Here is a 53991-nt window from a genome sequence, read left to right on the forward strand (position 1 = left end):
GGCTGATCATGATCAGCCACGACCTGTCCGTGCTCGCCGCCACCTGCGAACGCATCGCCGTCATGTACGACGGGCGGATCGTCGAGGAAGGCCCCAGCGCCGAGGTGATGGGCTCGCCCGAGCACGAGCACACGCGAGCGCTCGCCGCGGCGTTCCCGACGGTCGGCGACCCCGTGTCCCGCTTCGCCCCGGCCACCAGCAACCCGCTGCCGCCCGAGCCCCCGGACCGGGTGGCCGGAGAGCCGCTGCTGGCCGCGGAGAACCTGCGCGTGTCCTTCCGCGACCGCACCGGCAAGCGCATCGACGCCGTCGCCGGCGTGGACCTCACCGTGTCCCGCGACGAGATCGTCGCCCTGGTCGGCCAGTCCGGCTCCGGCAAGACGACCCTCGCCCGGACCCTGCTCGGCCTGCAGAAACCCGACTCCGGCGTGGTCCGCTACGCCGGGAAACCGGTACCCACCGGCGGTGCCGGGCTCAAGGCCTACCGCCGTCAGGTCCAGCTCGTCCTGCAGGACCCCACGAGCGCGCTGAACCCGGCCCACACCGTGTACGAGGCCGTCGCCGAGGGCCCGCGGATCCACAAGCTCGACGACGAGCGCGCGGTCGTCCACCGGGCCCTGGAGGCCGCGGAACTGCGGCCGGCGGAGAAGTACGCCGACCGGCTCCCGCACCAGCTCTCCGGCGGCCAGCGCCAGCGCGTCGTCATCGCCGGCGCCCTGGCGCTCGAACCCTCGGTGGTGGTGGCCGACGAACCGGTCGCCTCGCTGGACGCGTCCGTGCGCGGCGAGATCCTCGGGCTGCTGCTGCGGCTGCGGCGCGAACTCGGCCTCGCCGGCCTGGTGATCACCCACGACCTGGGCCTGGCCTGGAACATCGCCGACCGCGTCGCCGTGATGTACCGCGGCGAGCTCGTCGAAACCGGGACCGTCGAACAGGTCCTGCTCGACCCGCAGCACGAGTACACGAAGTCCCTGCTGGCCGCCCTGCCCGGCGGCACCGCCCAGCGCCGCACCGTCGAAACCTGATACTGCGGGAACTCCGCACGAGCGCGGTGTGTAATCTCCGAACGGAAATGGCGACCACCACCGACCCCGCACAGACGCCCTCGACCGGACTGGCCGAGCGGCTCCGCGTGCCCTCGCGATTCCCCTACCGCACGATCGCGATGGGCACCGTCGGCAGCACCCTGCTGATGATCGCCGCCCTCGGCGCCGGCGGCATCCTGATCAAGGACCCGGTGCTCGGCCACGGCCCGCTGTCCTGGGTCCGCTACGGCCACGGGCGCATGCTCGCCAACGCCGTCCTCTACACCGGCTTCGGCATGGTCGTGTGGGCGTGGGTCCGGCTCGGCCGTTACGTGCTCGCCGGCCGCATCGGCAGCCGCCCGATCCTGGTCGCCGCGGGCTGCTGGATGGCGCCGCTGCTGGTGTCACCGCCGCTGTTCACCCGCGACGTCTTCTCCTACCTCGGCCAGGGCGCCCAGCTGCTCTACGGGCTCGACCCGTACGCCAACGGCCCCGCCGAGCTCGACGTGCTGCCGAACGTGGTGCAGAACGTCCACCCGCTCTGGCAGACCACCCCGGCCCCGTACGGGCCGCTGTTCCTGCTGATCTCCAAGGGCGTGGTCGCCACCACCGGCGACAACATGATCCTCGGCGTCATCCTCATGCGCGTCGTGCTGCTGGTGGGCCTGGCGGGAACGCTGTGGGCGCTCCCGCGGCTGGTCAAGCACCTCGGCGGCAAGCTGCCGGTCGCGCTGTGGCTCGCGGTCGCCAGCCCGATGATGGTCATCCACCTCTTCGGCGGCCCGCACAACGACCTGATGATGCTCGCGTTCCTCACCATCGGCGTCCTCGCCGCCCTGGAACGCAAGCACGTGCTCGCGGTCGTCCTGGTGACGATCGGCATGCTGATCAAGCCCACCGCGGCGATCGCCCTGCCGTTCATCGTCTGGATGTGGGCCAACCACCTCACCGGCGAGTCGAAGGTCCGCAACTTCCTGCGCGCCGGCGCGGCCTCGGTGGGGCTGTTCCTGCCGGTGTTCGTCGCGGGCACGTGGATCTCGCTGGGCTCGCTCAACCTGGGCTGGTGGTCCGGGCTCAAGGCCCCCCAGCTGATCGCGAACTGGCTGAACATCCCGACGGGCATCGGCGAGGTGTTCTACAACCTCGTCCACCTGATCGTGGACGTCCAGGTCTCCCCGTTCGTGACGGTCGCCCGCGCGGCGGGCATGCTCCTGCTGATCGGCTTCGGCGTCCGCCAGTGGTGGCTCGCCCGCGGCGGCGGCACGGAGGCGGTCTACCGGGCGGGCATCTCGCTGCTGGCGGTGGCGATCCTGATGCCGCCGACGCTGCCGTGGTACCTGACCTGGGGCTTCGTGCTCCTGTCGGCGTTCAAGTGGCAGCCCCGCCACCTGGCGCTCGTGGTGGCCGTATCGGTGTTCGTGACGCTGGTGTACTACCCGACGGGCGAGCAGGCCCTGTACGACTGGTGGTTCATCGCCGGAGTCGTGCTGGCGAGCCTGTACGCGGCGGCTTCACTGCTGCGGCCGGACCCGCTGGGCATCATCGACGCGTGGCGGCGGCCGGAGAAGTTCCTCCGCGACTAGAGCATGTCTGACAATGTCTTGGTCCAAGTGACCACGGCATGCAGGACGACCGCTGATCGGTAGACGATGGCGAGCTTGTCGTAGCGAGTAGCCAGGCCACGCCATTGCTTGAGCAGGTTGAACTGTCGTTCGACGACGTTGCGGCCGCGGTAGTCAACCGCGTCGAAGGCGGGCGGGCGGCCGCCGCGGGAACCGCGGCGTTTGCGGTGCCCGACCTGATCGGCTGGTTCAGGGATCACCGCGATGATGCCGCGGTCGTGTAAATGTCCGCGGATCGCGCGCGAGGAGTAGGCCTTGTCGCCGCGGACACGGTCGGGCCGGGTCTGGGCCCGACCGTGTCCGACCCGACGGATCGCCAGATGCCGCATCAGGTGCGGGAACATCGGCGCATCCCCGGCCTGACCGGGACCGACCAACGTCACCAGCGGGCGGCCGTTGCCGTCGACGAGGTGGTGCACTTTGGTGCTCCAGCCGCCGCGGGAGCGGCCGATCGCATGGTCAGGCGGCTCGGTCAGCAGATCCGTGTAGTTCGACCCAGCCCCCTATGCGGCGGGTGATGTTGGTGGCGTGCTGATGCGCCCGCGCAATCGTGGAATCCACCGACACCGACCAGTCGACCAGGCCGGCCGCGTCGGCGTCGGTGAGCAGGCGCTGTAGCACCGTGTCCCAGGTTCCGTCACCGGCCATCCCCGGTACGGACCGGAAGCAGGTCCTCGATCAACGCCCACTGAGCATCCGAGAGCATCTGAAACCGCGACACGACAGGCAGCATCCCAGCCACCAGCCGAACCTTTGTCAGACACGCCCTAGGCCCCGGCCCAGCCACGCCAGGTGTGCACCTCCGTGACGACCACGGCGTGCTCCGGCGGCCGCGCCGCGTACTGCTCGTACTTCGCCACCAGCCATGACACCGGCCCGGCCCGCTCGTCGTCCGGCAGCACCCGCGCGACCCCGTCCGCCCGCGCCCACCACAACCGCGACCAGTCCTCGTCGTAGCCGTCGGCCAGGAAGCACACCGCGGGATTCGCCGCGATGTTGCGCAGCCGCCGCAGGGCCGTCGTCGACTTCGGTTTGTGGTCCACCGCGAACGCCACCACGTCGCCGTGCACCGCGAACGTCACCGGGACCAGGTGCGGCACCCCTTCGGCCGACACCGTCGCCAGCCGCGCCACCCGGGCCGCGGCGAACCGCTCCCGGGCCTCCGCCGGCGTCATGTCAGCGCGGGGGCGTCGAACGTCAACGTCCCCAGGTCCGCGTCCAGCGTCACCGGCACCCCCAGCGGCAACGTCGGCGACGACGCCACGTGCCCGAACCCGAACTCCTCCACCAGCGGCACCCCCAGCGGCACCAGCCGGTCCACCATCAGCGCCCGCACCTCCGCAGCCGCCCCGCACGCCGCCCACGAACCCAGGACGATCCCGCGGACACCGGCGAACCAGCCGCTGCGCAGCAGCTGCGTCAGCAGCCGGTCCAGGCGGTACACGCTCTCCGTCACGTCCTCCAGCAGCACGATCGCGTCCCGCGCCGAGCCGTGTTCCGGCGTGCCGATCCCCGACGCCAGCATCGACAGGTTGCCGCCCGTCAGTACCCCCGACGCCCGGCCCGGCACCAGCGCCGACCCGCCGCGGACCACCCGGTTCAGCTCCGGCTCGAACAGCGACCGCCGCAGGTGCTCCACCGCGAAGTCGTCGAACAGCACGCTCGCCGGCATCGGGGAGAACAAAGTGGACAGTCCCAGGTGGACGTCCACCGCCCGGTGCAACGCCGTGATGTCCGACGACCCGGCCAGCACCTTCGGGCCCGCCGCCCGCAGCACCGGCCAGTCCACCAGGTCCAGCATCCGCTGCACGCCGTACCCGCCCCGCGCGGCCAGCACGCACCGCACCCCGGGGTCCAGCCACGCCTCGGTGAACTCCGCCGCCCGCGCCGCGTCCGTTCCGGACAGGTACGGCGGCACCCCGGGCGAAGAACGCACGCACGGCCCGATCCGCACCTCCACGCCCCAGCCGCGCAGCACCGGCAGCGCCTTCTCCAGCAGGTCCGCCGGCACCGGCCCGGCCGGCGCCACCAGGGCCAGCGTGTCGCCGGCCCGCAACCGCGGCGGCCTCACCGGGACAGCTCCAGCCGCGCCACGCCCGGCGTCTCGAAGCCGAACACCTGGCCGTAGAACGACAACTCCGCCTCCAGCGCCGCCACGATCGTCCCCGCCTGCCGGAAGCCGTGCTGCTCGCCGGCGAACCGCTGGTAGGCGTACGGGATGCCGCGCCCGGCCAGCTCGGCCACGAACCGGTCGGCCTGCTCCGGCGGGCAGATCCGGTCCTCCAGCCCCTGCTGGAACAGCACCGCCCCGGCCAGCCCGCCGACGTTCGACAGCGGCGAGCGCTCCCCGTACCGTTGCTCCGCCGAGGGCAGCGGCCCGACGAGCCCGTCCAGGTAGCGCGACTCGAAGTCGTGCGTGTCCGCGACCCACCCGGCCAGGTCCAGCACCGGGAACATCACCGTGCCCGCCCGGTAGGTCTTCGTCGTCGTCAGCGACGCCGCCGCGGTGAACCCGCCCGCGCTGCCGCCCCGGATCCCCAGCCGGTCACCGTCGGCCAGCCCGGCCGCCACCAGCGCCTCCGCCACCGCGACGCAGTCGGCGACGTCCACCACGCCCCACTGCTCCCGCAGCCGCTCGCGGTAGGCGCGCCCGAAGCCGGTCGATCCGCCGTAGTTCACCGTCACCACGCCGATGCCGCGGCTGGTGAAGTACGCGATCTCCAGGTCCAGCTCGGCGAAGTGCTGCCCGGTCGGGCCGCCGTGGACGTTCACCAGCAGCGGCGGCCGCTCGCCCTCGGGCGCCGCGAAGTCCGGGTTCCGCGGCGGGTACAGCACCACCGGCACGGCCTCGCCGTCCGGCGTGCTGAACACCCGCTCCTGCGGCACCGGCAGGAACGTCGCCGGCAGCTCCGGCTGCGGCGTCAGGTCCGTCACCGCGCCGTCGGGGGCAACCCGCACGACGGCGGACTCCCGAGCCGGACCGCCCGCGACGCCCACCACCGCGTCACCGAGGACGGCGAATCCCGTCGAAGACCAGGCCGTCAGCTCGTCGGCCACCGGCGTCACCGAGCCGTCCGCTTCGTCGAGCACCGCCAGCCGGCCCGCGGACAGCACCGCGTGCCGTCCGCCGCCCAGCGGGGCGAACCACCGCGACCCCGCCTTCCACAGCGGCCCGCCGAGCTCCTGCTCCACCGGCGCGAGGTTCACCACCGCCCCGTCCAGGCCGACCCGGTGCAGGTTCCACCAGCCGCCGGGATCCATGAGCGCCAGCAGCGCCGACGGCGTCTCCCACTCGACCTGGCACACCGAGACGTCCGCACCACCGGCCAGCACCCGGTGCGGCCCGAACGAACCGTCCCCGGCGACCGGAGCCACGCACAGCTCGGTGCCGTCCCACGGCATCAGCGGGTGGTCCCACCCGAACCAGACCGCGTGCCGGCCGTCCGGCGACAGCTTCGGCACGGTCAGGAACCGGTGGCTCGCGGCCAGCACCCGCTCGCCGCCCCCGTCCACCGCGATGGCCACCAGCTCCCGCTCGACGTCGGTGGGACGCGGACCGGTGCTGCGCTCCCGGACCGCCCACACCTCACCCGGCCGCCCGGCCCGCAGATCGCCGTAGCGGACCCCCTGCGGCTGCGCGGGGGACGGCGTGAGCGCCACCACGCCGATTTCGCTCTGCGCGTACACGCGCTGATCGGGCCAGTGCGTGAACACCACGACACCATCGGCCACCGCCCACGGCCGGCCGCCGTACTCGTGCAGCCGGTTGCGGACGTTCCACGGGGCCGGCAGCACGTCCTCGGTACCGCCCGGCACCGCCCGGACCAGCGCGACCCGGCCTTGTTCACCCGGCCGCCCCTCGGCCCACCACACCTCGTCCCCGACGACGTCGAGCCACTGCGGGCCGCCGCCGGCGGCGGCCACCTCGGCGGCGGTGATGGGCGAAGACCAGGTTCCGTACGGGGAGATCCGAGACACCCCCCGAGGCTAGCGGCCCGCGAACGGTGGGGCGGCGGATGCCGATCATGCGCCGGTGGCCTAGGGTCGTCAGTGCTATGTCTCGCGTAATCCACGTCTTCCGCCAGCCGGATCGGTTCGTCACCGGCACCGTCGGCGAGCCCGGCGATCGCACGTTCTACCTCCAGGCCTCCGAGGACGTGCGCACCATCAGCGTCGCCATCGAAAAACAGCAGGTCGTCGTCCTCGCGGAGCGCCTGAGCTCACTGCTGGAGGAAGTCGCCAGCCGGTTCGGCGCCGACGTCCCCGACGACGCCCCCGAGGACCTCGTCGACCTCGACCCCCTCACCGTGCCGGTCGAGGAGGAGTTCCGCGTCGGCACCATGGGCCTGGGCTGGGACGCCGACAGCAGCGCGGTCGTCATCGAACTGCTCGCCATCACCGAGGGCGAGGTCGACGAAACGGTCGTGCTCGACGACACCGAGGAAGGCCCGGACGCCGTCCGCGTCTTCCTGTCCCCGGCCGCCGCCCGCGCCTTCGCCGAGCGGGCCGACCGCGTCGTCAACGCCGGCCGCAAGCCGTGCCCGCTGTGCGCCGAGCCGCTCGACCCCACCGGGCACATCTGCCCCCGGCAGAACGGCTACCGGCGCGAGACCGACGCGGGCGAAGACTGACCATGACGCCCGCCCCGGCCGACCCCGCCTCCCGCGAACTCGTCACCCACGGCCGCATCGACGTCGAAGGCCGCCTGGTCGACGCCTCCAACGTCACGCTCTTCTGCGCCATCGAGCTCGACGGCGTCACCGGCCGGGTCGTCTACAAGCCGGTGTCGGGGGAGCGGCCGCTGTGGGACTTCCCCGACGGCACCCTCGCCGGGCGCGAGGTCGCCACCGCGATCATCGCCGACACGACCGGCATCGGCGCGATCCCGCCGACCGTGCTGCGCGACGGCCCGTTCGGCCCCGGCATGGTCCAGCTGTGGGTCGAAACCACCGAGGACGACCTGGTCGAAGTCCTGCCGCCCGACGAGGTCCCCGACGGCTGGCGCCCGGTGCTCAACGCCCACGACCGGTTCGGCGAACCCGCGGTGCTCGCCCACGCGAACCACCCCGGGCTGCGCGACCTCGCCGTGCTCGACATCATCGCCAACAACACCGACCGCAAGGGCGGGCACCTCCTGCCCGGCGTCGACGGCCGCGTCTACGGTGTCGACCACGGCATCTGCCTGCACACCGACCCGAAACTGCGGACCGTGCTGTGGGGCTGGATCGGCGAGCCGCTGCCGCCGGACACCGTCGAGAAGCTGCGCAAGCTGCGCTCGGAGCTCGACGGCGGCCTCGGCAAGACCCTCGCCGAGCACATCACCAAGTTCGAGGTCCGCGCGCTGGCCGAACGCACCGACGTCCTGCTCGCCGAGGGCATCTTCCCCGAACCGGGCGACGACTGGCGGGCGATCCCGTGGCCCCTCTTCTGATCGACGACGCTGCGCGCGGCCGGCTCGTCGGCCGCTTCGGCGCGGAACTGGCCGAACCCTGGTGCGATGGCCTCCCGGACCTGGTCGCCCGGCTGACCGCGAAGTGGCGGCTGACCGTCCGCGAGGCCCGGCCCGGGAACACCGGCCGCACGTTGCTGTGCACCGGCCCCGCCGGTGACCTGCAGGTTCTGAAGCTCACCCCGGACCCCGAGGTCGCCCGGCTCGAGTTCGCCGGGCTGCGTGCCTGGCGCGGCTGCACCCGGGCGGTGCAGGTGCTGGACACCGACCTCGGCGCCGGGGCGATCCTTCTCGAAGGCCTCGTGCCCGGCACCGAACTGCGCGGCCGGCCGGTCCCGTGGCCGGAGATCGGCGCGCTGCTCACCGAACTGCACGCGGTCGCCCCGCCGCCCGGCCTGCCACCGCTGACCGACCGCGTGACCTTCATGTTCGACATCACCGAACGCACCGTCCCGGGCTCAGCGGCCGAAGCGAACCTGACCCCCGGACTCCTGGCGCGGGCCCGGAGCCGGGCACTCGCCCTCGCCGAAGACGGACCGGTCGCGGTCGTGCACGGCGATCTGCACCCCGGCAACGTCCTGGACGCCGGCCCCCGCCGCGGCGTGGTCGCCATCGACCCGCGGCCGAGCGCCGGCGACCCGGCCTTCGACCTCGCCGACTGGCTCTACCTGCCGTTGGCCGCCGGCGGCACCCTCGACGAGGGCCTCGAGGCGCTCCGGCCGCACCTGCCCGGCCTCGATGCCGGCCGCGCCCGCGCGTGGTGCGCCGCGCTGGCTCCGCTGGCCGCCCACCCGCCACTGCGCCGTGGTGAGCGCACGCCGTTCACCGATGCCCTGCTGGAGATGGCGCGCTGACCGGCGTGGCATGACGCTCCCGAGCGTCCGAGCGCACTAGGTTGCCTGGTCGTGCGCCCCCATTCCTATGACGACGTGCTCGCCGGCCCGCGCCGCAAGAAGGTGCCCGAGGTCCCCGCCGAACCCGGTCTCGTGGTCGAGGACGCGGCCGGCGGCTACTGCGGCGCGGTGGTGAAGATCGAGTACGGCAATGTCGTGCTCGAGGACGCCAAGGGCCGCCACCGCGTGTTCCCGCTCCTTCCCGCCGGGTTCCTCCTGGAGGGCAAGCCGGTGACGCTGGTGCCGTACCGGGCCCCGGCGAAGGCGGCGGCCCGGCAGGTCTCGGCGTCCGGGTCCGTCCGCGTCGAAGGCCTGAAGGCCCGCGTCGCCCGCGACTCGCGCATCTGGGTCGAAGGCAAGCACGACGCCGAGCTCGTCGAACGCGTCTGGGGCCACGACCTGCGCGTCGAAGGCGTCGTCGTCGAAGCCCTCGACGGCGTCGACGTGCTCGCCGACCGGATCGCCGAGTTCGGCACCGGCCCCGGCCGCCGCCTCGGCGTCCTGGTCGACCACCTGGTGCCCGGCAGCAAGGAATCCCGGCTCGTCGAGGCCGTCCACGACGCCAACGTGCTGGTCACCGGCCACCCCTACATCGACGTCTGGGAAGCCGTGCGGCCCGAAGCCGTCGGGATCGAGGCCTGGCCGAAGATCCCGCGGGGGACCGAGTGGAAGCAGGGGATCTGCGACGCGCTCGGCTGGGGGCAACCTTTCGAAGGCTGGCAGCGTGTGCTGAGCGGGGTGAGCAGTTTCCGCGACCTCGAGACCCCGCTCATCGGGGCCGTGGAACGGCTCATCGACTTCGTCACCGAACCGGCGGAAGAGGACTGAATGTCCGTTTTGTCCAAGGTCACGCGAAGGTTACGTCCCGTCACTGCGCCGGTGCGAACCGGCGCGATCTGAGAGCATGAAGCCATGTCCTGGGCACTGGTCTGGTTGATCGTCGCGATCGCCCTGATGATCGCCGAAGTCGTCTCCGGCGACTTCGTGCTGATCATGCTGGGGGTCGCCGCGCTGTTCGGCGCCGGTGCCGAGGTCCTCAGCGGGAACCTGGTCATCGACGTCGCCGTGTTCGCCGTCGCCTCCGTCGGCATGCTCCTGCTCGTCCGCCCCGCGCTCAAGCGGCGGTTCCTGTCCGGGCCGACCCACCACACCGGCATCGACGCGCTGATCGGCGCCCGCGCCGTCGTCGTGTCCACAGTGGATGCCGAAGCCGGCCAGGTGAAACTGGGCGGCGACGTCTGGTCGGCCCGCAGCCTGGGGGAGCACCTGCCGCCCATCGCCCCCGGCACCGCGGTCACGGTCGTCGAGATCTCCGGCGCCACCGCCGTCGTGTCGGCCGAGCCGTGAGCCTCGGACTCGTCATCGTCGGCGAAGGCCACGCCGCGGTGCTCGAACGCGGCGGGAAGTTCCGCGCCGTCCTCGGCCCCGGCCGCCACGTCGTGCTCCCGTTCGCCGACCGCGTCCGCGCCCGGTTCGACCTCGGTGACCAGATCCTCTCGGCCCCGCCCCGCCCGGTCGAAGCCGGCGACGGACAGGAGGTCCTCATCGGCTTCGAAGTCGTCTTCGCGGTGACCGACCCGCGCCTGGCCACCTACGAAATCGCCGCCCCGGGACTCGCGATCGAGCAGCTGACCCGCACCGCGCTGCGGCAGGAAGCCGGCCTGACCACCGCCGAGCGCGCCGTCACCGCGCCCGGGGACCTGCACCGTACAGTGTGGACGGTCCTGCACGACACCACCGGCCGCTGGGGCATCACCACCAAGGAACTGCAGCTCGCGGTGAGCCCGCCCACCGCACCCGGAACGCCGTCAACCGCGCAAGAATGGTACTAGGTAAGGGGAAATTCTCTTGACCGGATTTGTGATCGGCCTGGTCATAGCCTTGGCCTTGCTGGTGATCATCACGATCGCCAAGGCGGTCATGGTGGTGCCGCAGGCACAGTCGGCCGTGATCGAGCGGCTCGGCCGGTTCCGCACGGTCGCCTCGCCCGGCCTCAACATCCTCGTGCCGTTCCTGGACAAGGTGCGCGCCCGGATCGACCTGCGCGAGCAGGTCGTCTCGTTCCCGCCGCAGCCGGTGATCACCGAAGACAACCTGACGGTCTCGATCGACACCGTCGTGTACTTCCAGGTCACCGACTCGCGCGCGGCGGTGTACGAGATCTCCAACTACATCGTCGGTGTCGAGCAGCTGACCACCACCACGCTGCGCAACGTGGTCGGTGGCATGAGCCTCGAGCAGACCCTGACCTCCCGCGACTCCATCAACACCCAGCTGCGCGGCGTGCTGGACGAGGCGACCGGCCGGTGGGGCATCCGCGTGAGCCGGGTCGAGCTGAAGGCGATCGACCCGCCGCCCTCCATCCAGGACTCGATGGAGAAGCAGATGCGCGCCGACCGCGAAAAGCGCGCCATGATCCTCACCGCGGAAGGTCAGCGGGAGTCGGCGATCAAGACCGCGGAAGGCCAGAAGCAGAGCCAGATCCTCTCCGCCGAAGGTGCCCGCCAGGCGACCATCCTCGCCGCCGAGGCCGAGCGCCAGTCCCGCATCCTGCGGGCCCAGGGTGAGCGGGCCGCGCGTTACCTGCAGGCGCAGGGCCAGGCCAAGGCGATCGAGAAGGTGTTCGCCGCGATCAAGGCCGGCCGCCCGACCCCGGAGGTGCTGGCCTACCAGTACCTGCAGACGCTGCCGCAGATGGCGCAGGGCGACGCGAACAAGGTCTGGATGATCCCCAGCGACTACGGCAAGGCCCTCGAAGGCTTCGCCCGCGCGCTCGGCGCCCCCGGCGACGACGGCGTGTTCCGGTACGAGCCGCCGAAGGACGACGACGTCCCGGCCAAGCCCGACCTCGAGGACGAAGAGGTCTCCAGCTGGTTCGAGACCAAGAGCGACCCGAAGGTCGCCGAGGCCGTCGCGGCCGCGGAAGCCGTGGCGCGCAAGGAGGTCCCGGCGATCGGGGCGCCCTCGTCGCCGCCCGCGCGCCCGTCGATCCCGCGCCCGGCCCAGCAGCAGCCCGAACCGGAGGCCGACGAGGACCGCGGCACCGAGGCCGTGCCTCCGCCGCAGCAGCCGTCGACGCCGAAGGGTGGCCAGCCCGCGCTGCCGCAGCCGCAGGCCCCGGCCGGCCCGCCGCCGGGTGGCCAGTACCAGGGCCAGCCGCCGCAGGCCCCGCCCCCGGGCCAGTACGGCGGCCCGCAGCAGCAGAACCCGGGCACCGGCCCGTTCCCGCAGCAGCCGCCGTTCGGTGGCCCGCAGGGCGGCCCGCGCCGCTGACGTTCGCGTGACGAGGGGCCTCCCACCGGCTGCGGTGGGAGGCCCCTCGTCGGTTGTCAGCGCTGATAGACGCTCACGTCGTCGATGTCCGCTTTGGACCGGTCCTTCAGCGCGATCACGCACGCGACGGTGACCACCGCGGACAGGATGATGTAGCCGGAGATCGCGTACGGGGTGCCGGTCGTGTGCAGCAGCCACGTCGCCAGCAGCGGCGCCGGCCCGCCGGCGAACACCGACGCCAGCTGGTAGCCCAGTCCCGCGCCGCCGTAGCGCAGGTGCGTCGGGAAGCTCTCGCCGATCAGCGCCGCCTGCGGGCCGTACTGCAGCGCGTGCGGGACGAACGACACGACGACCGCGACGAACACCAGCGCGTGGCTGCCGTGCGCGAGGATCGTGAAGTACGGGAACGCGATCAGCGCGGTCAGCACCGACCCGCACAGGTACACCCGCTTGCGGCCGAAGGTGTCCGACAGTGCGGAGAACAGCGGGATCAGCGCCAGCTCGCACGCCGCCCCGACGAGGACCGCGTTGAGCACGAAGGTCTTGCCGAACTCGTGCCGCGACACGACGTAGATCAGCACGTAGCTGGTGAACAGGTAGAACGGCATCTGCTCGCTGAACCGGACCCCGGCCGAGAGCAGGATCTCCCGCCAGTGGTGCCGGATCGCGTCGAGCACCGGCGTGCGCGCGGTCTGCCGGTTCTCGACGAGCTTGGCGAACATCGGTGTCTCGAGGATCTTCAGCCGGATCACCAGGCCGACCGCGACGAGCGCCAGGCTGAGCAGGAACGGGATCCGCCAGCCCCACGAGTCGAACGCCTCGGGGGAGAGCGTCGCCGACAGCAGCGTCATCCCGCCGGTGCCCAGCACCAGCCCGACCGGGACGCCGATCTGCGCGAAACTGCCGAGCAGCCCGCGTTTGCGCTGGTCGCCCCACTCCATGGCGAGCAGCACCGAGCCGCTCCACTCACCGCCGATGGCGATGCCCTGCACCAGCCGCAGCAGCACGAGGATCAGCGGCGCGGCGATGCCGATCGCCGACGTCCCGGGCAGCATCCCGACGACGCCGGAGGAGATGCCCATCAGCAGCAGCGTGACGATCAGCGTCGCCTTCCGCCCGATCCGATCGCCCCAGTGCCCGAAGATGGCCGCCCCGACCGGCCGCGCGGCGAACCCGACCGCGTAGGTGGCGAACGACTGCATGGCACCGGCGTAGGCGCTCGACGCGGGGAAGAACAGGTGCGGGAAGACCAAGGCCGCCGCGGTGTTGTAGAGGAAGAAGTCGTACCACTCGATGGTCGTGCCGACCGCGCTCGCCAGCGCTGCCCGCCGTACCTGCACTCTGCTGTCCGCCGCCACCTTGTGAGTGACGCCGTTGTCTCCCAGAACCATCTCGCAACACCTCCGGTGACCGATGTCACACAACAGTGTGACGCCCGTGGACGATTTCGGCGATCGATGACCCGTTTCTCGTCCAGTCGGTGACCGGGTACCGGAAAAATCGGGCGGGCCGCGAGCTGCCCGCACTGTCGGAGCCCAGGATCAAGCCGCCGAATGGCTGCTGTCGACCGGCCCGGCTGAGCCCGTCCGGGAGGCGGAGGCGCGGCGCCCGTCCCGAAGAGCCCAAAGGTCGAGCGGATACAGCCGCGTCGGGGCCGACCAAACTTGCCGATTGGGCAAGTTTGCAGATTCGGCAAAGTTCTGTACGGTGGGTTCATGGACACCGACCGCGCCGGCCTTCGTGAGCGCAAGAAGCGGGAAACGCGCATCGCGCTGAGCTGGGCGGCGATCCGGCTGACCGTCGAACGCGGCTTCGACAACGTCCGGATCGAAGACATCGCCGCCGAAGCCGGGGTGTCCACCCGGACCTTCAGCAACTACTTCGGCAGCAAGGGCGAAGCCATCGTCGCCCGGCACCACGACCGGGCGCGTGCCATCGCCGCCGCCTTGCGGGAACGGCCGGCCGGGGAACCGATCTGGGACGCCCTCACCCGCGCCGCGCTCGAGGGGTTCGCGCTCGGCGAGCCCGTCCCCAGCGGGCAGGCCGCCGACCGGAGCTGGGTTGAAGGGCTGCGGCTGATGGTCGCCGAGCCGGCCCTGCAGGGTGAGTTCCAGAAGGCCGGCGCGGCCGCCGAAGCCGAGTTCGCGCTCGCCGTCGCCGAACGCACCGGCACCGATGTCACCCGGGACGTCTACCCGCGGCTCGTCGCGGGCGTCGTCGGTGCCGCCCTCAACGTCGTCACCCAGCAGTGGCTGGTCGCCGATCCGCGGCCGTCCCTCGAAGACGTGCTGCGGGACGTCTTCGGCCGGCTCGCCGCCGGCCTGCCCGAACCCCGCTAGACCGCTGCATCCGAAGGAGCGCCCGCCCGCCGGGCTGCTTCGCCATGCCCAAAAGGAGTTCTGATGGAAGACGTCGTCATCGCCGGAGCCGGCCCCAACGGCCTCATGCTCGCCTGCGAGCTCGCCCTCGCCGGCGTCCGGCCGCTGGTCCTGGAACGGCTGCCCGAACCGACCACCGAGAACCGCGCCAACGGCCTCGTCGGCCAGGTCGTCCGCCTCCTCGACCGGCGCGGCCTGCACCAGCGGCTCGCCGGCCCGATCGCGCCGCCCGTGCCGGCGTTCGTCTTCGGTGGGCTGCGCCTGGACCTCACCCTCGCCGAACGCAATTCGCTGAACATCCTCGGCGTGCCGCAGCGGCGCGTCGAGGCGATGCTCGGCGAACGCGCCGCCGAACTCGGCATCGAGGTCCGCCGCGGCCACGAGCTCACCGGCCTCACCCAGGACGCCGACGCGGTCACCCTCGACGTCGCCGGACCCGATGGCCCGTACCGGCTCGGCACCCGGTACCTCGTCGGTGCCGACGGCGGCCGCAGCGTCACCCGCAAGCTCGCCGGCATCGGCTTCCCGGGCGTCACCGAGGACCGCACCCTGTCCTTCACCGCGAACACCACCGTGCCCGCGGAATTCGCCGACGGGGAATCGGGTGGCCTGCGGGTACCGGGCCACGGCGTCATCCCGCCGTTCTTCCACTACCGCACCGAGGTCGGCCTGTTCGTGTTCGCGCCGTTCCCGGCCGGCCCGCTGATCAGCACCATGGAATGGGCCGACGGCCCGGAGTCCGAAGACGAGCCGCCGATGACCCTCGACGAGCTGCGCGCGAGCGTCCGGCGCGTCCTCGGCTTCGACCTTCCCCTCGGTGAGCCCGAAGGCGACGGGCCGCACCTGCTGCGGCGGCTGCGCGGGCGCAACACGAGGCTGGCCGAGAAGTTCCGCGAAGGGCGTGTCCTCCTGGTCGGCGACGCCGCGCACGTCCACTCCGCGATCGGCGGTCCCGGGCTCAACCTCGGGCTCCAGGACGCCGTCGGCCTCGGCTGGAAGCTCGCCGCCACCGTGGGCGGCCGGGCGCCGTCCGGTCTGCTCGACACCTACGAGAGCGAACGCCGGCCGGTCGCCGAGCGCGTCGTCATGCACACCCAGGCCCAGTCCGCGCTGATCAGCCCGGGCCGCGACGTCACCGCGCTGCGCGAGCTGTTCGGCGAGCTGCTGCGGCTGCCGGGCACGGTGCAGCACGTCGCCGACCTGATGTCCGGCGCCGACGTCCGGTACGAGACGGGCACCGACCACCCGCTCGACGGCCGCTGGGCTCCCGATCTCGTACTGGCCGACGGCACCCGGCTCGCCGACCTGACCACCACGGCCCGGCCGCTGCTGCTGGACTTCACCGGCTCGCTCGGTGACGAGCTGCACGGCTGGGCCGACCGGGTCGACCTCGTCCAGGGCCACGCGGAAGGCGAGGCGACCGCGCTGCTCATCCGGCCCGACGGGTACGTCGCCTGGGCGAGCAGTGCGGCGGAGCCGGACGACACGGAACGCAAGACCCTGCGGGCGGCCCTCGAACGGTGGTTCGGCGACCCGCTTGACGCGTAGGAGATCTCCTACGTATTGTCGGCGGCATGACGATCACCCACGTGCAGTTCCTGACCCTGCCGGTCGCCGACCACGCCCGCGCGCGGGAGTTCTACGTCGGCAAGCTCGGCTTCGAAGCCCTCGTCGACCGCCGCACTCCCGAAGGCGGCCGGTTCGTGCTGGTCGCGCCGAAGGGGGCGAAGACCGGCGTGGTGCTGACCGACCAGCAGGTCACCGGGGTCGAACCGGGGCCGCGGCACTTCCAGCTGCAGACCACCGACGTCGACGCCGAGGTCGCCGCGCTGCGGGCGGCCGGGGTCGAGGTCGCCGATCCGGACGAGCGGCCGTGGGGCCGGGCGACGTCGTTCCAGGACGTCGACGGCCACACGATCGGCCTGCTCGAGCCGTCGGACTTCGGCGCCGTGCCGCGCTGATGCCGGTCAACGACGACGTCTTCGCCGCCCTCGCCAGCCCGGCGCGGCGCGAAGTGCTGCGGCTGCTGCTCGACGGCCCGATGCCCGCCGGCGCCATCGCCGAACGGTTCGAGATGGCCCGGCCCAGCCTCTCGGAACACCTGCGGGTGCTGCGCGAGGCGGGCCTGGTCACCGAACAACGCCAGGGCCGCCACCGCGTCTACCGCCTCGACGCGGCGCCGCTGGAGCAGGTCGCGGACTGGCTGACCCCGTACGAGCGCTTCTGGCGCACCAAGCTCGCCAACCTGCGCGCCCTGCTCGACGAAGAGGAAGACCTGTGACCGACGACGACCCGGCCGCGATCCACGTCGACCAGTTCCTCGCCCACCCGGCCCGCAAGGTGTGGCGCGCACTGACCGAACCGGACCTCCTCGAGCGCTGGATCAACATGCCCAACGACATCAAACCCGTGGTGGGGCACCGGTTCGAGCTGCTGGCCGAGCCGGTGCCCGCGGCCGGGTTCGCCGGCGGCCCGGTGGCGTGCGAGGTGCTGGAGGTCGAGCCCGAACGCAAGCTCAGCATCCGCTGGGGTCCGCAGTGGACGGTGACCTGGCGGCTGGAGCCGGAGGGCACCGGCACCCGGCTGTTCCTCAGCCACGAAGGGTTCGACCCGGACGACGAGTTCCAGCGCGTCTCCCGCCGGATCATGGGCGGCGGCTGGCGCTCCCACGTGCCGCGGGCGCTGGCCCGGCTGCTGGACTCCCTGCCCGGATGACCCCCGTTACGATCGGCTGGTGACCCCCGCCGCCGCTGAGCCCGCCGAGTCGAAACCGCTGCGCGCCGACGCCCGGCGCAATCGGGCGCGGGTGCTGGAAGCGGCCGAGAACGTGTTCGCCGCCAAGGGCACCGGGGCGCCGACCGAGGAGGTCGCCCGCGTCGCCGGTGTCGGCATCGGCACGGTGTTCCGGCACTTCCCGACGAAGGAGGCGCTGCTCGAAGCGGTGCTCTTCGCGCGGCTGAGCCGGTTCGTCGACGAGGCCGAGACGGCCGTGGCCGCCGAGTCCGCCGACCCGGGCAGCGCGTTCTTCACGTTCCTCACCAGCTGGGTCGAGATGTCGAGCGCGAAGAACGCCTACTTCGAGGCGCTCACCGCGGCCGGGGTCACGGTGCCGGTGGCGAAGACCGACATCGGCGCGCGGCTGCTCTCGGCCCTCGGCGTGCTGCTTTCGCGCGCGCAGTCGGCGGGCGCGGTCCGGGCCGACCTCGTCGTCGGCGAGCTGATCCCGGTGATCATCGGCGTGGCGCGGGCCGCCGAGTACGCCGGCCCGGACGCGGCCCTGCGCTACCGGGCCGTCGAAATTCTCTTCGACGGCCTCCGCCCGTCAGCGGGGGACCGGCGCTGAATCCACCGGTGCCAGCGTCGGGCGCTTCGCGGTGAGCGTGTCCCCGGAGGACTCGCCCCTCACCCGCCGCCGCACCCACGGCAGCGCGTGTTCGCGCGCCCACTGCAGGTTCTGGCTCCGGCGCGCGGCCGGGCTCAGCACCGCACGCGGCGCCGGTTCCGGCTTGACCAGCGGATGCTCCACCTCGAGGACCCGCAGCACCTCGATGGCGACCTCGGTGTGCCCGAGCGCGTTGAGGTGCAGGCGGTCCGGCGCCCAGAACCGGCGGTCGCACAGCTGCCGCATCGACCACAGGTCCACCAGCAGCGCACCGTGGCGGGCCGCGATGCCGCGCACGAGCTCGTTGTAGATGGCCACCCGGCCGCGGATCGCGCGGAACAGCGGATCCTCGACGCCGTCGACGCCGGTGAACAGGACCAGCCGGGCACCGGTCGCCCGGATCTTCGCCACCGCGGCTTCGTAGTCGACCATCAGCGCGTCGATGTCGACCTTGGGCCGCATCAGGTCGTTGCCGCCGGCGTAGAGGGTGACGAGGTCTGGTGCCATCGCCAGCGCGGGCTCGAGCTGCTCGCCGAGGATCTGCGGCAGCAGCTTGCCGCGGATGGCGAGGTTGGCGTACCGGAAGTCCGGTTCCCGGGCCGCGAGCTGCTCGGCGACGCGGTCGGCCCAGCCGCGGACGCCGTTGGGGGCGGCGGGATCGTCGTCGCCGACGCCTTCGGTGAACGAGTCCCCCAGAGTCACTAAGCGCTTGCTCATGTGTCCAGTGTAGGCAGAGCCGGACCGGGTGGTGCGTGCCACCTGGGGCGGCACGCACCACGGCCGGCTCAGGCGCAGACGCCGCCGAGCGTCGCCCACTTGTGCGCGGCGATGTTGTGCCAGATCGACTCGCCGTGGCCCTTGGCGCCCCCGCTCCAGTCGAAGGTCAGCCCGGAGACGTCCGGCAGCGCGTCGCCGTTGCAGACCCCGCGCCACGCGCCGGACGGGCCCGTGCCCCAGTACACGAGGACGTCGTCGAGTGCGCCCGGGTAGCCGTTGTTCCACAGCGACTCGTCCTCGTTCGCGCACGCCCCCCAGTTCGAGGAGTTGCGGCTCCAGCCCCCGCAGTACTCGGTGAACCAGGTGCCGTTGTACGTGTAGAAGAAGCCGTCCGCCTGGGCGGTGGCCGGTGCCGCGGGCGGCGCGGTGGCGGCCTCGGCGGTGACGCCTCCGGCGACCAGTGCCGTGGCGGCGATGGTGACGGCCCCCGCGGCGATCCGGGACTTGCGCATGGTGGTCCTCCCTCGTTGATGGTGCGTTTCCCCCGGGCCTACGAGCCCGGGCGGTCCTGGCGGAGCAGCTCCCGCGCGTGCGGCAGCGCGGCCTGCTGCAGCCGGTGCTGCGTGTCGAGCGCGGCCTGGTACTGCCGGTTCAGCTCGGCTTCGAAGTGCGCGTCCAGCTCCTTGGCGGTGGCGGCGAGCCCGCTGTGCCCGGCACAGGTCGCTTCGGTGACCGCCATGCGCTGTTCGTCGGCGAACGGCGTCGGCTGCTCCGGCCGGCGGGCGCGCAGGTCGGCGGGGCTCGAGTAGTCGTAACCGGCGGAGCGCATGCACGACGACCAGGGGACGAGCGCGGCGGCGAACTTCGGGTCGGCCATGACGCGCCGCACCCGGAGGGACTTGAGGCCGGTGACGGTGGTGCTGGTCTGGAACCACACCTGCGCGTCGCCGTACAGCTCCCGGAAGACCTCGGTCCGGCAGCCCTGGTCGCTGCGGGTCACGGTGACGCCCTCGGGGTCCTGGGCGGTGAGGCCGACCGGTCTGGTGCCGTTCGCGGCGGCCGCGGCCTTCGGACGGCGCTCGGCGGGCAGGCTCCGGAAGTAACGCTGGTTGGGGTCCTCGGCACGGAGAGCGTCCAGCCGCTGCTGGATGTCGGAGCCGTAGCCGTGCTTGCGGGCCCACTCGACGTCGTCGACGACGTACGGGAACTCCCGCTGGTCGGGCACGGACGGCGGTGGCGTGATCCGGTATTCGAAGCCGGCCCGGGCCATGCAGTCGCGCAGCACCAGCTGCTCGGCGTCGTGCAGCACCTGGGCGTCGGGCACCGGGGCCACCGGCTGTGCGGCCGGTGGGGCGGCACAGCCGGCGACGGCGGCCAGCGTGACGAAGACCGTGACGATCGGTGTTCGCTTCATGAGTTCCCCCCTCGGCGCAGAGCATGCGACCGCCGCATTGCGCCGGGGTTGCGCAATCCTGCAATCGCCTGCTCCGGATCGGTTGTCGGCCGTTCGTGTGGACTTCGCCCGGTTCGGGTGCGATGCGCTCTCGGCGTCGGCTATGCCTGGTCTTGGCGAGGGGAGCGCCATGACCGTCGAAGTCGTGCTGCTCGACGATGTGACGACGTACGTGGCCGGGCGGCGGGTGGCCGCCGGCCCGGCCAAGCAGCGGTGCGTGCTGGCGGCGCTGGCGATGGAACCGAACCGGGTGCTGCCGGTCGAGCAGCTGGCCGAGCGCGTGTGGGGCGCGGATCCGCCGCCGCGGGCGAAGGCGACGCTGGCCAGCTATGTGTCCCGGCTGCGCCACTTGCTGCCCGTGGAGGTGGTGGGGCGCTCCGGCGGATACCTGCTGGCGATCCCGGAGACGGCGGTCGACCTGCACCGCTTCCGTGCGCTTTGCGCGCGCGCCCGCGCCGCCGAGGACGGCTCCGCGGCGGACTTGTTCGACCAGGCCATCGCCCTGTGGCGCGGCCCGGCCCTCGGCGGGCTGGACAGCGACTGGGCCACCCGGCAGCGCCGGCAGCTCGAGCGGGAGCTGTTCGACGCCGGGTGCGACCACACCGACCTCCGGCTGCGCACCGGCCGGGAGCAGGGCCTGGTCACGGAACTGGCCGCTCGGGCGGCGGATCACCCCTGGGACGAACGGGTTTCCGCCCAGTACATGCTCGCGCTCTACCGGGCCGGCCGCGTCGCCGACGCGCTGGCGCACTACCGCTCCCTGCGCGACCGGCTCGCCGAGCAGCTCGGCACCGATCCCGCGCCGGGGACGCAGGAACTGCACGCGCGCATCCTGAACGCCGATCCGGCGCTGGCCGCGCCGCGCCGGGACGCGGTGACCCTGCCGCCACCGCGTCAGGTCCCGGCTTCGCCGTCGGCGTTCGTCGGGCGGGACGCCGAACTGGCGGCGCTCGACGCGGCGATCGCGGACGCCCGCGGCGGCGCGGTGGTGCTGTCGTCGATCGCCGGTGCGGGCGGCATCGGCAAGACGTGGCTGGCGCTGGACTGGGCCCGCCGCAACGCCGACCGCTTTCCCGACGGGCAGCTGTTCGTCGACCTGTGCGGCTTCAGCCCGTCGCTGCCGCCGATGGCGCCGGCGGCCGCGCTGCGGGGTTTCCTGGAGGCGCTGGGCATCGCCGGGACGGCGATCCCGTCGACCACCCAGGGCATGGCCGGCCTGTACCGCAGCGTGCTGGCCGGCCGGAAGATGCTGGTGGTGCTGGACAACGCCGCCGACTCGGCGCAGGTCGTGCCGCTGCTGCCGGCCGGTTCCGCGTGCGTGGTCGTGCTGACGTCCCGGCGTTCGCTGACCGACCTGGTGGTCCGGCACGGCGCCCGGCCGGTCCCGCTGGACGTGCTGAACCCGCCGGAAGCGCGCCGGCTGCTGGCCGCCCGGCTCGGGTCCGCGCGGCTGGCCGCCGAGCCCGACGCCGTGGACGAGCTGCTGGCCTACTGCTCGGGGTATCCGCTGGCGCTCGGGATCGTCGCCGGCCGCGCGGCGGTCACGCCCAAGCTGTCGCTGGCGGCTCTGGCCGCGGAGTTGCGGGAGACCGACAGCCGGTTGGACGCGCTCGACGACGGCGTGGCCACGAGCCTGCCGGCGGTGCTGCGGTCGACCTACGAGACGTTGCCCGCCACCCACGCACGGTTGTTCGCTCTGCTGGGGCTCGCGCCCGGGCCCGACATCGGGGTGCACGCCGCCGCCGCGCTGGCCCGGCTCACCGTGGCCGGGACGCGCCAGGCGTTGCGCGCCCTGGCGGATCTGCACCTGGTCGAACAGCACGCTCCCGGCCGCTGGCGCCTGCACGACCTGATCCGGCTGTTCGCCATCCGGTGCGGCCGGCGGGATCTCGCGGCCGCGGACCAGGAGGACGCGCTGGCCCGGCTCGTCGAGTTCTCCCTGCACACCGCGGCCGCCGCCGGCTCGCTGGCCGAGCCGCTGTACCCGGTGCCACCGCTGGACCCACCCCGCCCCGGGTGCGGGCCGCGGCGCTTCGCCGGCCGGGCCGAAGCGGTCGAGTGGTTCGGCGTCGAGATGCCCAACCTGCACGCCGCGTTCCGGCTCGTGGCCGAGCGCGGCTGGGGCGACGTGCTGTGGCGGTTCGCGTGGAGCCTCGACGTGGCGCAACGACGCCAGGGCCGGGTGCGGGAACGGCTCGAGTCGTGGCGGGCGGCGCTGGCCTCGGTGGCCCCGGAAGAGCCGGCCCACGTGCGCATGGTCGTCCACGCCAATCTCGGCCACGCCGCGGCGCACGCCGGCAGCCACCGGGAGGCCGGCACGCACCTGACCGAAGCGTTGCGCCTGGCCGAGCAGTCCGGTGACCTCGCCGCGCAGGCCCGCACGCACGTCATCCTCGCGCAGGCCTACGGCCAGCAGGACGAGCCCGCCGCCGCGCTGGAGCACGCGACCACCGCGCTGCGGCTGCACGACCGGCTGGACCTGCCGCACGCCAAGGCCGTCGCGCTGAACTCGGTCGGCTGGTACCACGCCCGGCTCGGGCAGTACGAGCCCGCGCGGGAGCACTGTGCCGCTTCGCTGCGGCTGATCCGCCGGCTCGGCCACCCGACGCTGGAACCGGATGTGCTGGACAGTCTCGGCTTCATCGCCGACCACACCGGCGAGCACCAGGCCGCCGTCGGCTACTACCGCCAGGCCGTGACCGCGTACTTGGCCTGCGGCGGCGAGTACTTCGCCGCCGACACCCTCGAACGGCAGGGCCGCGCCCACGAAGCACTCGGCGACCGGCGCGCGGCGCGGGACACCTGGTCGCGGGCGCTGGCGATGTACCGGCGGCAGCACCGCGAGGAGGCGGCGGCCCGGCTGCGGCGGTTGTTGTAGACCGCCGGGCGCGAAATCCGTGGACCACCCGGCGGGCGGCCGGTACCACGGGAAGGTGACCTCCTACGACGCCATCGCCGACTGGTACGAAACCACGCTCGTCCCCAGCTGGCGGGCGGACCCGCTCGAGTTCGGCCCGATGCTGCGGGACCTGCTCGGACCGGGCACGGGACCGTGCCTGGAGCTCGGCTGCGGCACCGGCGCCCACGCCGGCCGGATCCGGCGGCTGGGCCGCACCCCGCTCGGCGTCGACGTCTCCACCGGGATGCTGCGCCACGCCGCGGCCCGGTTGCCCGTCGTGCGCGGCGACGCCACGGTGTTGCCGATCGCCACCGGTGCGCTGCCCGCCGTCGTGGCGATCATGGTGCACACCGACATGCCCGAATACCCCACAGTGCTGCGCGAAGCGGCCCGGGTCCTGGCGCCCGGCGGGGTGCTCGTGCACCTCGGCGTGCACCCGTGTTTCTGCGGCGGGTTCGCCGACCGCACCGACGCCCGGGCCGTCGTCATCCGGCCCGGCTACCGGGAGCCCGGCTGGACGAAGGAGTCGTGGACCGACCAGGGCCTGCGGGACAAGGTCGGTGCCACCCACCGGCCGCTGCCCGCGCTGCTGGGCGCGGTCCTGGACGCGGGGCTCGTGTTCGAGCGGTTCGCCGAAGGCGGCGCGCCGACGCCGACGGTCTTCGCGTGGCGGGCGAGAAAGCCTTACGCCGAAGGAACCAACTGCTGATCGTCCGGGCCGGGTCGCTATTCTCCCGCGATGACTGGGGAAGTCCGAATCAGTGATCAAGCACGCGCGGTGGCCGGCCGCACGCTGGACGCGGCGTTGCGCGAAGGCCGGCTCGATCTGGCCGAGTACGAACGGCGGCTGGTGGTCGTCCAGGCCGCCCGGGTGCGCAAGGACCTGACGCCGGCCGTCGCCGATCTGCCCGATGGTTCCGGCCGCACCGGCCCGGGACTGCGGATCGCCGCCGCGGACCGGGAACGGGCGCTGGTCCGGCTGGCCGCCGCCCTGACCGACGGCCGCCTCGACGCGCGCGCCTACGCCGACGGCGAGGAACTGCTGAACCGAGCCGTCACCTACGCCGACGTCGACGCCGTCGTCGGCCACCTGGACGCCAAGGCCAGCCTCGCCGAGCGCGATCAGGCCGTCGCGCGCGTCGAGGCCGCGGTCGCGGGCGGCCTGCTGGATCCGGCCGAGCAGCACGACCGCGTGGCCGCGATCCGGCGGGCGACCACCGACGCCCAGCTGGCCGCCCTGGTGGCCGACCTGCCCGCCGGTTCGGGCCCGGCCCGGTCACCGCGCGCCTCGCACGCGGACCGGGAAGCCGTGGTGGCGCAACTGCACGACGCCGTCGAGGCGGGGGTGCTCGACCTTCCGGAGTTCGACGAGCGGGTGCGCGCGGTCTACGCGGCACGGCTGCGCGACGAGCTGGCGAGGCTGGTGGCGGACCTGCCGCAACCGGCCGCGGAACCAGCTCCGCCCGGGGCTGTCCTGCCCCTGGCACCGCCCGTCCACGTTCCCCCGGCGGCGCCGTCGCTTCGGGACGGCAAGAACTCCCGCCTGCTCGCCAGCCTGGCCGGCTTCACCATGACGGGCAGCGTGGTCGTCCTGGGCGCACTGGGTTTGGGCCTCTTGGCCGTGCTGGCGGCGATCGGTGGGGCGATCCTGGTGACCGTGCTCGTGGTGCGCAGTATCCGCATCACGACGGCGGCCATCGACGGGGAGTCCGCCGCTCGTGCCGCGGAGTGGGATCGCCGGATGGCCCCGCCGCCGCTCGCCGAAGCGACGTGGGTCGACGTGGACCCGGCCGAGTGGACGCCGAAGGAGCGGCCGCCGCGCCCGCGAACGCGGGTCCAGCCGGCCCCGCCGACGCTGGAGCAAGCGACGTGGGCCGACGTCGCCCCGGCCGAGTGGACGCCCGAGGAGGAAGAGGAGCCGCGCCCGCGGACGCTGGGCCGGCACAAAGGCGACCTCCTGTCGATGACGGCCCTGGTCCTGCCCGACGGCACCCCGGTGGCGATCACCGGCGGCCGGGACAACAAGGCCCGGGTGTGGGACCTGAACGACGACTCGTGGCGGCACACGCTCGACGGCCACACCCACGACGTGGTGGGCATCGCCGCCATGGTCCTGCCGGACGGTGTCCCGGTCGCGGTGACGGTCAGCCCGGACCGGACCGCCCGCGTGTGGGACCTCCGTGACGGGTCGCAACGTGGTGCGCCGCTGAAAGTGGGCTACGAGCCGCACGGGGTGAGCTGCCTGTCCCTGGCCGACGGCACGCCGGTCGTGGTCGTCCACAACGTGTCCGAGGGGATCCGGCGGTGGGACCTGCGGGACCACAAGGCGCTCGGGAAGGTCGGCAACGGCGACTACGACGTTTTCGTCGACCGGATGCACCCGGTGGTGCTCCCCGACGGCCTGGCGGTCGCCCTGGCCACCGACTGGGAGGGCCCGATCAAGGCGCTGGACCTGACGACCGGCAAGACCCGGTTCGAGCTGCGCGGCCACACCCATTCCGTGCAGGCGATCGACACCGCGGTGCTGCCCGACGGCACGCCGGTCGCGGTGTCGGTGAGCGGGGACAAGACGATCCGCATCTGGGACCTGCAGCGCCGCGCCCTGCGCCACACCATCACCGGCCTGATCGACGTCCTGGAAGCGGTCGTGTGCACGTCCCTTCCGGACGGCACCCCGATCGCGGTCGCCTGCGACTACGAGCGGAACACGACGGTGCGGGACCTGAGGGACGGTTCCGAGCTGCCGCACCGGCTCGAGCTGTGGGGCAACCTCCTCGGCGCGGTCGCGCTCCCGGACCGGACGCTGGTCCTCGGACTGGCCGACGACGACTCCGCCGCGGCCGTCCACGAGCTGACCTAGGCGCTGACCTGCCGGGCCCGGTGCTCGGCGACGTGCACCCTCGTCGCACAGCGCGTCGAGCAGAACCGGCGACGGCCGTTGCGCGAGGTATCCACGTACGCCGTTTCGCAGCCTTCGCGGCCGCAGATGCCCAGGCGGTCCGGGGCCTCGCACACCAGGTGGGCCAGCCCGCCCGCGGTGTACGCGCGGACCCGGCCGACCGGCCCGGCGTCCTCCGCCGAGTAGTGCAGGTGGGGTGGCTTGCCGTCGTGGGTGGTGATGTACGGGCGGCACGCCGCTTCGGCCAGCAGCTCGTTGACCAGCTCCGGACGGTCGCCGGCGTCGGCGGCGAACACCGGCCGCAGGCGGCGGGCCCAGGCACCGATCAGGGCCGCTTCGCCGTCGGTCAGGGCCCTGATGGCCGCCATGCCGTTGCGGACCATCCCGTCCAGGAGCTCGCTCGAGGATCCGGCGTTCACCAGGTCGGCGGCCACCAGCGCGGCCGGGCCACCGTAAGGGTTGAAGTGCACTAAGCCATTACAGCACGATCGGGGCATGGACCGGAACCGTTGCCCCCGCTGCGGCTGGCCGCTCGCCGAACTCCCGGCGGCCGCGGCGCAGCCCGTCACTCCCCGGCTCGACTACGTGCGCTGCGTCTGCGGCAGCTGGCTCGCCCGCTGGGACGGCGAAGTCGTCGGCGCGACCCGCTCGGCGCCGTGACTCAAAGGTCGAGTGCGCCCGCCGCGTTGTCGTTCCACTGGTCGACGCGGCGGATGTACTCGTACAGCGCCCGGCTGCCGCGCACCCAGCGGCCCTGATCGGCGATCGCGAGGTCGTCGGCCCCGGCCCGGCGGGCCTCGGTGGCGAACCCGGACCGCAGCGAGTGCCCGGTCACCGGGTACGGCAGCCCCGCGCGCACACCCGCCCGGGTGAGGATCTGGTTGACGCCGGTGGTGCTCAACGCGGGCTCGCCGACGTTGCCGTGCCGATCCACGCGGCGGAACGCCGGCCCTTCGGTGATGCCCGCGCCCGAGCGCCAGGCGTGCCAGGCCCGCACCGGGTCGGTGTCGGCGTTCTCGCGCCGCGGGACGACCATGTCGCCGGTGCTCTTGCCGTGCCGGACGGTCACCGCCAAGCCCCGGTCGTCGACCGGCTGCACGTCGGTGACCAGCAGGTTCGCCAGATCGGAGCAGCGCGCGGCGATGGGGAAGCCGATCAGCAGCATCGCCCGGTCGCGCGCGCCGGCCAGGGTGTCGGGACACGCGCGCGACATCGCCCGCAGGTCGGCGAGGGTGACCATGGTGGCCTTGCCGCGGCCGCGCTGGACGCCCTCCCGCGCCAGCCGCTGCCGATATCCCTTCAACGCCCGCCACGCGGCGCGGCTGGCTTCGGGGTCGACGATCACCTTGTGGTGACGCAGCCCGGCGAGCGCGCCGGTGAGGCGCCGCTCGATCGTCGACGGCGCCGCCGGGGCGGCCCGTTCGGGGACTTCGGGCACGGCCCGTTCGTCCGGCCGCAGCGTGCGGCCGCGTTCCAGCCACACGACGAACCCGGTCAGCGCGCCGATCGTCGCCGACAGCGGCGGGATCCCGGCTTCGGCGGTGTAGTCCTGCCAGACCTGCCAGTCCTGGGCGTAGGCCTTGAGCGTGTTGGGCGGCCGCTGCTCGTCGACGTGCCGGGCGGCGGCCTCGTCCAGCAGCGCCAGCCGTTCGCGGGCGCTCAGCGCGGCGTCGGTCACCGGTTCCAGCTCGGGCACGCGCCGAGGTTACGGGATGTCGATCTCCGCGGGCAGGAACCGGTCCAGGGCGTCGGCCACCTCGCCGGGACGTTCCAGCGTCTGGATGTGCGGAGCACCGGTCACGACCTCGAACTTCGCGCCACCGCCGATTCGGCCGGCGATGGCCGCCATGCCCTCGACCGTGATCGACGCGTCCGCGTCGCCGGCGAGCGCCAGCGCCGGTGCCAGGAAATCGCGAAGCCGTTCGTAGACGTCGAGACCGCCGTAGCCGCGCCAGATCGACGCCCAGGTGGCCGGGTCGAACGAGGCGACGCATTCGCGGGCGTAGCGCACCTCGTCGGTGTCGGCTTCGAGTGCTTCCGGGGTGAACCAGCGTTCCAGCGTGGGCGCGACGAGCGCGGTCATGCCGTCGGTTTCGGCGAGCCGCGCGCGCTGCTCGAAGGCCTCGGGCACCGGCCGGTCCGGTGCGGCCATCAGCGTGAGCGATGCGAAGCGCCCGGGCGCGGCGACGGCGGCGGTCTGCGCGATCGCCCCGCCCAGCGACAGCCCGGCGACGTGGGCGGTGTCCAGTTCGAGCGCGTCCAGCACGGCCACGAGGTCGGCCGCGGTGGCCGCCATGGTGAACGGCAGCGGCGCCGCGGCGGCGCTGCCGTGCCCGCGCACGTCGTAGGCGAACACCCGGCGGCCTTCGGCGAGGCGGTCGAGTACCGGGTCCCACATCCGGCGGTCGAGGCCGAGGGAGTGGACGAGCAGCACGGCGGGTCCCCGGGTGCCGCGAGCGGTCACCGTGGTCTCGTGGTCGGAGGCGTTGACCTTCACGCCTTGATCCTCGCAGTGGCGCCCACGGAGAATCCGTGCCGGGTGACTGTCGATCCACGCGGGTGCCGTTCGTATCAGCGTCGGAAGCCCGATCCGAGGAGGACGACGTGAAGCAGTACCTGCTCAGCATCTACCAGCCCGACGGCCCGACCCCGCCGCCGGAGGTCCTGGACGGCATCGTGCGCAAGCTCGACGCGCTGAACGCCGACCTCAAGGCCGCTGGGGCGTGGGTGTTCGCGGGCGGGCTGCACCCGCCGTCGAGCGCCACCGTGCTGCGGGCCGCCGACGGCGACACCCTCGTCACCGACGGCCCGTACACCGAAGGCAAGGAACACCTCGGCGGGTTCACGATCATCACCGCGCCCGACCTCGACGCCGCGCTCACCTGGGGCGGCCGGCTCGCCGACGCCGTCGCGCCGCTGCCGGTCGAGGTGCGCCCCTTCCGCGGATGAGGGTCGAGGAGGTCTTCGCCGCGGAGTACGGCCGGGCCGTGTCGGTTCTCGTGCGGGTCTTCGGCGACATCGACGTCGCCGAGGAGGCCGTGCAGGACGCGTTCGCCGAGGCGGTCCGGCGGTGGCCCTCGGCCGGGCTCCCGCCGAGCCCGGCGGGCTGGATCATCACCACCGCCCGCAACCGCGCCGTCGACCGGCTGCGCCGCGAGGCCGCCCGGGCGGACAAGCACGCTCAGGCCGCGCTGCTGCACGCGGAAACCGAGCCCGTGGAGGAGGGCGCCGTGCCCGACGAGCGGCTCCGGCTGATCTTCACCTGCTGCCACCCGGCGCTGGCCCGGCCCGCGCAGGTCGCGCTGACGCTGCGGCTGCTCGGCGGGCTGACCACGGCCCAGATCGCGGCCGCGTTCCTGGTCGCCGAGCCGACGATGGCCCAGCGGATCGTCCGGGCGAAGAACAAGATCCGGGACGCGGGTATCCCGTACCGCGTCCCGCGGGACGCCGACCTGCCCGCGCGGTTGGCCGCGGTGCTCGCCGTGCTGTACCTGATCTTCAACGAGGGGTACGCGGCCAGCGCGGGGGAGGAGCTGGTGCGTGCCGAGCTGTGCCGCGAGGCGATCCGGCTCACCCGCGTCCTGGCGGGGCTGATGCCCGACGAGCCCGAGGTGTGGGGTCTGCTCGCGCTGATGCTGCTGATCGACGCCCGCCGCGAGGCGCGCACGACCGCGTCCGGCGAGGTCGTCCTGCTGGCCGACCAGGACCGGTCGCGCTGGGACGCCGGGCTGATCGCCGAGGGCCAGGAGATCGTCCGCCGCTGCCTGCGCCGCAACCAACCGGGCCCGTACCAGATCCAGGCGGCGATCCAGGCCGTCCACAGCGACGCGCCCACGGACTGGGCGCAGGTCAAGGCGCTGTACGACCAGCTGCTGGCCCACACGCCGACGCCGGTGGTAGCGGTGAACCGGGCGGTGGCGGTCGCCGAGGTCGACGGCCCCGCCGTGGCGCTGGAACTGGTCGAGCGCCTGGAGCTGCCGCGGTTCCCGCTGTTCCACGCGATCCGGGCGGACCTGCTGGCGCGGGTGGGCCGCCGGGAGGAGGCGGCCGCGGCTTACGCGGCGGCCATCGAGCTCACCCGCAACGCGGCGGAGCGCGCTCTCCTGGAACGGAAGCGCGCGTCAACCCTGAGTTGACATTTCGGGGGGTCCTAGTTTTTCCGGCCCCCATTCCGGCCCTTGTCGGCCCCTCGCTCATCCACCTGATTCTGAGTTGGGATATGTGACCTTATCCGAACTCAAAACCGTCATCATCTATCTTCTGATTTTGAACAGTTGCTTCTGGTTCTAATCAGAAGCTTTGATAGGGTGCGTGCCATGACGGAAGACGCTGGTCAGGTGCGGGTATGCGAGTACCGGAGGTGCGGAGCGCCGCTGCCACCGGCGGTGGGGCGCGGGAGCCGCGCGCGGTTCTGCCAGGACGGGAAAACCTGGGGCCGCCGCAACCTCAGCTGCCGGGACGCCGAAGCTGTGCTCGCGGACGCCGAGTCGCTGCGGGAGAGCGACACGGAGCTGGACGACACCGCCGTCACCGCGCTCGCCGGCCAGGTGGACCGGGTGCTCGAACCGGCCCGTGGGCTCGTCGAGACCCTCACGACGCTGCGCCACCAGCTCGAGGCGACGACCGCCACCGCGCTGGCCGAACGGGACGCGGCTTTGGCCGAGGCCGACGACCACCGCCGGCAGCGTGGCCGCGCGGAAGCCGAAGCCGCACAGGCCCGCGACGTCGCCGAGACCGCCGTTGCCGAGGCGGCCGCGGCGGAGCGGGAAAAAGCGGGCGCGCTCGGGGAGCGGGATGAGGAGCGGGCCGCCCGGCGGGTTGCGGTCCAGGAGCAGCAGCGGGCCGAAGGGCAGCTGGCCGCGGTCCGCGACGAGCTCGCGCGGGTGGCCGATCGGGCCGATGCTTCCGCCGCCCTCGCCGGCGAACGCGCCGCGGTGATCGCCACGCTGACCGCCGAACTGACGGCCGCCCGGACCGCGCTCGAGGAAGAACGCGGCCGCGCTCAGGCCGCCGCCGCGCGCGCCGATGCCGTCCAGGAACGGGCCCGCGAAGACCAGGCCAGGGCGACAGCAGCCCACGAAGCCGCGCTCAACGCCGCTCGCGACGACCACGCCAGGGCGGTGGCGGCCCACGAAGCTGCCCTCGACCGGGCCCGCACCGGGTTCGACCAGCGGCTCACCGAGATGCAGGCGGCGCACGAACAGACCGTCCGGTCGATGCACGAAACCACGACCAACCTCGGCGCCGAACTGCGTACCGCGGCCGGCCGGGCCGACACCGCCGAACGTGAGCTGGCCGGCGTGCTCACCACCCTGCGCGGCACACCCGAGCTCCCCGAAACACTTAAGCAGTTACTTGACCGTTGGCTGCCACGGGGTTAACTTAAGTAGGTGCTTAACCATGAGGAGTCGTTGGACCTGGTGTTCCGCGCCCTGGGCGACCGGACGCGGCGGGCACTGGTGGAGCGACTCGTGCACGGCCCGGCGTCGGTCAGTGAGCTGGCCGAGCCGCTGACCATGTCGCTCGCCGCCGTCGTGCAGCACCTGCAGGTGCTGGAGACCGCCGGGATCGTGCGGTCGGAGAAGGTCGGCCGAGTCCGCACCTGCCGGATCGAACCGGAGGCGCTGCGTGCGGGTGAGCACTGGCTGGGGCGCCAGCGCACCGCGTGGGAGAGCAAGCTCGACCGGCTCGGCGACTTCCTCGCCGGCCCGGAGACCGCGGAAGGGAGCACGTCATGACCGTTTTGCACAGCACGTTCAGCCTCGAGCGCACCTACCCGGCGCCGCCGGAGCGGGTGTTCGCCGCTTGGGCCGACCCGGCGGCGAAGAAGCGCTGGTTCGTCTCGAAGGGCGAGCACGAACTGGACTTCCGCGCCGGTGGCCGGGAAGCCGTCGAAGGCCGCACCCCCGCCGGTGGCGTGCTGAGCTTCGTCGCCACCTACCACGACATCGTGCCCGAGCAGCGGATCGTCTTCACCGGCACGCTCAGCGGCGACGACGGGCTCGCGACCGTTTCGACGACGACCGTGGAGCTGTTCGCCGAAGGGGACGGCACGCGGCTGGTGCTCACCGAGCAGGACACCTACCTCGACGGCGCCGAGAAGCCGGAGTGGCGCGAGCAGGGCACCGGCGACTGGCTCGACCGGCTCGGCGACGAACTGAAGTCGTGACGGCTCAGTCCGCCGCGAGGGGAGCCGCGGCCGGCTTGGCCCCTCGTGTTCGGGTCCGGTAGTGCTGCGGGCTCGCCCCGAACTCGCGCTTGAAGGCGGCACTGAGGGCGAACGCGCTGCCGTACCCCACCTGGCGGGCGATCGAGGCGATCGTCGTCTCCGGGTGCTGGCGCAGCAGGTCCGCGGCCAGTGCGAGCCGCCACCCCGTCAGGTACGCCATCGGGGTCTCGCCCACCGCGGCCGCGAAGCGGCGGGCCAGTGCGGCCCGGGACACGCCGACGTCGGCCGCGAGCTTGGCGACCGTCCACGGTTCGGCGGGCTGGTGCTGCAGCAGCCGCAGTGCCTGGCCGATCACCGGGTCCTCGTGCGCCCGGTACCAGGCCGGGGCGCGGGTGTCCGGCCGGTCGAACCAGGCGCGCAGCGCGGCGATCAGCAGCAGGTCCAGCAGCCGGTCGAGGACGGCTTCCTGGCCGGGGACGTCCCGGCCGATCTCGGTGGCCAGCAGCCCGGCGAGCGGGGTCGGCCAGTGGGTGGCGCGCAGGACGATCAGCGTGGGCAGCGCGGCGATGAGCTTCCTGCTGAGTTCGCCTTCCATGCCGTAGGTGCCGGTGAGCAGCACGACCGGGCCACCGGTGCCCCAGGTGCGGACGCCGAGGTCGGCGTAGGCGCTCAGGTGCCCGCCGTCGGGGGTGCGGCACTCCTGGCCGGGCAGGATGAGCGCCTGCGGCGGGGTCGACGGGTGGTCGGCGACCAGGTACGGGTCCGGGCCGCGGGCGATCGCGACGTCACCTTCGCCCAGCAGGACGCCGCCGCCGCCGTCGGGCACGATCCACGCTTCGCCGCGCACCACCGAGACCACGGTCAGCGGTGCCCGGTCTTCGATGCGCAGTGCCCACGGCGGGGTCAGCACCGAGCGCAGCAGGAACGCGCCGTGGGCGCGGGGGCCGTCGAGGAGCGCGGCAAGCGGGTCCATGCCCCTGATCGTAGACGCTGGAACATGCAATCAAGGCTTTGAACCATGGAGAGTCTCACCGGGGGCCGCTTGACTGACCGGCATGACAACGAACTTCCTGGTGGTGGGCGGCACCGGCAAGACCGGTCGCCGGGTCGCGGACCGGTTGCGGGAACGCGGTGGGACAGTGCGGATCACGTCGCGGCGCGGGACGCCGCCGTTCGCCTGGAGCGACCGCGGGACCTGGGCGGAGGTGCTCACCGGCGCCGACGCGGTCTACCTGACCTACTACCCCGACCTGGCGGTGCCGGAAGCCGCCGGCGACATCCGGGCCTTCACCGATCTCGCGGTGGCGGCCGGGGTCCGGCACCTGGTGCTGCTCTCCGGCCGCGGCGAAGAGGAAGCCGAGGCCTGCGAAGGGATCGTCCGGGCGGCCGGGACGGGCTGGACGATCCTGCGGTGCAGCTGGTTCGCCCAGAACTTCAGCGAGCACTTCCTTCTCGACGCCGTCCGCGCGGGCGAGATCGTGCTGCCGGCCGGGACGGTGACGGAGCCGTTCGTCGACGTCCGCGACATCGCCGACGTCGCGGTGCGGGTGCTGACCGAGCCCGGCCACACCGGGCAGCTGTACGAGCTGACCGGGCCGCGGTTGCTGAGTTTCGCCGACGCGGCCGCGGAGATTGCGGCCGCCTCCGGGCGGGATGTCCGCTATGTTCCGGTTTCGGCCGGGGAGTTCGCGGCCGCGGCGGCGCGTCAGGGTGTGCCCGAGCCGGAGGTGGGCGCGCTGACCGAGCTGTTCGCCCACGTCCTCGACGGCCGGAACGAATCGGTCACCCACGACGTGGCGCGGGTGCTGGGCCGTCCGGCGACGGATTTCGCCGAGTTCGCGCGGGAGGCCGCGGCGACCGGGGTCTGGACGCGGTGAAGGGGAAGGGGAAACCGATGTCGACGGTGGTACTGGTGGCCGCGCTGGTCGCGGCGGGCCTGATCGCGGGGTTGTTCTACGCCTACGCCTGCTCGGTGCTGCCGGGCCTGGCGCGCGGGGACGACAAGACGTTCGTCGAGGGCATGCGCGGGATCAACATCGCGATCGTCAACCCGGTGTTCATGCTGACGTTCCTGGGCGCGCCGCTGCTGGCCGGGGTGGCGGTGTTCCTGCACCTCGGTGCGCCGTCGCTGCCGTGGGTGATCGCGGGATTCGTGTTCCTGGCGGGGATGGTGCTGCTCACCGGGGCGGTGCACATCCCGCTGAACAACGCCCTCGAGCGCGGCGGTGACGACTACGCGGCGGTGCGGGCGGCGTTCGAGACGACATGGGTGCGCTGGAACATCCTGCGCGCCCTGGTGAGCACGGCGGGTTTCGGCTGCCTGGCCGGCGCCGTGCTCACCGGGCGCGGTTAGTCCTCGAGGCGGAAGAGCAGGTCGGTGACCCACTGGGCGGGGTCCGGGACCTCGCGGGGGTCGCTGCGCAGCACTTCCAGGCGGCAGCCCCATTCCTCGCCGTCCGGCCCGTCGGTGCGGTCCCACTTCAGGCCCTGGGCGGCGCCCCAGGCCAGCACGGCCTCGGTGGCGGCGGCCAGGCCGTCCGGGGCGCCGACGTAGGTGTCGAGGACGTACCGGCCCGCGGGCAGCTCGCCGGGGAAGGCGGGCTCGGCCGGGGTGTGGTCGCCGTCGACGGGGATGCCGGCTTCGACGGTGAACCGGGGGCCGGGGTGCAGCACGCGGTAGCGGAAGAACGGGGCTCCGGCCGGGGCGACGCCGCGGGCGGCGAGGGTGCCGATGAGGGGTGGCAGCCGGTCGGCGATCCGCGGGAAGTCCGGGATGCCTACGGTGGCGCGTTCGGCGACGTACCGCTGGGCGGGCCGCTCGACGATGGCAGGCATCAGGCGAAGTCCTCCGGTCCGAGCATCGGGCGGACTTCGATGCTGCCGTAGGTCGCGGCGGGGTGGCGGGCCGCGAGTTCGAGGGCTTCGTCGAGGTCGGCGCAGTCGAGGACGACGAAGCCGCCGATCTGTTCCTTGGCTTCGGTGAACGGCCCGTCGGTGAGCAGCACTTCGCCGTCGCGGACGCGGATCGTGGTGGCTTCCGCCGGCGGGCGCAGGCCGCCACCGCCGCGGATCTTGCCGCGGCGTTCGAGGTCTTCGATCCAGCCGCCGCAGCCGTCGTTCGCGTGTTCTTCGGCGGTTTCGTCGCCGCAGATCATCAGCAGGTACTGCATGTCAGCATCCTTTCAGGACTTCGCGCAGGCGCGCGGCGAAAGCTTCGGCGTCGGTGTCGAACCCGCCGTGGCCCCCGGGGAACACCTCGGTGCCGACGCCGAGGGCCGCGGCCAGCCCCAGGGCGGCCTGGTGGACCGGCAGCCCGGTGGACTGCTCGCCGATGGCGACGACCAGCCGCGCCGGTGTCGCCCGGAGTGCGTCGAGGTCGGGCTCGTAGCCGCCGGTCGCGGGCATGAGGTGGCCGAAGAAGTAGGTGAAGTTGCCTTCGGCGCGGGGGTCGAGCGGCGGGGCGGGGTCGACGCCCACGATCTTCATGAACGCGGCGAAGGCGGCGGCGAGACCTTCCTCGCGGAACAGCGCCGGGATGTCGGGGCCGTCGAGGACTTCGGCGGGCAGGTAACGGGTGACCGGGGGTTCGTGCAATACGACGGTGCCGACGTCGGCGGGGTGGTGGCGCACGAGTTCGAGCAGGGTGATCGCGCCGCCGCTGCTGGCCAGGACGTCGGCCGGGCCGACTTCGGCGAGCAGCCGGTGCACGTCGTCGGCGTGGTCTCCGACCGGGTTCGGGCCCGGGGCGCCGTCGAAGGGGCTGCGGGACAGGCCGCGCGGGTCGAAGGTGACGACGGTGTGGTCTTCGGCCAGCAGCGGCCGCAGGTGTGTGAACACCTGGGCGTCGGCGGGGCCGCCGGGGACCAGCAGCAGCACCGGGCCGGTGCCGTGGACGTCGTAGGTGAGGGTGGCGCCGGGAACGGCGAGGGTGGTCATGGGGCTTCCTCCGGTGGTCGGGTTCCACCCGACCGACGAACGGGCTCGCCCGGGACCGACACCAGCTCCGAAATTCTTCGCGTGAGGTAGGTGCGTTCGGCTTCGGTGCCGGCGAGGTCGCGGGCCTCGGCGTACCAGTGGGCGGCTTCGGCGTCGCGGCCGAGGCGGCGGAGGAAGTCCGCGCGGGTGGCGGCCAGCAGGTGGTAGCCCTGCAGCGGGAGGGCGTCCAGCAGGGCGAGCCCCGCCGCCGGGCCGTCGGCCATGCCGATCGCGATGGCGCGGTTGAGTTCGACGACGGCGCTGGGGACGTGCTTGCGCAGCTGGTCGTAGAGGCCGGCGATCTGGGGCCAGTCGGTGTCGGCCGCGCGGGCGGCGGTGGCGTGGCAGGCGGCGATGGCCGCCTGGATCTGGTACGGCCCGGGACGGCGGCGGCGCAGCGCGGTCTCCAGGACGGCGGTGCCTTCGGCGATCGACGCGGTGTCCCAGCGGGTGCGGTCCTGTTCTTCGAGGGGCACGAGCACGCCCTCGGCGTCGATCCGGGTTTCGCGGCGGGCGTGCTGGAGCAGCATCAGGGCGAGCAGGCCGAGGGCTTCGGGTTCGTCGGGCATCAGCTCGGTGAGGACGCGGGCGAGCCGGATCGCTTCGGCGGCGAGGTCGGGGCGGAGCAGGTCGGGCCCGGCGCTGGCGGAGTAGCCCTCGTTGAAGGTCAGGTAGAGCACGCCGAGCACCGCGGTGGTGCGTTCGGGCAGCAGGTGGGCGGGCGGGACGCGGTAGGGGATGCGGGCGTGGCGGATCTTGCGCTTCACCCGCACGAGCCGCTGGGACATGGTCGCTTCGGGGACGAGGAAGGCGCGGGCGATCTCGGCGGTGGACAGCCCGGCGAGGGTGCGCAGCGCGAGCGCGACCTGGGCTTCGGTGGCCAGCGCGGGGTGGCAGCAGGTGAAGATGAGCCGCAGCCGGTCGTCGGTGACGCCGCTGTCGTCGGGTTCGGGTTCGTCGTGGGTGCGCACGAGGCCGGCCTCCCTGAGCTTGGCGGCGCCGAGGGCGTCGCGGCGGAGCCGGTCGGTGGCGCGGTGGCGGGCGGCCGTGGTCAGCCAGGCGCCGGGCCGGTCCGGGACGCCGTCGCGGGGCCACGTGCGCAGGGCCTGGGCGAAGGCTTCCTGGGCGCATTCCTCGGCGAGGTCCCAGTCGCCGGTGATCCGGATGAGCGTGGCCACGACCTGGCCCCACTCTTCGCGGAACGCCTCGGCGACGGCGGTCTCGACGTCCACCACCCGCTCCTTTCCGCCGGTTTCACCCTCCCGACGAACGGCCGGGCTCCGAACCGACAGCCACGGCGTGACAGGCGCCGAACCCTTCGGCGCGCACGACGATCCGGCCGGCTTCGACGCGGACGGCGGCCTCGGTGGCGTCGCTGACGGCGGTGACGCCGGCGGCGGCCGCGAGTGCGCCGCTCGTGTCGCAGACCAGCCGCAGCCGGGGCCGGTCCGGCGGCGCGATCGCCTGGTCGAGGCAGCTGCGCAGGTCGGCGACGGTGAGCCGGGCCAGCGGGGCGAGTTCACCGGGGTCGCTGGTGACGAGCACGGCGGTGACGTCGGCGCCGGCGCGCACGGCCTCTTCGAAGGCGGCGGCGCGGTGCAGGCCGAGGACGGCGACGACGCCGTCGCCGGGCCGGAAGGACTCGCCGGTCAGCAGGTCGGTCGCCGTCGGCGGGGCCCACGGCTGCCCGTCGGGGCGGGCCTGGGTGGTGATCGGCGGCTCGGCGGGCCAGTCGTCGGCCAGGTCGAGGCGGGGCAGGGCGGCGCAGGCGGTGACGAGGTGGAACGGTTCACCGAAGCCGGGTGCGGCGGCGGCGAGCTGGCTCGCGCCGTGCAGCGTGGTGAGCGCGGCTTCGGCGACCCGGACGAGCCGGCGTCCCGGGCGGACGCGTTCGAGGGCGAGCCCGAGCAGGATCGCGTCGACCTGCATGAGCTGCGCGAAGGGCCGGCGGGTGTGCTCGTCGGCGAGGACTTCGGGCAGCAGGTCGCGGGCGAGCCGGGCGTCCTCGCTGTCGCTGTCGGTGGACAGCGGGAGGCGGGCGATCCAGGCGCGGGCGAAGGCGGCCAGGACGTCGGCGGCGGACGGGTTCGCCGCCGGGGTGGCGGGGCGGGGCGCGCGTTCGGCGAGGTCGGCCAGGACCGCGAAGTACAGGGCGCGCTTGCCGGGGAAGTTGGAGTAGACCGCGCCGCGGGTGAGTTCGGCGCGTTCGGCGATGACGTCGATCTTCGCCTCGCGGAAGCCGCGGCGGGCGAACTCGTCGCGGGCGGCGATGAGCACCTTCGCGCGGTTGCGTTCCTGGGTCTCCGCCCTGCTGAGCCTGACCATCGTCCTCCTTGCCGGGCCATCGCGTGTCAAGATACCGTGGCCACTGAGATGATTAGAACATCTGATTTCAACATCTGGAGTGGTGGATGACCCCCGAGATCGACCTGACCGACCCGAAGGTGCTGACCGACCCGTTCACCGCCTACGACCACGCGCGCGAGGCCGGCGCGGTGGCCAGGCTGGTCATCCCCGGGTTCGGCCCGTTCTGGGCCCTGACCCGGTACGCCGAAGCGCGGGCGATGCTGAGCGACGCGCGGTTCGAGGTGAACTCCGGCAGCTTCCTGCGCCCGCCGGGCATCCCCGAGCACTGCCTGGCCTACCTGGAGACGATGTCGGAGAAGGACGGCCCCGAGCACCTGCGCCTGCGGCGGCTGGTGGCCCCGGCGTTCACGCCGAAGCGGGCCGCGCAGCTGCGGCCGCGGCTGGCGGCGATCACCGGGCGGCTGCTCGACGAGCTGCCCGGGCACGCCGAGGACGGCGTCGTCGACCTGGTGCCGCACTTCGCGCGGCCGCTGCCGATCGACGTCATCTGCGAGCTGGTCGGCATTCCCGACGCCGACCGGCCGCGCTGGCGGGAGTACGGGGCCGCGGTCGCCGGCGGGATGGGCCCGGACTTCGCGGCGGCGATCCCGGCGATCATCGAGGGTGCGAAGGAAGCCGTGGCGCGCAGCCGTGCCGAACCGGGTGACGACCTCATCGGCGACCTGGTGCGGGTCCAGGCCGAGGACGGTGACCGGCTGAGCGACACCGAGCTGGTCACCCTGGTCTGGCACCTGGTCCTGGGCGGGCAGACGCCGGTGAACCTCATCGCCAACGCCGTCGAAGCGCTGCTGCGGCACCCCGATCAGCTGGACCTCCTGCGCGCGGACGCCGGGCTGTGGCCGGGGGCGGTGGAGGAGCTGATGCGCTTCTGCAGCCCGCAGCTGCTGACCACGCCGCGGTTCGCGCGTGAAGACGTCGAGATCGGCGGGCAGGTGATCGGCAAGGGTGACCGGGTGACGGCGGCGATCGTGGCCGCCGACCGCGACCCGCGGGCGTTCGCCGACCCGGACCGCTTCGACATCACCCGCTCGGGGCCGGCGCAGCTGGGCTTCTCGCACGGGCCGCACTTCTGCCTGGGTGCCTCGATCTCGCGGGTGCAGACCGAGGTGGCGTTGTCGTCGCTGTTCGCGCGCTTCCCGGACTTGGCGCTGACCGAGGACGTCCCGCGGGCGCCCGACGGTGGCACCTGGCGCCCGGCACGGCTACTGCTGGCGCTCTGACACGAGCGCTTCGATGCCGTCGAGGACGCGGGCGAGGCCGAACCGGAAGGTGTAGGCCGGGTTCTCGGCGGCGTTGTGGGCCTCGCCGGCAGCTTGGCCGACGCGGGAGGAGATCGGGTAGTGCGCCGCGTCGGCGGCCGGGATGCCGGCCAGCACCGGCCAGGCGCGCTCCCACCACTGGGCGTCGGTCATACCGGTGGCGCGGACCAGGCGGGCGTTGTCGAGGGAGCTGCGCGCGNNCGTCGATCGCGCGCAGCTCCTGCTCGTACTTGGCGAAGCTGTTCGGGCCCAGCGCCGAGCGGCTGGTGGTGACCTGCAGCAGCCAGGGGTGGCGGTGGAACAGCGCCCACTGGTCTTCGGCGATGGCGGTCAGCGCCGCCCGCCAGCCGAGCCCTTCCTCGGGCGTCCCGAGTTCGCCGTGGACGTGGTCGATCATCAGGTCCAGCAGCTCGGCCCGGCCCGGGACGTAGGTGTAGAGCGACATGGGGGAGACGCCGAGCTGCTCGGCGACCCGGCGCATGACGACGGCGTCGATGCCGTCGGCGTCGGCCAGTGCCACCGCCGCGCGCACGACGTCGGCGGTGGCCAGCTTGGGTTTCGGGCCCCGGCGCGGGGGTGCCGAGACGCCCCAGAGCAGCTCGATCGCCCGCCGTGGATCGCCGTCACCGTTGTCCTGCGTGCGCACGCCGGCCATTCTGCCCACCTGATTTCCGTACGACGTACAGAGTTGTGCTAACCTCTTCTTCGTACACTGTACAGAGTTAAAGGGGCAGGATGACTCCGCAGATCCACGCCGAGGGACTTCGCAAGCGCTACGGCGACGCGTACGCCCTCGAGGGGTTCGATCTCTCCGTTCCGGCCGGCACCCTGTGCGGCCTGCTGGGACCCAACGGCGCGGGCAAGACGACCGCGGTCCGCGTGCTCTCGACACTGCTGCGCCACGACGGCGGTGTCGCCCGGGTGGCCGGGTTCGACGTCGCCACCGAACCGGCGAAGGTGCGCTCGGCCATCGGGCTGGTCGGGCAGCAGGCCGCCGTCGACGAAATCCTCTCCGGACGGCAGAACCTGATCCTGTTCGGCCGGCTGCACCACCTGGGCCGGCGCGAGGCCGCCCGCCGCGCCGACGACCTCCTCGGCCGGTTCGGCCTCGCGGACACCGGTTCCAAGCCGGTGTCGGCCTACTCCGGCGGAATGCGGCGGCGCCTGGACCTGGCCGCGTCGCTGCTGGCGGCCCCGCGGGTGCTGTTCCTCGACGAACCGACGACCGGGCTGGACCCGCGCAGCCGCGCCGAGGTCTGGCGGGCGGTGCGGTCGCTGGTGGCGGACGGGACCACGGTGCTGCTCACGACGCAGTACCTGGAGGAGGCCGACCAGCTGGCCGACCGGATTTCCCTCGTCGAGCACGGCCGGGTGATCGCCGAAGGCACCCCGGCGGAGCTGAAGGGCTCGCTCGGGGCGACCCGGATCGAGCTGGTGCTCACCGATCCCGCCGCCCTCGGCGCCGCGGCCGGGCTGCTGGCCCGGGTCACCGGCGCCGAGCCGGTCACCGAGGAACTGCGGGTGAGCGCGCCGGCCGAGCCGTCGATGCTGACCGACGTCGTGCGTGAGCTGGCGGCGACCGAGCTGTCGTTCGTCGACGTGGCGCTGCGGCAGCCGACGCTGGACGAAGTTTTCCTGGAGCTGACGGGGGTGGCGCGATGAGGTGGGCGATCGAAGACGGCTGGACGCTGGCCCAGCGCTACCTCGCCCAGCTGGCCCGGCGCCCGGCCCGCCTGGCCGGGGTGGTGGCGTTCCCGATCCTGATGGTGCTGATCTTCGCCTACCTGCTCGGCGGCGGGATGAGCGTGCCCGGCGGGGGCTCCTACCAGGAGTTCCTGATGCCGGGGATGTTCGCGATGACCATGGCCTTCGGGCTCTCGGGGACGATGATCGCGGTGCTGGACGACACCGGCAAGGGCGTCACCGACCGGTTCCGGTCGCTGCCGATGGCGCCGTCGGCGGTGTTCACCGGGCGCGTGGCGGCGGATCTGGTGAACGCCGTGCTCGCGCTGGCTGTGCTGGTCGGCTGCGGGTTCGCCGTCGGCTGGCGCCCGCACGGCAGCCTGGGTGAGACCCTCGCGGCGCTCGGCCTGCTGCTCCTGCTGCGCACGGCGCTGGTGTGGGCCGGGATCTACCTGGGCCTGCTGACGTCGGATCCGTCGATGGTGTCGCTGGCGCAGACCCTCGAGTTCCCGTTCGGGTTCCTCTCCGGCGCGTTCGTGGCGACCTCGACGATGCCGGCCTGGCTGGGAACCGTGGCCGAGTGGAACCCGTTGTCCTCCACGGTGACCGCGGCGCGGCTGCTGTTCGGCAACCCGGGCGCGGCGGGCACGTCCTGGGTGAGTTCGCACGCGGTGCTGATGGCCGTGGTGTGGCCGCTGGTGCTGCTGGCGGTGTTCGTGCCGTTGACGGTGCGCCGGTACGGGAGGCTGGGGAACTGAACGTCCACTTCGAACCGGGCGAACCACCGCGGGCGGGCCGCCTGGTGGTCGACGGCCGTGCACTGTCCGTTGCGGACGGTCTGCCGGAACTGCTGGCCGGTGCCGATGCCTTCTGGGCGACGGCGGCGCAGGCGGCGTTGCGGCTGGTCGCGGCGGGACGGCTGCTGCCGGGCGTCACCGAGGGCGGGCACGACGCCTGGCGCGTCGGCCCGCTGGAACCGGCGGAAGCGGCGTGGCTGCGGGACCTCGCGGCCGCGATGCCGCCGGACGAGCGCGCGCCGGGGCCGCTGCTGCGGGCCTTCCTCGACGCGGTCGCCGACACGCTACCCCGCACGCCCGCCGCGGCCAAGGCGGCCGGGACGCGGTTGTTCGCCGCCGTCGCGCCGCAGCGCGCGGATTCCCTGCGCGACTGGGCGGACGAGCTGGCCGCCGGCCTGGACTCGGGAATCCGGGTGTCGCTGCGGGTGGAGGCACCGGACGGCTTCGACAGCGGCCGCCTCCAGGCCGTGGTCCAGGTGCACAGCCTGGCCGACCCCGGGCAGGTCGCCGACGCGGCGCAGCTGTGGGAGACCGGGCGGTTCGGGCCGCGGGCCCGCATCGACGTCCTGCTCGCGCTGCGCCGCGCGGCGCAGGTGTGGCCGGCCTTGAGCCCGCTGCTGACCTCGGCGGTGCCGGCCGAACTGGAGCTGGCCCAGGACGACGTCACCGAGCTGGTCGCGGCCGCGGGCCCGCGGCTGGCGGCGGCCGGGATCGACGTGCACTGGCCGGCCGAGCTGGCGGGCTCGCTGACCGTGCGGGCCGTGGTCCGCGCCGGCGACGACCCCGGCGACCTGCCGTCGTTCTTCGGCGGCGGGCGCGCCCTGGCGTTCGACTGGCAGCTCGCCCTGGGCGGTGAGGTGCTGACCGAGGCGGAACTGGACGCCCTCGCCGAAGCCCGCCGTCCGGTGGTGCGGTTGCGCGACCGGTGGGTGCTGGTCGACCCGGCGCTGGCGGCGAAGGCGCGGGAACGGGCGCTCAAGCCGCTGACGCCGGTCGACGCGCTGGGTGCGGTGCTGTCGGGGACGACCGAGGTCGACGGCGAGGTGATCGAGGTCGTCACCGGCGGCTGGCTGGCGCGGTTGCGGGAACGGCTGTCGGAGCCGCCGGAACCCCAGGCCGCGCCGTCCGGGCTGGCCGCGACGCTGCGGGACTACCAGCTGCGCGGACTGCAGTGGCTGGCCACCGTCACCGGGCTCGGCCTGGGCGGGTGCCTCGCCGACGACATGGGGCTGGGCAAGACGGTCACGCTGATCGCGCTGCACCTGCACCGGGCCGCGGGCGCGACCCTGGTGGTGTGCCCGGCGTCGCTGCTGGGCAACTGGGAACGCGAGATCCGCCGGTTCGCCCCCGGTGTGCCGGTGCGGCGCTTCCACGGCAGCGCCCGTTCACTCGAAGACCTCGACGGGTTCGTCCTGACCACCTACGGCACGCTGCGCACCGATCCCGCGCCGCTGGCCTCGGTGCGGTGGGGACTGCTGGTCGCCGACGAGGCCCAGCACGTCAAGAACCACCGCTCGGGCACGGCGAAGGCGCTGCGGCTGGTGCCCGCGGCGGCGCGGGTGGCGCTGACCGGGACGCCGGTGGAGAACACGCTCTCGGAGCTGTGGGCGATCCTCGACTGGACGGCCCCCGGGCTGCTGGGCTCGCTGAGCGAGTTCCGGACCCGCTGGGGCAGGCCGATCGAGGCGGGCGACCCGGCCGCGGCGGAGCGGCTGTCGCGGTTGCTGCGGCCGTTCCTGCTGCGGCGCCGCAAGTCCGATCCGGGGATCGCGCCCGAGCTGCCGGCGAAGACCGAGACCGACCGGCCGGTGGCGCTCAGCGCGGAGCAGGTGGCGCTGTACGAGGCGGTCGTGCGGGAGATGATGGCCGACATCGCCGCGAGCGACGGGATGGCGCGGCGCGGCCGGATCGTGAAGCTGCTGACCGCGCTCAAGCAGATCTGCAACCACCCCGCGCAGTACCTGAAGGAGCCCGGTGGCCGGTCGGGCAAGGTGGAGCTGCTCGACGAGCTGCTGGACACGATCCTCGCCACCGGCGGCGCGGTGCTGGTGTTCACCCAGTACGTCGCCATGGCGCGGCTGCTGGAGAAGCACCTGGCCGGGCGCGGGATCGCGACGCAGCTGCTGCACGGCGGGACGCCGGTGCCCCGGCGCGAAGAACTGGTGGCGCGGTTCCAGAACGGGGAGGTGCCGGTGTTCCTGCTGTCGCTGAAGGCGGCCGGGACGGGGCTGAACCTGACGCGTGCCGACCACGTCGTGCACTTCGACCGCTGGTGGAACCCGGCGGTGGAGGACCAGGCGACCGACCGGGCGTACCGGATCGGGCAGACCCGGCCGGTCCAGGTGCACCGGCTGGTCGCCGAGGGCACGGTCGAGGACCGGATCGCGGCGATGCTGCGGGAGAAGCGGGCACTGGCCGAGGCGGTGCTGGCCGGCGGCGAGGCCGCGTTGACCGAACTGTCGGACACCGAGCTGGCGGAGCTCGTCGAACTGAGGAGCCGTGGATGAGCGACGACCGGGTACGCGGCTTCCCCGCCTTCGGTGCGGGCGGCCACCTGGCGCGTTCGTGGTGGGGCCGGGCGTGGGTGCGCGCGATGGAGGACACCGCGCTGGACCTGCGCCAGCTGAAGAAGGGCCGCAAGTACGCGGCGGCGGGCCTGGTCGGCCCGATCACGGTCAGCCCGGGCCGCATCGCGGCGACGGTCGACGACGCCGACGGCGGCCCGTACCGCACGCAGCTGCGGCTGGCGCAACTGCCGGAGGCGGACTGGACGCGGTTCCTCGACCGGGTGGCTTCCCGGGCGGGGCACCTGGCGGCCCTGCTGGACCGCGACCTGCCGCCCGACCTGGTCGAGGCGGCGGGGGCCGACCTCCTGCCGGGGATCGGCGACCTCGACCCGGAGTGCGACTGCCCGGGCTGGGAGCTGCCGTGCCGGCACGCGGCGGCGTTGTCGTTCCAGGCGTCGTGGCTGCTCGACGCGGACCCGTTCCTGCTGTTGCTGATGCGCGGCAAGGGGGAGCGGGAGATCCGGTTCGAGCTGGAGAGCCGCACGGTGCCGGTGGCCGCGGCGGAACCGGCGGCGGACCGGGTGCCGGGCGAGCTGCCCGACCTGGCCGGGTTCCGGCCGTCGGGAGCCCCGTCGATCCCGGCGGCGCCGGGGGTGCCGGCCGAGACGTTCGCGCTGCTGGCGGCGAACGGAGCCGGCCGGGCGCAGGCGTTGCTGGCCGGGCGGCCGTGGCCGGGCCGGCGGCAGGACGCGGTCCGCTTGGCGGCGGAGTTTCCGGCGGCGCAGGCCCGGCTGGGTGCGGGCGCGGGGTTCGCGCGCGCGGTGGCGGCGTGGCGGTTCGGCGGTCAGGACGGGCTGGAGGTGCTGGAAGCGGCGTGGACCCCGCCGAAGGCGGTGGTGGCGGCCGCGCGGGCGGCGCTGGCGGAGGCGGAGGGCGAGCCGGTGTTCGAGCGGAACCGGTGCACGGTGGGCGAGGTGCAGTTGCGGCTGGATCGCCGGGGCCGCTGGCACCCGTACCGGCTCGAGGGGGAGCAGTGGTGGCCCGCGGGAGTGCCGGAGAGCGATCCGGGGTTGCTGGTGGGGTGAGTTCCGCCGGTCTCGCGGCGGCGCGGTGCGAGATCCCACGGCCCGGAGCGGCGCGGTGCGAGGGCCCACGGCCCGGACATGCGCCCCCGGCGAGCCGCCCTCAGGCGCGATCCGGCCGGCTTCCGCGCGGGAATCCGCCGGATGTCCGGTACCCCGGGCCGCCCGACGGTTCCGCCTCCGCGTCGGGGACCGATGCGCGAGGCTGCCGGGCGGAAATCCGCCAACTTTCCCGGTATCCAGCGCGGTACTCGTTGTCTCCTGTCCCCTGACGGCGGGTTCCGCCGGGCCACTGGGGGTGCGGGCGCGCGGGTTCCTCCCGCGCGCCCGCCCGGTTTCCACCGGTGTCCGACTGCGTTCGCACGAACGACAGTGTTCGGAAGAACCCCGCTGTCGAGGCCGGAGGGGGCTGCCACCACGGGGTTCCCTCCGGCGTCAGGCCGTCGCCTTCACCGCGTAGTCCTTGACCCGCATCGAGTCGTGCATGCGCACGCCGCCGGTGTTGAGCTTCGCGATCGCCCGCGTCAGCCCGGCCGGCAGCGCCGAGACCAGCTGCCCGCCGCGGGCCAGCGCCCACACCCCGGCACGGGAGGCCGGGATCAGCCTCCGCGAGGCACCGATCGCGAAGGCCCGGCTCTGCCGCACCAGCTCGCCCATTTCCCGTTCGTAGGCGGCGAAGGCGCGTTCGTGGTCGCCGCGCGCCGCGGCCAGCTCGCCGGCCAGGACGTACGCGCCGAGCACCGCGAGGCTCGTGCTGCCCCCGACCGCCGGCCCGGGGCAGTAGCCCGCGTCGCCGACAAGGGTGACGCGCCCCCGCGACCAGGTGTCGAGCTGGAGCTGGCTGATGGAGTCGAAGTAGAACGGGCCGGGGCCGTCCAGCTCGGCCAGCCAGCCGTCGACCTGGGGATGCATCCCGGCAAAAGCTGCCCGGAGCAGCTGCTTCTGCCGCGGGACGTCCCGGTGGTGGTAGACGAGCTGCTCGTCGCGGCGGAACAGGAACACCGCGCGGGCCTCGTCCAGGTGCCGGGCGCTGTAGATCCCCGTGGTGCGGCCCGTCCCGAGGTGCATGACGGTCTCGCCGTCGAGGCCGAGCGTGTCCGGCAGGGACAGCACGGCCAGGTACGCGCCGATGAACTTCGTCAGCCCCGCCTCCTCGCCGAACACCAGGCGCCGCACGTTCGAATGCAGCCCGTCGGCGCCGACGACGACGTCGAACCGGCGCGGCGCGGCACGCTCGAAGGTGACCTCGCCGTCGGGGGAGATGGCGGTGACGGAGTCGTCGAACAGGTACTCGACGTCGTCGCGGCCGGCGTCGTAGTAGATCTCGCTGAGGTCGTCGCGCATGACCTCGACGTGCCGGTCCGAGGTGGCTTGGAAGACCTTCGCCAGGTTCACCCGGGTGGGCCGCCGGGCGCCTTCCCGGTGCAGGGTCAGCCGCGTCGTGCCGGTGGCGACGGCTTCGACACGCGGGAGCACGCCCATCCGTTCGGTGATGTCCATGGCCGGCCGGAACAGGTCGACGGCGTGCCCGCCGGTCTTGCGCAGCGCCGGAGCGCGCTCGACGACGGTGACGTCGAAGCCGTGGCGGGTGAGCCAGTACGCCAGCACCGGACCCGCGATGCTGGCGCCGGAGACGAGAATCCGCATGAGTACCTCCCTGACTTAACGGTAGGTAAGTTGTACCACGGATCCTTACCTATCGTTAAGTCAGTTATGCTGGGGCCGTGCCGAAACCCTCCGACACCAAACAGCGCATCCTCGACGTCGCCCGCGACCTGTTCAGCAAGCAGGGGGTGCAGCGCACCAGCCTCCAGGACATCGCCGACCGGCTCGGCATCACCAAGCCCGCGCTCTACTACCACTTCCCCTCACGGGAAGACCTGGTCCGCAGCATCATCCAGCCGCTGCTCGACGACGGCGAGGAGTTCCTCCGCACCCAGGAAGCCCGCGGCGACACACCGGTGCGGGAGCTGATCGAGGGCTTCTTCGACTTCAACCACCGCCATCGCGCGCCGGTGATCATGCTGCTGGCCGAAATGCCGACGCTGGCCGACCTCGGGCTCATCGACCGGGTACTGGGCTGGCGCAGGCGGCTCACCGAGCTGATCTGCGGCCCCGAGCCGACGCTCGACCAGTCCGCCCGCGCGGTCCTCGCCCTGGGCGGGCTGCAGGACGTCTGCATGCAGTTCCCCGACGCCCCGGTCGAGGAACTCAGGGCCGCGGCGGTCGCCGGGGCCCTCGACGCCCTCGGCCGCTGAAACTCCTCCGGCGGCCCGTGTCGAGAACGCACCGCCGGCTCCGTCCCCGGGACAGCAAGACCACTTCCGGTTCCGGAGAAGGAGACGACCCATGCTGCCGAACGAGATCGCCGAGGTGCTCGACCGCCCGCTCAGCCGCGAACTGCTGGCCCGCGACCTGACCCGCCTGGCCTACGTCGCCAAGGACGGCACCCCGCGCGCGATTCCCATCGCCTTCACCTGGAACGGCACGCAGATCGTCCTGTGCACGACGAAGAACGCCCCGAAGCTGCCGTCCCTGCGCGCCAACCCCGCGGTCGCCCTCACCATCGACACCGAGGTGCACCCGCCCAAGATCCTCCTCCTCCGCGGCCGCGCCGAACTGGACATCGTCGACGGCATCCCGGAGGAGTACCTGCAGATGAACGGCAGCTACGAGATGACCCCCGAGCAGCGCATCGAATGGGAACGCGAAGTGCGCTCCCTCTACGACGGCATGGTCCGGATCGTCATCACCCCGACGTGGGCCAAGCTGATCGACTTCGAGACCACCCTGCCCAGCGCCGTCGAGGAACTGGTCCGGCAGCGGGCCGAGCGGGTGGGCTAGCGGTGATGTCCGGGGAGGTTGGTCAGCCGGGTGACCGGCGGCTTGCCGCCGGTTGAGCTGTGGGGTCGGTCATCAAGCGTGGGACCGGTAAGCGAACCCATTGTCCGACAGCATGCAATCGACGCTGACGCCGCGGGCGGCGAACCAGTCCACTGCTCGCCGCAGGACTGCGGTGGCGGTGGCGGCGGTTTCGTCGGGGTGGATTTCGGCGTAGGCGAGGCGGGTGTGGTCGTCGAGCACGGTGTGCACGAAGGCGGTGCCGGTGCGGGCGTGCCGGTCGGTGCTCCAGGTGCCGGTGCGCCGCGAGGTCACTGATCTGTTTTGCCGCCTTGCTGTTTGCCGGCGTAGCGCCAGCCGCCGCGGTCGGGGATGTCGCCGAACTTGGTGACATCGACGTGGATCAGCGAGCCGGGGTGGTCGTGTTCGTAGCGGCGCAGGGGTTCGCCGGTGACCCGGTCGATGTGGGAGAGGCGGTTGATCCGGCAGCGGGTCAGCACCGCGTGCACGGTCGAGGGCGGGAGGCCGAGCCGGCCGGCGATCTGGACCGGCCCGAGCCGGTGCCGCCACCGCAGCCGCACGATCACCCGGACCAGGTGCTCGGGGGTGCGGGTCGGACTGTGGTGTGGGCGGCTGCTGCGGTCAGTCATCCCGGCCTGGCCTTCGCTGCGGTAGCGGTCGGCCCATTTGCGGGCGGTTTGGTGGCGACCATAAACATCTTCGCTGCTGCAGTCGGGGTCCGGCCCTCGACGATCAGCCGGGCCAGCCGCAGGCGGGTGAAGCGGTTCCTAGACAGCTCCACTTCACAACCGGAGGCCTTCACCTGTCACCTCAGCTCGGGACAACGTCCCTGGACATCACAGCTAGCGAACCGCGGCGCGCTCGATGATCGCTCCCGTGTCGACGCCGGCCGGGAGCGTGCCGAACGCGATGCCCCAGTCGCCGCCGAACCGGGACGCGCAGAACGCGTCCGCGACCGCCGGGTGGCCGTGGCGGACCAGCAGCGAGCCCTGCAGCACCAGTGCCATCGCCTCGACCAGCCGCCGCGCCCGGTACTCGATCCCCTCGAGGTCGGTCAGCTCCTTGCGGACCCGGTCCACCGCGTCGTCCAGCCGCGTGTCGCCGCCGGCGGCCTGCTCCACCTCGGCGAAGAACGCCGCCACCGACTCCGGCTGCTTGCCCATCGCGCGCAACGCGTCCAGCGCGGCGACGTTGCCCGAGCCCTCCCAGATCGACGACAGCGGCGCCTCCCGGTAGAGCCGCGGCATCCCCGACTCCTCGACGTAGCCGTTGCCGCCGAAGCACTCCAGGGCCTCGGCCGCGTGCATCGGCGCCCGCTTGCACACCCAGTACTTCGACACCGCGAGCCCCAGCCGGCGGAACGCCTGCTCCTGCGGGTCGTCGCGCCGGTCGCCGGCCGCGGCCAGCCGCATCGCCACCGTCGTCGCCGCCTCGGACTCGAGCACGAGGTCGGCCAGGACGTTCGCCATCAGCGGCTGGTCCACCAGCGCCTTGCCGAACGCGTACCGGTGCGTCGCGTGGTGCACCGCGCGGACCGCCCCCAGCCGCATCCCGGACGCGCTGCCGAGCGTGCAGTCCAGCCGGGTGTTGTTCACCATTTCGATGATCGTGCGGACCCCGCGACCCTCGGCACCGACCAGCCAGCCGACCGCGTGGTCGTACTCGATCTCCGACGACGCGTTCGACCGGTTGCCCAGCTTGTCCTTCAGCCGCTGCAACCGGATCGGGTTGCGCGAGCCGTCCGGCAGGACGCGGGGGAGCAGGAAGCACGACAGCCCGCCCGGCGCCTGCGCCAGCGTCAGGAACATGTCGCACATCGGCGCCGAGGTGAACCACTTGTGCCCGACCAGGGTGTAGCTGCCGTCAGCGGACGGCGTCGCGGTCGTCGTGTTCGCCCGGACGTCCGAGCCGCCCTGCTTCTCGGTCATCGACATCCCCGCCAGCAGCCCGCGCTTGGACGTCGGTTCCCGCAGCCCGAAGTCGTACTCGGTCGCCGCCAGCAGCGGCTCGTACCGCGCCGCCAGCTCCGGGGTCGCGCGCAACGCCGGGATCGCCGCGTAGGTCATCGAAATCGGGCAGCTGTGCCCGGCCTCGACCTGACCCCAGACGTAGAACTTCGCCGCCCGCGCCGCGTGCGCGCCCTTGCGGGGGTCCTGCCACGGCGTGCCGTGCAGGCCGTGCGCCGTCGCGACCTTCATCAGCTCGTGCCAGTACGGGTGGAACTCGACCTCGTCGATCCGGTGGCCGTACCGGTCGTGGGTGCGCAGCACCGGCTCGTTCTCGTTGACCAGCCGGCCCCACTCCTGGGCCTGCTCGGTCCCGGCCAGCCGGCCCAGCTCGTGCAGCTCGCCGGACGCCCAGCTCGCACCGGCCCGCTCGAGCCCGGCCAGCAGCGCCGGGTCGTCGGCGACGTCGTGCCCCGCCAGCGGCGGAACCTGGTTGGTGACCTCATGCGTGGCGGGCATCGGAGCCTCCTAGAGCGCGAAGGATGAATGTGCGAAGCTCGGCGACGTCACCGGCGTTCCCGCTGGTCAACGGCCCGATCAGGACTTCGGCGGCGGCGCCGACCAGCGCGGCGGCGGTGAGCCGGCCGTCCTGCGGCGGCAGCACGCCGTCCCGGACGCCGGCGGCGACGTGCTCGGCGATGACCTCGGTGTAGGCCAGCCGGAACTCCAGCCGCTCGGCGTCGATGAGCGCGTCGACCGGCTCGGCGAGCAGGGCATACGCCTGCTTCGGTGCCTTGAGGGCGCGCTGGGCGAAGGTGTCGACCGCTGCCAGGACCCGCTCGGCCGGTTCGCCCGCCTCCGCCGACGCTGCCCGGACCGCCTCGACCTCCCGCGTCACGACCTGCCGGAAGACGTGCACGACCAGGTCGGCCTTGGTGGGGAAGTGCCGGTAGACACTGCCGACGGCGACCCCCGCCCGCTCGGCCACCGCGGCCACGGAACAGCCGCCGTAGCCGTGTTCGGCCAGCTGCCGCATCGCCGCGGCGATGATCGCCTCGCGCTGGGCGTCGAGGCGTTCCTGCACCTTCGGGGTACGGCGGTAGGGCACGTCAAGAAGTGAAGCACTGATTCATTGCTTCAGTCAACGTTCCAGCAGCCGCTTCGCGCCACGCACTTCGGCCTCGACGTCGGCCCGCAGCCGCCGCCGCAGGAGCGGCTCGGCCAACCAGCGCAGGGGAGCGGGGAACCCGAACGCGATCCGCCGCCGCACCCGGATCCCGCCGTCCACCGGCACGCATTCGAAGTGCGCCTCGAACGTCGACATCCGGCGCGCAAGACGGTTCTCCGGCCGGTCGGGCAGCCGGACGTCGACCCGCCGGCCCGGCGTCAGCGTCATCCGGGACACGACCTTCGGACCCGGCCCCAGCCCAGGCAGCGCCGAGCGGAACCGGAACTCGGTGACGTCGCCGTCGGTGCGGACCCAGTCGATCCGGCCCAGCTTGCGGTCGACCTCCGCGTAGCGGCGCGGGTCCATCACCAACGCCAGGAACGCCTCCGGCGTGCACGACACGGTCTCTTCCACGATGACCTCGACCATAGAAAGAGAGTAGTTTCTCACTATGGCTCGGACAACCCCCGGCGTCACCCGCCGCCGCATCCTCGACGAAGCCGTCCACCTCTTCGCCACCCGCGGCTACGACACGACCTCCGTCGCCGACATCCAGACCGCCTGCGGCCTCAACCCCGGCAGCGGCGCCCTCTACAAGCACTTCCCGTCCAAAGCCGCCCTCCTCGAAGCCGCCGTGCACGACAACCTGGCGCGCCTGACCGGCCGCACCGCCGAAACCGCCGACGCGCGGCTGCCCGACGACCCCCGCGAAGCCCTGCGCGTCCTCGCCGACGTCGTCTGGGCGTTCATGGCCGCCGACCGCGACCTCATCCGCCTGATGATCCGCGAATTCAGCGGCTTCCCCGAGCTGTTCGAGCAGATGTGGCGGCACGTGGTCGCGACCGTCTACCGCCGCGGCACCGAGTGGATCACCAGCCTGCGGGACCAGGGGAGAGCCGACGTGAGCGACCCCGAAGCCACCGCCGCCGTGCTCGTCGCGTCGCTGACCTACTACCCGATCCTCGACGTCCTCATCGGACACACCCCCGGCGACCTCGAACCGGACCGCTTCCTCGCCGCCTGGCTCGACTCCTCGATCGCCGCCCTGCGGCTCACCTGATCACGCACCCCGCTTCACCAGCGCCACCAGGTACCGGCACGGCACCGAACCCGGGTTCGCGAACACGCAGTCCGCCGCCGGCCCCAGCTGCAGGCAGTCGCCGGCGTCCAGCTCGTGCACCTGCCCGCCCTCGTGGAACCGCAGATGCCCCGCCAGCACCCAGATCTGCTGGTGCAGGAACGCATACGTCCCCGCCGTCAACGGCACCTCCACCCCCGGCGGCAGCTCCACCTCCACCAGCTCCAGCGGCCGCCCGGCCGCGGGGGAGACCGACCGCCTGCGGTACCCGGAGTCCGGATCCACCCACACCGGCTGCTCCGCCGCCCGCGCCAGACGGCGCTCGTCGCCCTCAGCCCGCGCGATCAGCTCCGACAACGTCAGGCCCAGCGCCGCCGACAGCTTCGCCAGCAACGCCGCCGTCGGCTGCACGTCACCCCGCTCGATCTTGCCGATCATCGCCCGCGAGACCCCCGACCGGTCGGCGAGCGCCGCGGCCGAGAGACCTTGGGACGTCCGGGCGGCGTGCACCGTGGCGGCCAAGCGATCAGTCAGGGGATCGGTCATAACTCTGGATACTATACGAGTCACTGTGGCTACCATATGAGCCATGATGATCCGAGACGCCACCGCCCAGGACGCCGCCGCCTGCGCCACCCTCTACGCGCCCTACGTCACCGACACCGCCGTCTCCTTCGAAACCGACCCGCCCGACGCGGCCGAAATGGCCCGCCGCATCGACAGCGCCCACGCCTGGTTCGTCCTCGAAGACCACGGCCGGATCGCCGGGTACGCCTACGCCACCCGCTTCGCCGAACGCGCCGCCTACCGCTGGTCCTGCGAAACGAGCATCTACCTCGAACAAGGCCGCCGCCGCACCGGCGCCGGCCGCGCACTGTACGAAGCCCTCTTCGAGCGGCTGAGCGCACGCGGGTTCTGCCGCGCCTTCGCCGGGATGACCCTGCCGAACGACGCCAGCGCCGGACTCCACCGCGCGCTCGGCTTCGAACCCGCCGGCGTCTACCGCCGGGTCGGCTGGAAGCACGGGGCCTGGCGCGACGTCGCCTGGGTCCAGAAGGACCTTCGCGCAACTGAAGGTTGCACATCCGCACCCGGCGAGCTAACGTGA

58 protein-coding genes and 2 pseudogenes are annotated in these 53991 nt (G+C 73.2%); 35 read left to right on the forward strand and 25 right to left on the reverse strand.

Features of this window, described 5'->3' with window-relative positions:
* Together CCN39_RS13295 and mptB are read left to right on the forward strand one after the other, a co-directional pair.
* Positions 1-1025: ABC transporter ATP-binding protein (locus tag CCN39_RS13295; protein ID WP_143264032.1), on the forward strand; the 1025-nt coding region annotated here is incomplete at its 5' end.
* Between the two features lie 47 nt (positions 1026-1072).
* On the forward strand, positions 1073-2608 hold the full coding sequence (mptB, locus tag CCN39_RS13300) for a polyprenol phosphomannose-dependent alpha 1,6 mannosyltransferase MptB (protein ID WP_086841809.1): 1536 nt from the start codon (positions 1073-1075) through the stop codon (positions 2606-2608).
* On the opposite strand, the gene CCN39_RS51695 is transcribed toward mptB, so the two are convergent.
* The 5 genes from CCN39_RS51695 to CCN39_RS13320 all read right to left on the reverse strand — a co-directional run bounded on the left by CCN39_RS51695 (position 2605) and on the right by CCN39_RS13320 (position 6625).
* Positions 2605-3126 (reverse strand): IS5 family transposase, encoded by a 522-nt coding sequence (locus CCN39_RS51695; RefSeq protein ID WP_434781102.1) that lies wholly within the window; start codon positions 3124-3126, stop codon positions 2605-2607. The two genes, mptB and CCN39_RS51695, sit on opposite strands and share 4 nt — an antisense overlap.
* Positions 3107-3295, reverse strand: coding sequence for a hypothetical protein (locus CCN39_RS51700; RefSeq protein ID WP_244210767.1), 189 nt, complete (start codon positions 3293-3295; stop codon positions 3107-3109). Before CCN39_RS51700 ends, CCN39_RS51695 begins: the two co-directional genes overlap by 20 nt.
* A gap of 119 nt (positions 3296-3414) precedes the next feature.
* A complete protein-coding gene (locus tag CCN39_RS13310; RefSeq protein WP_086841811.1) occupies positions 3415-3822 on the reverse strand; it encodes a TIGR03668 family PPOX class F420-dependent oxidoreductase in 408 nt (135 codons plus the stop codon).
* On the reverse strand, positions 3819-4718 hold the full coding sequence (locus CCN39_RS13315) for a S66 peptidase family protein (protein WP_086841813.1): 900 nt from the start codon (positions 4716-4718) through the stop codon (positions 3819-3821). The genes CCN39_RS13310 and CCN39_RS13315 overlap by 4 nt, the downstream gene beginning before the upstream one ends.
* A complete protein-coding gene (locus CCN39_RS13320) occupies positions 4715-6625 on the reverse strand; it encodes a prolyl oligopeptidase family serine peptidase (protein ID WP_086841815.1) in 1911 nt (636 codons plus the stop codon). The genes CCN39_RS13315 and CCN39_RS13320 overlap by 4 nt, the downstream gene beginning before the upstream one ends.
* A gap of 77 nt (positions 6626-6702) precedes the next feature.
* Here CCN39_RS13320 and CCN39_RS13325 point away from each other — a divergent pair, with 77 nt between their 5' ends.
* From CCN39_RS13325 to CCN39_RS13355, 7 genes are all read left to right on the forward strand, one after another.
* On the forward strand, positions 6703-7278 hold the full coding sequence (locus CCN39_RS13325; protein ID WP_086841817.1) for a DUF3090 domain-containing protein: 576 nt from the start codon (positions 6703-6705) through the stop codon (positions 7276-7278).
* Positions 7279-7280: 2 nt separating this feature from the next.
* Positions 7281-8078 carry an SCO1664 family protein gene (locus CCN39_RS13330; protein ID WP_086841819.1) on the forward strand — a complete coding sequence of 266 codons (798 nt, stop codon included), beginning with the start codon at positions 7281-7283 and terminating at the stop codon, positions 8076-8078.
* Positions 8063-8950 carry an aminoglycoside phosphotransferase family protein gene (locus CCN39_RS13335; RefSeq protein ID WP_086841821.1) on the forward strand — a complete coding sequence of 296 codons (888 nt, stop codon included), beginning with the start codon at positions 8063-8065 and terminating at the stop codon, positions 8948-8950. Before CCN39_RS13330 ends, CCN39_RS13335 begins: the two co-directional genes overlap by 16 nt.
* A 51-nt stretch (positions 8951-9001) precedes the next feature.
* Positions 9002-9817 (forward strand): DUF3097 domain-containing protein, encoded by an 816-nt coding sequence (locus CCN39_RS13340; protein ID WP_086841823.1) that lies wholly within the window; start codon positions 9002-9004, stop codon positions 9815-9817.
* 84 nt (positions 9818-9901) lie between these two features.
* A complete protein-coding gene (locus CCN39_RS13345; RefSeq protein ID WP_086841825.1) occupies positions 9902-10336 on the forward strand; it encodes an NfeD family protein in 435 nt (144 codons plus the stop codon).
* Entirely contained in the window at positions 10333-10821 is a 489-nt protein-coding gene (locus tag CCN39_RS13350) for an SPFH domain-containing protein (RefSeq protein WP_086841827.1), read from the forward strand. Before CCN39_RS13345 ends, CCN39_RS13350 begins: the two co-directional genes overlap by 4 nt.
* Before the next feature lie 88 nt (positions 10822-10909).
* Positions 10910-12262: an SPFH domain-containing protein gene (locus tag CCN39_RS13355; protein ID WP_434781103.1), complete on the forward strand. Its 1353-nt coding sequence runs from the start codon at positions 10910-10912 to the stop codon at positions 12260-12262.
* 56 nt (positions 12263-12318) lie between these two features.
* Here CCN39_RS13355 and CCN39_RS13360 read toward each other — a convergent pair whose 3' ends face one another.
* Positions 12319-13653: an MFS transporter gene (locus CCN39_RS13360; protein WP_086841831.1), complete on the reverse strand. Its 1335-nt coding sequence runs from the start codon at positions 13651-13653 to the stop codon at positions 12319-12321.
* A 324-nt stretch (positions 13654-13977) separates the two neighbouring features.
* Between CCN39_RS13360 and CCN39_RS13365 the strand changes: the two genes are divergently transcribed.
* The 6 genes from CCN39_RS13365 (at position 13978) to CCN39_RS13390 (ending at position 17983) form a co-directional block, all read left to right on the forward strand.
* Positions 13978-14601, forward strand: coding sequence for an acyl-CoA-like ligand-binding transcription factor (locus tag CCN39_RS13365; protein ID WP_086841833.1), 624 nt, complete (start codon positions 13978-13980; stop codon positions 14599-14601).
* 63 nt (positions 14602-14664) lie between these two features.
* A complete protein-coding gene (locus tag CCN39_RS13370) occupies positions 14665-16188 on the forward strand; it encodes an FAD-dependent monooxygenase (RefSeq protein WP_086841863.1) in 1524 nt (507 codons plus the stop codon).
* Positions 16189-16214: 26 nt separating this feature from the next.
* Positions 16215-16601 (forward strand): VOC family protein, encoded by a 387-nt coding sequence (locus CCN39_RS13375; RefSeq protein ID WP_086841865.1) that lies wholly within the window; start codon positions 16215-16217, stop codon positions 16599-16601.
* Positions 16601-16921, forward strand: coding sequence for a metalloregulator ArsR/SmtB family transcription factor (locus CCN39_RS13380; protein WP_086841867.1), 321 nt, complete (start codon positions 16601-16603; stop codon positions 16919-16921). Before CCN39_RS13375 ends, CCN39_RS13380 begins: the two co-directional genes overlap by 1 nt.
* On the forward strand, positions 16918-17355 hold the full coding sequence (locus tag CCN39_RS13385) for an SRPBCC family protein (protein WP_086841869.1): 438 nt from the start codon (positions 16918-16920) through the stop codon (positions 17353-17355). The genes CCN39_RS13380 and CCN39_RS13385 overlap by 4 nt, the downstream gene beginning before the upstream one ends.
* Positions 17356-17374: 19 nt before the next feature.
* Complete coding sequence (locus tag CCN39_RS13390) at positions 17375-17983, forward strand: TetR/AcrR family transcriptional regulator (RefSeq protein WP_086841871.1); 609 nt, start codon at positions 17375-17377, stop codon at positions 17981-17983.
* On the opposite strand, the gene CCN39_RS13395 is transcribed toward CCN39_RS13390, so the two are convergent.
* The 3 genes from CCN39_RS13395 to CCN39_RS13405 form a co-directional block, all read right to left on the reverse strand.
* Positions 17963-18739, reverse strand: a complete 777-nt coding sequence (locus CCN39_RS13395) for an SGNH/GDSL hydrolase family protein (RefSeq protein WP_208630225.1) — start codon at positions 18737-18739, stop codon at positions 17963-17965. The genes CCN39_RS13390 and CCN39_RS13395 overlap by 21 nt on opposite strands.
* A gap of 68 nt (positions 18740-18807) precedes the next feature.
* Complete coding sequence (locus tag CCN39_RS13400; RefSeq protein WP_086841875.1) at positions 18808-19251, reverse strand: hypothetical protein; 444 nt, start codon at positions 19249-19251, stop codon at positions 18808-18810.
* 38 nt (positions 19252-19289) lie between these two features.
* Positions 19290-20153, reverse strand: coding sequence for a hypothetical protein (locus CCN39_RS13405; RefSeq protein WP_086841877.1), 864 nt, complete (start codon positions 20151-20153; stop codon positions 19290-19292).
* A 169-nt stretch (positions 20154-20322) separates the two neighbouring features.
* Here CCN39_RS13405 and CCN39_RS13410 point away from each other — a divergent pair, with 169 nt between their 5' ends.
* The 3 genes from CCN39_RS13410 to CCN39_RS51705 are packed head-to-tail and all read left to right on the forward strand — an operon-like array spanning position 20323 to position 25951.
* Positions 20323-23070, forward strand: coding sequence for an AfsR/SARP family transcriptional regulator (locus CCN39_RS13410; protein ID WP_086841879.1), 2748 nt, complete (start codon positions 20323-20325; stop codon positions 23068-23070).
* Positions 23071-23125: 55 nt separating this feature from the next.
* Positions 23126-23800, forward strand: coding sequence for a class I SAM-dependent methyltransferase (locus CCN39_RS13415; RefSeq protein WP_086841948.1), 675 nt, complete (start codon positions 23126-23128; stop codon positions 23798-23800).
* A 30-nt stretch (positions 23801-23830) separates the two neighbouring features.
* A complete protein-coding gene (locus tag CCN39_RS51705) occupies positions 23831-25951 on the forward strand; it encodes a DUF1707 domain-containing protein (protein ID WP_086841881.1) in 2121 nt (706 codons plus the stop codon).
* Here CCN39_RS51705 and CCN39_RS13425 read toward each other — a convergent pair.
* Positions 25948-26460 carry a CGNR zinc finger domain-containing protein gene (locus tag CCN39_RS13425; protein WP_086841883.1) on the reverse strand — a complete coding sequence of 171 codons (513 nt, stop codon included), beginning with the start codon at positions 26458-26460 and terminating at the stop codon, positions 25948-25950. The genes CCN39_RS51705 and CCN39_RS13425 overlap by 4 nt on opposite strands.
* A gap of 25 nt (positions 26461-26485) precedes the next feature.
* Between CCN39_RS13425 and CCN39_RS50695 the strand changes: the two genes are divergently transcribed.
* A complete protein-coding gene (locus CCN39_RS50695) occupies positions 26486-26650 on the forward strand; it encodes a hypothetical protein (RefSeq protein ID WP_167455070.1) in 165 nt (54 codons plus the stop codon).
* Position 26651: 1 nt separating this feature from the next.
* Here CCN39_RS50695 and CCN39_RS13430 read toward each other — a convergent pair whose 3' ends face one another.
* Complete coding sequence (locus tag CCN39_RS13430; protein WP_086841885.1) at positions 26652-27686, reverse strand: site-specific integrase; 1035 nt, start codon at positions 27684-27686, stop codon at positions 26652-26654.
* A 9-nt stretch (positions 27687-27695) separates the two neighbouring features.
* A complete protein-coding gene (locus CCN39_RS13435; RefSeq protein WP_086841887.1) occupies positions 27696-28487 on the reverse strand; it encodes an alpha/beta fold hydrolase in 792 nt (263 codons plus the stop codon).
* A 107-nt stretch (positions 28488-28594) separates the two neighbouring features.
* Between CCN39_RS13435 and CCN39_RS13440 the strand changes: the two genes are divergently transcribed.
* The 5 genes from CCN39_RS13440 (at position 28595) to CCN39_RS13460 (ending at position 32159) form a co-directional block, all read left to right on the forward strand.
* Entirely contained in the window at positions 28595-28939 is a 345-nt protein-coding gene (locus CCN39_RS13440; protein ID WP_086841889.1) for a YciI family protein, read from the forward strand.
* The gene (locus CCN39_RS13445) at positions 28936-30126 is read left to right on the forward strand and encodes an RNA polymerase sigma factor (RefSeq protein WP_086841891.1); all 1191 of its coding nucleotides are present in this window, start codon (positions 28936-28938) and stop codon (positions 30124-30126) included. The genes CCN39_RS13440 and CCN39_RS13445 overlap by 4 nt, the downstream gene beginning before the upstream one ends.
* A 180-nt stretch (positions 30127-30306) precedes the next feature.
* Positions 30307-31371 carry a coiled-coil domain-containing protein gene (locus CCN39_RS13450; RefSeq protein WP_244210768.1) on the forward strand — a complete coding sequence of 355 codons (1065 nt, stop codon included), beginning with the start codon at positions 30307-30309 and terminating at the stop codon, positions 31369-31371.
* 9 nt (positions 31372-31380) lie between these two features.
* The gene (locus tag CCN39_RS13455) at positions 31381-31728 is read left to right on the forward strand and encodes an ArsR/SmtB family transcription factor (RefSeq protein ID WP_086841893.1); all 348 of its coding nucleotides are present in this window, start codon (positions 31381-31383) and stop codon (positions 31726-31728) included.
* The gene (locus CCN39_RS13460; protein WP_086841894.1) at positions 31725-32159 is read left to right on the forward strand and encodes an SRPBCC family protein; all 435 of its coding nucleotides are present in this window, start codon (positions 31725-31727) and stop codon (positions 32157-32159) included. The genes CCN39_RS13455 and CCN39_RS13460 overlap by 4 nt, the downstream gene beginning before the upstream one ends.
* A 4-nt stretch (positions 32160-32163) precedes the next feature.
* Here CCN39_RS13460 and CCN39_RS13465 read toward each other — a convergent pair whose 3' ends face one another.
* On the reverse strand, positions 32164-33132 hold the full coding sequence (locus tag CCN39_RS13465; protein ID WP_086841896.1) for an AraC family transcriptional regulator: 969 nt from the start codon (positions 33130-33132) through the stop codon (positions 32164-32166).
* An 82-nt stretch (positions 33133-33214) separates the two neighbouring features.
* On the opposite strand from CCN39_RS13465, the gene CCN39_RS13470 reads away from it, so the two are divergent.
* Positions 33215-34036, forward strand: a complete 822-nt coding sequence (locus tag CCN39_RS13470; RefSeq protein ID WP_086841897.1) for a Rossmann-fold NAD(P)-binding domain-containing protein — start codon at positions 33215-33217, stop codon at positions 34034-34036.
* A gap of 17 nt (positions 34037-34053) precedes the next feature.
* Positions 34054-34512, forward strand: coding sequence for an anthrone oxygenase family protein (locus CCN39_RS13475; protein ID WP_086841898.1), 459 nt, complete (start codon positions 34054-34056; stop codon positions 34510-34512).
* On the opposite strand, the gene CCN39_RS13480 is transcribed toward CCN39_RS13475, so the two are convergent.
* The 5 genes from CCN39_RS13480 to CCN39_RS13500 are packed head-to-tail and all read right to left on the reverse strand — an operon-like array spanning position 34509 to position 38459.
* Positions 34509-34994, reverse strand: coding sequence for a GyrI-like domain-containing protein (locus CCN39_RS13480; protein WP_086841900.1), 486 nt, complete (start codon positions 34992-34994; stop codon positions 34509-34511). The genes CCN39_RS13475 and CCN39_RS13480 overlap by 4 nt on opposite strands.
* A complete protein-coding gene (locus CCN39_RS13485) occupies positions 34994-35329 on the reverse strand; it encodes a YciI family protein (RefSeq protein WP_086841902.1) in 336 nt (111 codons plus the stop codon). The genes CCN39_RS13480 and CCN39_RS13485 overlap by 1 nt, the downstream gene beginning before the upstream one ends.
* Before the next feature lies 1 nt (position 35330).
* A complete protein-coding gene (locus CCN39_RS13490; protein ID WP_086841904.1) occupies positions 35331-36095 on the reverse strand; it encodes an alpha/beta fold hydrolase in 765 nt (254 codons plus the stop codon).
* The gene (locus CCN39_RS13495; RefSeq protein WP_086841906.1) at positions 36092-37366 is read right to left on the reverse strand and encodes an RNA polymerase sigma factor; all 1275 of its coding nucleotides are present in this window, start codon (positions 37364-37366) and stop codon (positions 36092-36094) included. Before CCN39_RS13495 ends, CCN39_RS13490 begins: the two co-directional genes overlap by 4 nt.
* 22 nt (positions 37367-37388) lie before the next feature.
* Positions 37389-38459 (reverse strand): TetR/AcrR family transcriptional regulator, encoded by a 1071-nt coding sequence (locus CCN39_RS13500; protein WP_086841908.1) that lies wholly within the window; start codon positions 38457-38459, stop codon positions 37389-37391.
* Between the two features lie 86 nt (positions 38460-38545).
* On the opposite strand from CCN39_RS13500, the gene CCN39_RS13505 reads away from it, so the two are divergent.
* Positions 38546-39721 carry a cytochrome P450 family protein gene (locus tag CCN39_RS13505; RefSeq protein WP_086841910.1) on the forward strand — a complete coding sequence of 392 codons (1176 nt, stop codon included), beginning with the start codon at positions 38546-38548 and terminating at the stop codon, positions 39719-39721.
* Here CCN39_RS13505 and CCN39_RS13510 read toward each other — a convergent pair.
* Positions 39704-40415 (reverse strand): annotated as a pseudogene (locus CCN39_RS13510) (TetR/AcrR family transcriptional regulator). The gene CCN39_RS13505 and the pseudogene CCN39_RS13510 overlap by 18 nt on opposite strands.
* An 80-nt stretch (positions 40416-40495) precedes the next feature.
* Between CCN39_RS13510 and CCN39_RS13515 the strand changes: the two are divergent.
* Genes CCN39_RS13515 through CCN39_RS52580 form a run of 4 tightly spaced genes read left to right on the forward strand, consistent with a single transcriptional unit; the run spans position 40496 to position 45832 of the window.
* Positions 40496-41422 carry an ATP-binding cassette domain-containing protein gene (locus tag CCN39_RS13515; protein ID WP_086841911.1) on the forward strand — a complete coding sequence of 309 codons (927 nt, stop codon included), beginning with the start codon at positions 40496-40498 and terminating at the stop codon, positions 41420-41422.
* Positions 41419-42201, forward strand: a complete 783-nt coding sequence (locus tag CCN39_RS13520) for an ABC transporter permease (protein ID WP_086841913.1) — start codon at positions 41419-41421, stop codon at positions 42199-42201. The genes CCN39_RS13515 and CCN39_RS13520 overlap by 4 nt, the downstream gene beginning before the upstream one ends.
* Positions 42202-42245: 44 nt before the next feature.
* Positions 42246-44747: an SCO1167/SCO6262 family helicase gene (locus tag CCN39_RS13525; RefSeq protein ID WP_086841914.1), complete on the forward strand. Its 2502-nt coding sequence runs from the start codon at positions 42246-42248 to the stop codon at positions 44745-44747.
* Positions 44744-45832 carry an SWIM zinc finger family protein gene (locus CCN39_RS52580; protein ID WP_086841916.1) on the forward strand — a complete coding sequence of 363 codons (1089 nt, stop codon included), beginning with the start codon at positions 44744-44746 and terminating at the stop codon, positions 45830-45832. The genes CCN39_RS13525 and CCN39_RS52580 overlap by 4 nt, the downstream gene beginning before the upstream one ends.
* Positions 45833-46264: 432 nt before the next feature.
* Here the strand turns inward: CCN39_RS52580 and CCN39_RS13535 are convergent, their stop codons facing one another.
* Entirely contained in the window at positions 46265-47476 is a 1212-nt protein-coding gene (locus tag CCN39_RS13535) for an FAD-dependent monooxygenase (RefSeq protein WP_086841918.1), read from the reverse strand.
* Positions 47477-47553: 77 nt separating this feature from the next.
* Here CCN39_RS13535 and CCN39_RS13540 point away from each other — a divergent pair, with 77 nt between their 5' ends.
* Together CCN39_RS13540 and CCN39_RS13545 are read left to right on the forward strand one after the other, a co-directional pair.
* A complete protein-coding gene (locus tag CCN39_RS13540) occupies positions 47554-48087 on the forward strand; it encodes a TetR/AcrR family transcriptional regulator (RefSeq protein ID WP_086841920.1) in 534 nt (177 codons plus the stop codon).
* Positions 48088-48178: 91 nt separating this feature from the next.
* Complete coding sequence (locus tag CCN39_RS13545) at positions 48179-48673, forward strand: pyridoxamine 5'-phosphate oxidase family protein (RefSeq protein ID WP_086841923.1); 495 nt, start codon at positions 48179-48181, stop codon at positions 48671-48673.
* Positions 48674-48748: 75 nt separating this feature from the next.
* Here CCN39_RS13545 and CCN39_RS13550 read toward each other — a convergent pair.
* The 4 genes and pseudogenes from CCN39_RS13550 to CCN39_RS13565 all read right to left on the reverse strand — a co-directional run.
* Positions 48749-49472: pseudogene (locus CCN39_RS13550) on the reverse strand (helix-turn-helix domain-containing protein); the annotation flags it as partial.
* A 61-nt stretch (positions 49473-49533) separates the two neighbouring features.
* Positions 49534-51156: an acyl-CoA dehydrogenase family protein gene (locus tag CCN39_RS13555; RefSeq protein WP_086841925.1), complete on the reverse strand. Its 1623-nt coding sequence runs from the start codon at positions 51154-51156 to the stop codon at positions 49534-49536.
* Entirely contained in the window at positions 51140-51745 is a 606-nt protein-coding gene (locus CCN39_RS13560; protein ID WP_086841927.1) for a TetR/AcrR family transcriptional regulator, read from the reverse strand. Before CCN39_RS13560 ends, CCN39_RS13555 begins: the two co-directional genes overlap by 17 nt.
* 33 nt (positions 51746-51778) lie before the next feature.
* Positions 51779-52234: an SRPBCC family protein gene (locus tag CCN39_RS13565; RefSeq protein WP_086841929.1), complete on the reverse strand. Its 456-nt coding sequence runs from the start codon at positions 52232-52234 to the stop codon at positions 51779-51781.
* 22 nt (positions 52235-52256) lie between these two features.
* Between CCN39_RS13565 and CCN39_RS13570 the strand changes: the two genes are divergently transcribed.
* Complete coding sequence (locus CCN39_RS13570) at positions 52257-52865, forward strand: TetR/AcrR family transcriptional regulator (protein WP_086841931.1); 609 nt, start codon at positions 52257-52259, stop codon at positions 52863-52865.
* Here CCN39_RS13570 and CCN39_RS13575 read toward each other — a convergent pair whose 3' ends face one another.
* Complete coding sequence (locus CCN39_RS13575; protein WP_086841933.1) at positions 52866-53429, reverse strand: helix-turn-helix domain-containing protein; 564 nt, start codon at positions 53427-53429, stop codon at positions 52866-52868.
* A 46-nt stretch (positions 53430-53475) separates the two neighbouring features.
* Here CCN39_RS13575 and CCN39_RS13580 point away from each other — a divergent pair, with 46 nt between their 5' ends.
* Positions 53476-53991, forward strand: coding sequence for a GNAT family N-acetyltransferase (locus CCN39_RS13580; protein WP_086841952.1), 516 nt, complete (start codon positions 53476-53478; stop codon positions 53989-53991).

Source organism: Amycolatopsis kentuckyensis, from assembly GCF_002155975.1.
In the GTDB taxonomy this organism is placed as follows: domain Bacteria; phylum Actinomycetota; class Actinomycetes; order Mycobacteriales; family Pseudonocardiaceae; genus Amycolatopsis; species Amycolatopsis kentuckyensis.

Excerpts from the sequence above, each read along its gene's own strand:
- CCN39_RS13485 (WP_086841902.1), bottom strand. The coding sequence starts at position 35,329 with ATGCAGTACCTGCTGATGATCTGCGGCGACGAAACCGCCGAAGAACAC.
- CCN39_RS13395 (WP_208630225.1), bottom strand. The coding sequence starts at position 18,739 with ATGAGCAAGCGCTTAGTGACTCTGGGGGACTCGTTCACCGAAGGCGTC.
- CCN39_RS13490 (WP_086841904.1), bottom strand. The coding sequence starts at position 36,095 with ATGACCACCCTCGCCGTTCCCGGCGCCACCCTCACCTACGACGTCCAC.
- CCN39_RS13580 (WP_086841952.1), top strand. The coding sequence starts at position 53,476 with ATGATCCGAGACGCCACCGCCCAGGACGCCGCCGCCTGCGCCACCCTC.
- CCN39_RS13515 (WP_086841911.1), top strand. The coding sequence starts at position 40,496 with ATGACTCCGCAGATCCACGCCGAGGGACTTCGCAAGCGCTACGGCGAC.
- CCN39_RS13410 (WP_086841879.1), top strand. The coding sequence starts at position 20,323 with ATGACCGTCGAAGTCGTGCTGCTCGACGATGTGACGACGTACGTGGCC.
- CCN39_RS13355 (WP_434781103.1), top strand. The coding sequence starts at position 10,910 with ATGGTGGTGCCGCAGGCACAGTCGGCCGTGATCGAGCGGCTCGGCCGG.
- CCN39_RS13380 (WP_086841867.1), top strand. The coding sequence starts at position 16,601 with ATGCCGGTCAACGACGACGTCTTCGCCGCCCTCGCCAGCCCGGCGCGG.
- CCN39_RS13400 (WP_086841875.1), bottom strand. The coding sequence starts at position 19,251 with ATGCGCAAGTCCCGGATCGCCGCGGGGGCCGTCACCATCGCCGCCACG.
- CCN39_RS13505 (WP_086841910.1), top strand. The coding sequence starts at position 38,546 with ATGACCCCCGAGATCGACCTGACCGACCCGAAGGTGCTGACCGACCCG.
- CCN39_RS13535 (WP_086841918.1), bottom strand. The coding sequence starts at position 47,476 with ATGCGGATTCTCGTCTCCGGCGCCAGCATCGCGGGTCCGGTGCTGGCG.
- CCN39_RS13375 (WP_086841865.1), top strand. The coding sequence starts at position 16,215 with ATGACGATCACCCACGTGCAGTTCCTGACCCTGCCGGTCGCCGACCAC.
- CCN39_RS13480 (WP_086841900.1), bottom strand. The coding sequence starts at position 34,994 with ATGCCTGCCATCGTCGAGCGGCCCGCCCAGCGGTACGTCGCCGAACGC.
- CCN39_RS13360 (WP_086841831.1), bottom strand. The coding sequence starts at position 13,653 with ATGGTTCTGGGAGACAACGGCGTCACTCACAAGGTGGCGGCGGACAGC.
- CCN39_RS13470 (WP_086841897.1), top strand. The coding sequence starts at position 33,215 with ATGACAACGAACTTCCTGGTGGTGGGCGGCACCGGCAAGACCGGTCGC.
- CCN39_RS51705 (WP_086841881.1), top strand. The coding sequence starts at position 23,831 with ATGACTGGGGAAGTCCGAATCAGTGATCAAGCACGCGCGGTGGCCGGC.
- CCN39_RS13330 (WP_086841819.1), top strand. The coding sequence starts at position 7,281 with ATGACGCCCGCCCCGGCCGACCCCGCCTCCCGCGAACTCGTCACCCAC.
- CCN39_RS13570 (WP_086841931.1), top strand. The coding sequence starts at position 52,257 with ATGGCTCGGACAACCCCCGGCGTCACCCGCCGCCGCATCCTCGACGAA.
- CCN39_RS13475 (WP_086841898.1), top strand. The coding sequence starts at position 34,054 with ATGTCGACGGTGGTACTGGTGGCCGCGCTGGTCGCGGCGGGCCTGATC.
- CCN39_RS13460 (WP_086841894.1), top strand. The coding sequence starts at position 31,725 with ATGACCGTTTTGCACAGCACGTTCAGCCTCGAGCGCACCTACCCGGCG.
- CCN39_RS13405 (WP_086841877.1), bottom strand. The coding sequence starts at position 20,153 with ATGAAGCGAACACCGATCGTCACGGTCTTCGTCACGCTGGCCGCCGTC.
- CCN39_RS13345 (WP_086841825.1), top strand. The coding sequence starts at position 9,902 with ATGTCCTGGGCACTGGTCTGGTTGATCGTCGCGATCGCCCTGATGATC.
- CCN39_RS51700 (WP_244210767.1), bottom strand. The coding sequence starts at position 3,295 with ATGGCCGGTGACGGAACCTGGGACACGGTGCTACAGCGCCTGCTCACC.
- CCN39_RS13450 (WP_244210768.1), top strand. The coding sequence starts at position 30,307 with ATGACGGAAGACGCTGGTCAGGTGCGGGTATGCGAGTACCGGAGGTGC.
- CCN39_RS13365 (WP_086841833.1), top strand. The coding sequence starts at position 13,978 with ATGGACACCGACCGCGCCGGCCTTCGTGAGCGCAAGAAGCGGGAAACG.
- CCN39_RS52580 (WP_086841916.1), top strand. The coding sequence starts at position 44,744 with ATGAGCGACGACCGGGTACGCGGCTTCCCCGCCTTCGGTGCGGGCGGC.
- CCN39_RS13370 (WP_086841863.1), top strand. The coding sequence starts at position 14,665 with ATGGAAGACGTCGTCATCGCCGGAGCCGGCCCCAACGGCCTCATGCTC.
- CCN39_RS13445 (WP_086841891.1), top strand. The coding sequence starts at position 28,936 with ATGAGGGTCGAGGAGGTCTTCGCCGCGGAGTACGGCCGGGCCGTGTCG.
- CCN39_RS13555 (WP_086841925.1), bottom strand. The coding sequence starts at position 51,156 with ATGCCCGCCACGCATGAGGTCACCAACCAGGTTCCGCCGCTGGCGGGG.
- CCN39_RS13310 (WP_086841811.1), bottom strand. The coding sequence starts at position 3,822 with ATGACGCCGGCGGAGGCCCGGGAGCGGTTCGCCGCGGCCCGGGTGGCG.
- CCN39_RS13520 (WP_086841913.1), top strand. The coding sequence starts at position 41,419 with ATGAGGTGGGCGATCGAAGACGGCTGGACGCTGGCCCAGCGCTACCTC.
- CCN39_RS13325 (WP_086841817.1), top strand. The coding sequence starts at position 6,703 with ATGTCTCGCGTAATCCACGTCTTCCGCCAGCCGGATCGGTTCGTCACC.
- CCN39_RS13575 (WP_086841933.1), bottom strand. The coding sequence starts at position 53,429 with ATGACCGATCCCCTGACTGATCGCTTGGCCGCCACGGTGCACGCCGCC.
- CCN39_RS13565 (WP_086841929.1), bottom strand. The coding sequence starts at position 52,234 with ATGGTCGAGGTCATCGTGGAAGAGACCGTGTCGTGCACGCCGGAGGCG.
- CCN39_RS13500 (WP_086841908.1), bottom strand. The coding sequence starts at position 38,459 with ATGGTCAGGCTCAGCAGGGCGGAGACCCAGGAACGCAACCGCGCGAAG.
- CCN39_RS13545 (WP_086841923.1), top strand. The coding sequence starts at position 48,179 with ATGCTGCCGAACGAGATCGCCGAGGTGCTCGACCGCCCGCTCAGCCGC.
- CCN39_RS13465 (WP_086841896.1), bottom strand. The coding sequence starts at position 33,132 with ATGGACCCGCTTGCCGCGCTCCTCGACGGCCCCCGCGCCCACGGCGCG.
- mptB (WP_086841809.1), top strand. The coding sequence starts at position 1,073 with ATGGCGACCACCACCGACCCCGCACAGACGCCCTCGACCGGACTGGCC.
- CCN39_RS50695 (WP_167455070.1), top strand. The coding sequence starts at position 26,486 with ATGGACCGGAACCGTTGCCCCCGCTGCGGCTGGCCGCTCGCCGAACTC.